This window comes from Gordonia sp. NPDC003425, assembly GCF_053588635.1.
Genome location: NZ_JBSFQI010000009.1, coordinates 1 through 57,413 on the forward strand (window position 1 = coordinate 1; position 57,413 = coordinate 57,413).

Consider the following 57,413-nt stretch of genomic DNA (forward strand, 5'->3'; position numbering starts at 1 on the left):
ATCACGCAGGCCAAGAGCCGGGGCCGCAGAATTCGCCATAGCCAATTCTCTCAAACCACGAACCATAAACTAATTAACGACACGCGACACTAGCGTATCGGGTGGTGTAAATCGTGCCGCGATCACCACACGAGGGCGGCCGTCGTCTCCTGTCGGCCGTGACGGAAGCGCCGCTCGGTGAGATCGCCGTGCGCGTCACGTCCGATCCGTAGCACTGTCGATGCCCGGGTGCCGTAGTCGTCGGCGGCGATGTCGATGAACATCGGAGACAGCCGCTCTTCGCGCTCGGTGCCGATTCCGGTGTCGGGCAGCCGGTCCAGAGCAGCAGGTCGCCGGTCGTCGAGCAGACTCAGGTAATCGTCGACGTCGCTGTCGGGACGTTCGAGCAGCGCGGCGAATCGGCGGGAGCCGTCGGTCACCTTGGGCCAGGGACTGTCGAGGATTCCGTTGGAGAGCCCGTGCACGCCGGGCGTCACCTCGCGAGCGATCGGTTCGGGACGGTTCGTCGCCCACCAGACGTCGGTGCCGTCGGCCACCAGCAGGTTCACCGGCGCATAGTCGCCGGCGCGCTCCACGAATCGTTCCACCGCCACGCGGGGTGTGTCCGCGCCGACCAGGAAGTCGACGGGCAGTGTTCCCCGGGACACGGCGCCGGGCATCGGAGTGGGCTCGCCCACGCGCACGTTGGTGACCGCGGCGACCCGCTGCGGCGAGATGACCGACACCCCCATCCAGGTGCCGCCGGCCGCGAGGTCGCGCCCGCCGATGATCGGCAGGTCGGGCCACCGGTGAATCCCCTCGGTGGCGCGTGCATAGAATTCGTCGCGATTGGCGGCGATCACCAGTGGCCACCGCGGGTCCACGTCGACGGCGAACAGGATCAGGCACACGGGCTCTTTCCCGCCGCTACCGGTCGCCCTGGGCGCTGCCCACGGGCATGTAGTGCGCCAGATTGGACATCCGGCGTTGGGTCCCGGCAACCTCACGCACCGCTTGGGCCACGAGGCTACGATCCAGCGGGGACAGCCGCTTCATCACCAGCACGTCGGACACGTCCTCACCTCGATCGAACTGTGCCACTTGATAACTCAGACGGACACGCTGGAGCACGTCGTACACCTCCACCAGACTCTCGGCTTGCTCGGCGGAGATCATCTCGCTCCCCGCCGCCGCCCGCAGCCTGCCGCGCGTATCCAGATCGGGTGCCCCCACCGCCAGCGCCCCCCAGCGCGCGATGTTCACCAGCGGCGTCAGCGCCTGTGCCTTGATGTCGAAGGTGTCGCCGCGCCGGGTGAACACGTCGCGCATCGAACGCATCCGAGCCTTGGTCGACAATGCCTCCGCGAGAAGCAGATTGAGCGTTCCTCGGTGGTCGCGCAAATCGGCGAACACCTCGGCCACCGCGGAGAGGCCACGATCGCCCCAGATGGGGCGTGCATCGAGCAGCAGCGACGCGAGGATCATGCCCTTGTTCTCCAGGGGCGCACGCAGCCATCGTTCGGCCGCCTCGTGCCACTGGTCGTGGGTGCGGGCGAACAGCGGCATCGAGGCGATCGCGCCGTTGGCGTCCACGCGCATACCCGCGCCCCGTAGCACGTCGTCAACCTCCGCGAAGGCGGTGCGGTAGGCGACGATCTGCGCGTCGGTGACGTCGTTGGCAAACGAGACCGCCGAATCGATGTCGGAACTCAGCACCGGTTCGCGACGCGCGTTGCTGCCCAACGACAGCCAGGTCAGGGCCGCGGGGTCGAGGTCGGTGTGGCGGGCCAGGACGAGTTCGAGCGCGCGGCGTACCACCGCGTCGTTGATCAGCGACGTCATCGTGGTCACCGTGTGCGCCGGCTGTTCGCGGCGCACCACGTCGGCCACCAGGTACGGCACCCGGCGCGCGAGTTCCTGCAGATCGGCGACGGTGCCCGCGTGCGAGATCTGTCGACGCAACGACACGCTCGGCCCGGCCGGTGCGGCGACGAAGTCCAGCGGGGAGACAATCCCGCGGAGCTTCCCGGTGGGATCGACCACGGGCAGAGCGCTCAGATCGTGCTCGAGGATCAGTGTCAACGCATCGCCCGCCGGGCTCTGGGCCGCGATGACCGGGGTGGACGTGTCCACCACGTCGGTGACGCGAATGTCGGTCGAACGCCCCGCCGCCACCACCCGATCACGGATCAAGGTGTCGGTGAGAACGCCGAATGCGCCGTCGCGCAACGGGATCACCAGGTGATCACGATCCTCGTCGGTCATCATGCGGGCGGCCTCGCGTACCGACATGTCGGCACGACCGAGCACCGGCGCGCTGCGGATCAGCCCCGACACCGTACCGTCGGCGGATACGGATGTCTCGCGACGATGCGGCACGGTGAGTTTGTCGGCGAGAAACACGGCACCGGCACGGCCGGCGAAGAGGACCTCGGCGTCCTCGCCCGGGATCAGACACACCACCACGGGACCGATCGCGATCGCACGCGGACCGACCTCGGTGCCGGTCAGGAACGACGAGTATCCGAACAGACCGCCCGGTCCCACAACATCGTCGGCCTCATCCACATCCTCGGGCGAGTTGTACAGCGCCACCTCGCCCGCGATCACCGCGTACACATAGTCTGTCGTGGTGGCGAAGCCGTCGAAAACGACGTCGCCGGAAGCGAACTCGGCCACGCTCGCCCGGCTCAGGAGCGCGGCGAGCCGGGGCTGGTCGATCGCATCGAACGGGGCATGCGCGGACAACACGGTGCGGGCGGTGTCATCGACTCCGTCCGAACGCCCCGCTGCCGTCATCATGCCCTCCCGTCAATCGTCCCCGGCGTCCTCGTGGTCGCGCCGTCATCCAGCAATCATATTGGGCCGCACGACAAGCGGTTGGCACAACGCCAACCGGCCCGCCACGCACTCAGTGCGCGACGGGCCGGTGGGTGAGGTGATGATCAGGCGTCGGCGCCGGCCTTGTCGTCGGCCGGTGCGGCCGCATCGTCGTCGACCGGAACGAGGCTGATCTTGCCGCGCTCGTCGATGTCGGCGATCTCCACGCGCAACTTGGAGCCGACGTTCACCACGTCCTCGACCTTGTTGATGCGCTTGCCCTTACCGAGCTTGGAGATGTGCACCAGCCCGTCGCGGCCGGGCAGCAACGAGACGAATGCGCCGAACGCGGTGGTCTTGACCACGGTGCCGAGGAAACGCTCCCCCACCTTGGGCAACTGCGGGTTGGCGATGGCGTTGACGCGGTCGATGGCGGCCTGAGCCGATTCACCGTCGGAGGCGCCGATGAACACGGTGCCGTCGTCCTCGATGGAGATGTTGGCGCCGGTCTCCTCGGTGATGGTGTTGATCGTCTTGCCCTTCGGGCCGATCAGCTCACCGATCTTGTCCATCGGGATCTTGATGGTGGTGATCCGCGGTGCGTACGGGCTCATCTCGTCGGGCTCGTCGATCGCCTCGGCCATCACGTCGAGAATGGTCAACCGGGCGTCCTTGGCCTGGCTCAACGCACCGGCCAGCACCTGGCTGGGAATGCCGTCGAGCTTGGTGTCGAGCTGCAGCGCGGTGACGAAGTCCTTGGTGCCGGCGACCTTGAAGTCCATGTCGCCGAAGGCGTCCTCGGCGCCGAGGATATCGGTGAGCGCCACGTAACGGGTCTCACCGTCGACGGTGTCGGACACCAGTCCCATGGCGATACCGGCGACCGGGGCGCGCAGCGGCACACCGGCGTTGAGCAGCGACATGGTGGACGCGCACACCGAGCCCATCGAGGTGGAACCGTTGGAGCCCAACGCCTCCGACACCTGGCGGATCGCGTACGGGAAGTCCTCGACGCTCGGGATCACCGGCACCAGGGCACGCTCGGCGAGCGCACCGTGGCCGATCTCGCGGCGCTTGGGCGACCCCACTCGACCGGTCTCACCGGTCGAGTACGGCGGGAAGTTGTAGTGGTGCATGTAACGCTTGGAGGTCTCGGGTCCCAGCGAGTCGATCTGCTGGGCCATCTTGACCATGTCGAGGGTGGTGACACCCAGGATCTGGGTCTCGCCGCGCTCGAACAGCGCCGAACCGTGGGCACGGGGGATGACCCCGACCTCGGCCGAGAGCGCACGGATGTCGGTGATGCCGCGCCCGTCGATGCGGAAGTGATCCGACAGGATGCGCTGGCGCACCAGCTTCTTGGTGACCGAGCGGTAGGCCGCGCCGATCTCCTTCTCGCGTCCCTCGAACTGCTCGCCGAGCTTGCCGAGGATCTCGTTCTTGAGTTCGTCGGTCTTCTCGTCGCGCTCCTGCTTGCCCGGGATGGTGAGGATCTGCGCGAGACGCTCGGTGGCCTCGGCGGCGACCGCGTCGTAGGCGTCGGACTCGTAGGGCGGGAACAACGGGAAGGCGGCGGTCTCCTTGGCGGCGGCCGCGGCCAGCGACTTCTGTGCCTCACAGAGGCGGGCGATGAACGGCTTGGCGGCCTCGAGGCCCTCGGCGACGATGGCCTCGGTGGGGGCCTGCGCGCCGCCGGCGATGATGTCGATGACATTGTCGGTGGCCTCGGCCTCGACCATCATGATCGCCACGTCGGCGGTATCACCGCTGCCGGCGACGATCCGGCCGGCCACGACCATGTCGAACACCGCGCCTTCGAGCTGCTCGTTGGTCGGGAACGCCACCCACTGACCGGACTTGTTCTCCTCGGTGGGGATGAGCGCGACACGCACGCCGCCGACGGGGCCGGAGAACGGCAGCCCGGCGAGCTGGGTGGATGCCGACGCCGCGTTGATCGCCACGACGTCGTAGAGATCCTTGGGGTCGAGCGAGAGCACGGTGACGACCACCTGGATCTCGTTGCGCAGACCGTCGACGAAGGACGGGCGCAGCGGGCGGTCGATGAGGCGGCAGGTGAGGATGGCGTCGGTGGAGGGGCGGCCCTCGCGGCGGAAGAACGAGCCGGGAATGCGGCCGGCGGCGTACATCCGCTCCTCGACGTCGACGGTCAGCGGGAAGAAGTCGAAGTGCTCCTTCGGATGCTTGGAGGCAGCCGTGGCCGACAGCAGCATCGTCTCGTCGTCGAGGTAGGCGGTGACCGATCCGGCGGCCTGCAGCGCCAGGCGCCCGGTCTCGAATCGGATGGTGCGGGTGCCGAAGCTGCCGTTGTCGATCACGGCGGTGGCTTCGGTGATGGCGTCGTCGAACTCCTCGGTGTCGAATCCCTGTGCGTCGAGATCGTTCGAGACGTCCGTGGTGGTCACATCTGTCATGTGAGGTGATGGTCCCTTCGTGGCGATCGCCGTCGGTGGCGATCGGTGTTTCATTCGGCTGTGGCCGACCCGCGTCACGGGCACGGAGCCGTGCGGTGATGCGCGCTGATGACCCGCGCGCAGCGGGCGCTGACCGGCAATGGGTCAGGACACGGCGTCGGCCGGAGCGATACCTGGGAGAAGACGTCGAACGTGCCGGGCGCACTCGGCGCGCCGCGGAGGCTCAGACGGCCTTCGATCGAAGCGGCCGGAACCTTGTGTTCCGGCGGCCACTACCGAGGACCGATCTGACGTGTCATCACGAACAACGGATCTACCTGTGGCAACGATCCGGACTGAGTTTATCAAACGCCACCGGCCACCTCCGCGAGGCGGAGGTGGCCGGTGGCAGATGTCTGACGAGAGGTCCGCTCAGCGACGCAGGCCGAGGCGCTCGATCAGCGAGCGGTAGCGCTCGATGTCGACCTTGGCGACGTACTTGAGCAGCCGGCGGCGACGGCCGACGAGCAGCAGCAGACCACGACGGCTGTGGTGATCGTGCTTGTGCTCCTTGAGGTGCTCGGTCAAGTCGCTGATGCGCTTGGTGAGCAGCGCCACCTGGGCCTCGGGAGAGCCGGTGTCGGTCTCGTGCAGGCCGTACTCGGCGAGGATTTCCTTCTTCTCGGTAGCTGTCAAAGCCATGGAGATACTCCTGTTGTGTTTCAGTGCCGCGTCCTTCGTGACCGGCGGCGATCCACCCGGATCTGCCGTGCCGGTTCGGTGCGCCGCCGCGGACTGCAGCAGCACCGACGCTCCAGGGTATCAACCGTGCTGGTCGAGGCCCAAATCGCGGGTGAGCAGTTCGCGCGTCCTCTCCACGTCCCCGGCCATCGCGGTCAGCAGGTCGTCGATCCCGGCGAACTTCTCCATACCCCGGATACGTGCCACGAAGTCGACGGCGACGTGCTGGCCGTACAGGTCGGCGCTGGTGTCGAGGACGAAGGCCTCCACGGTGCGGGTTCGTCCGGAGAACGTCGGGTTGGTCCCCACCGACACCGCTGCCTGATAGCTCTCCCCCGGCTCCACCTGCCCCACCACCGGGCCCGCGCCGAGCACCGTGAACCACGCCGCGTACACACCGTCGGCGGGAATCGCCGCATACATCGGGGGCGCCACGTTGGCGGTGGGATAGCCGAGTTCGCGGCCGCGGCCGTCACCGCGCACCACCACTCCCTCGACCCGGTGCGGGCGTCCGAGTGCTTCGGCGGCTCGTTCGACGTCGCCGGCGGCCACACAGGAACGGATGTAGGTCGACGAGTAGGTGACGGCGTGTTCGCCGAACAGTGAGACGGCCGCAACCTCGAATCCGAACCGCTGTCCCAGTTCGGTGAGCTTCGCGACATCCCCGGCGGCCTTCTTGCCGAACGTGAAGTTCGCGCCGACCACCACGTCGGCGGCATGCAGGCTTTCCACGAGCACGTTGTGCGCGAAGTCCTTCGGCGACCGCGACGCCAGCTCGGGGGTGAAGGGCATCACGCAGAAGACGTCGATGCCGAGTTCTTCGGCCAGTTCGGCGCGGCGGGTGAGAGTGGTGAGCTGCGGCGGATGCGTTCCCGGGCGCACCACCTCGGCGGGATGCGGATCGAACGTCATGAGTACCGACGGGATACCGCGTTTCGCCGCGGCCGTGGTGGCGGCGTGGATCAACTGCGCATGTCCGCGGTGCACACCGTCGAACACTCCGATGGTGACCACGCATCTGCCCCAGTCCGCGGGCACGTCCTCCAGACCTCGCCAACGCAACACGCGCACCAGCCTACGGTGGTCGTCACCGCCAAACCAGACTGCCCATGGGGCCGGCGTGCGTGCGTGAACCTCATCCGGCGAGACCGTGAACGCGGGATACCCGTCGAACCAACCGACGGTGGGTGATGCGCAGCCCACCCGACGACAGCCATCGGCCGGGTCGCCGTTGTGGCGGGCCGCACCGATTGCGGGGCTAAGCTCAAACCATGCCCCAGTCACGTGCGGCCGCGTCGTCGACGAGGTCGGGTTCCGGCGAATCAGCGGCGTCCACCGATACGCGTGTCACCGAACTGTCGACCGTCACGCAGGACTACCTGAAGGTCATCTGGACCAGCCAGGAATGGGCAGAGGTCAAGGTCACCACCACGATGCTCGCCGACAAGATGGGCGTGTCCCCGTCGACGGCCTCGGAGGCGATCCGCAAACTCGCCGACCAGGGCCTCGTGTCGCACGAACGCTACGGGGCGGTCACCCTCACCCCGGCCGGGCGCCGCGCCGCCATTCTGATGGTGCGCCGCCACCGGCTGCTCGAGACGTTCCTCGTGCGTGAACTCGGATACGGCTGGGACGAGGTGCACGACGAGGCCGAGGTGCTCGAGCACGCCGTCTCCGACCGCCTGATGGCGCGTCTGGATGCGAAACTCGGCCATCCCGACCGGGATCCGCACGGCGACCCGATTCCCGCGCTCGACGGGTCGGTTCCCACCCCGGACGCCTTCTCGCTCGCCGACCTCGACACCGACGCCAGCGGGACCGTCGCGCGGATCTCCGACACCGACCCGGAGATGCTGCGCTACTTCGACCGGCTGGGGGTGTCGCTGGACTGCGTGGTGCGGGTGGTGGAGAAGCGCCCGTTCGCGGGCACCATCTCGATCTCGGTGAACGAGGGCGCGCCGATCGATCTGGGCGACATCGCCGCCCGCGCGATCTTCCTCGTACACGACCGCTGAGCGGCATCTACGACAGGCGTGCGGTGTCGTAGACGGCGGCCGGCGTACCGGATGCCGTGCGGCGTAACGGATCTATCGCAACGTCGCCGGACGCACCACCATCACCGAACTCGCCCGTCGGCCCTGTTCCCGGACCAGCGCGATGGCCTTTCCGGCCGGGTCGACCACCACGTAGACGCCCGTCATCCCGATCGGTGTCAACCACCGTCCCTGACTGATGGATTCGGCGTCGGCGTCGTCGATATCGCGGTGCGGGAACGAGATCAGTGCCGCCTCGTCGATGGTCAGGCTGCGTTCGGGATTGTCGGCGAGTTCGGCAAGTGTGCGGGCGTGAGCGAGGGTGAACGGCCCCACCGCGGTGCGCCGCAACGCCGTCAGATGCCCGCCGACGTGCAATGCGGCGCCGAGATCACGCGCCAGCGACCGGATGTAGGTGCCGGCCGAACAGTCCACCTCCACGTCGAGATCGAGGTAGCCATCGACCTGTCGCCGCTCGCCGATGTCGAAGCGCGACACCGTGACCGGACGGGCGGCCAAATCGAAGTCGGCACCGGTGCGGGCCAACGCATGAGCGCGGCGGCCGTCGACCTTGATCGCGCTGACCCGCGCGGGTACCTGCTCGATGTCCCCGGTGAGCACGGCCACCGCGTCGGTGATCTGCTCGGGTGTCACGTCCGAGACGTCGGCGCGCGAGATCACCTCGCCCATCCGGTCGTCGGTGTCGGTGGCGGCGCCGAGCCGGATCGTGGCGGTGTACGACTTGGTGGTCAGCGACAGCAGGCCGAGCAGCTTGGTGGCCCGTTCGATCCCGATCACGAGCACCCCGGTCGCCATCGGGTCCAGGGTCCCCGCGTGGCCGACCCGACGGGTGTTGAACAGTTTTCGGCAGCGCGACACCACATCGTGACTGGTGATGCCCTCGTCCTTGTCGACGATGACCAGCCCGGCGTTCTCGATCGATGCGTCGGCCATGTCAGCTCACCGCGATCGTGGTGGTGATGAGATTCCGGTCGATCAGCCAGCGGCCGGTGAACTCACGCAGAGGCGCCCCACCGTCGATGACCGACCCGTCGATGAGGATCGTCGAGGTGAACGTGCCCGTGGTGTTCCCGGTCTGTTCGAACGTGATGTGCGCGTCCTCGAATCCCAGCCAGCGCTGCGTCAACGGAAACCACGCCTTGTAGGTGGCTTCCTTGGCGCAGAACAACAATCGGTCCCAGTGCAGAGTGTTCGGGCGGGTGGCCAGCACGTCACGTTCGGCCGCGATGCTGGTGTGCGCGAGCACTCCGTCGGGCAGTGCGTCGTGCGGTTCGGCGTCGATGCCCAGCGACCGGACCTGCATGGCGTAGGCCGCGACGGCACCGCGGTAGCCGTCGCAGTGAGTGAGGCTGCCCACGATCTGGTTGGGCCACAACGGCATTCCCCGCTCACCCCGCAGGATGGGCGCGGGTTGGACACCGAGCTGCGAGAGGGCTTGGCGTGCACAGTGTCTGGTGGTGGTGAATTCGCGGCGCCGTTTGTCCACCGCACGCGCGATCAGCGACTCCTCGGCGGGCATCGGGATGAGTCCGGCCGGGTCGTCGAACAACTCGGCCGCGGCCACACCGGCGGGTAACAGTTTCTCGATCACTGCGGCGACCCCCCGTCGGTGCCGCGTGCGGCGCGTTCGGCACGTCGTTGCGCGACGCGCCGCGCGAACTCCTTGGCCCGTTCCTCGTAATCGGGTGGCAGATGGAATCGCGCCCCGTGCGCGGGCAGGTCGTGCTCGGCGATGCCCGGGTCGGGTGCGATCTGGCGCAGCAGCGGCTCGGGCAGCCCGCGGCGTTTCCATTCGCGAGGGTAACCGACCGACACCTCCTCGAATCGCACGCCGTCGTACCAGGTGGTCCGCGGGATGTGCAGGTGACCGTAGACGCAGCACGCCGCGTGGAAGCGGGTGTGCCAGTCGGCGGTCAGTTCGCTGCCGCACCACAGCGCGAACTCCGGGTAGAGCAGGGCGTCGGTCGGTTCGCGACGCAGCGGCCAGTGGTTGATCAGGATCGTGGGTTCGGCGGGGTCGATGGCCGCCAGCCGGGCGCGGGTGGCCTCGATGCGGGCACGCCCCCACGCGTCACGCGTGGGATACGGCTCGGGCGAGAGCAGGAACTCGTCGGTGGCCACCACGTTGCGTTCCCGCGCCAGCGCCAGCGCCGCGAGTGCCGTGGACGTGCCCGCGGGCCGGAACGTGTAGTCGTAGAGCAGGAACATCGGCACGATCCGCACCGGCGGTGTGCCGTCGCCCGGATCGAAGAGCGGATAGATGTCCTCCGGTGTCACCACCCCGAGGTCACGGGCGGCCTGCACCAGATAGTCGTAGCGGGCGACGCCGAAGATCTGCAGCGGGTCCTTGGCCGTGGTGTACAGCTCGTGATTGCCCGGCACCCAGATCACGGTGTCGAAGCGGGCACGCAGGCGGCGCAGCGTGTCGACGATGTCGTCGGTGCGTTCGGAGACGTCACCGGCCACGATGAGCCAGTCGCCGGGATCGGTGGGACGGATCTGGTCGATGATGTGCTCGTTGCCACGATGCGCGACGTGCAGATCGCTGATCGCCCACAGAGTTGCCACGAGGATCCATCGTGCCAGAACCGGTTGGACGAACGACGTCCGCCGGTTGGCGATGGTGGTCGGCGCCGACGGCCGTGAGACGATCACGCGGTGATGCCGCAATCCCCCGCCCATGTCGTGCCCGCCCGACGTCCACTCGGCGACCGCGGTCCCTGGTGGGCGCATGTCCTCGTCGGCACCGCGGTCGTTGTCGTGTTCGTCGTCGCCGAAACCGTGATCTCGTACGCCTTGGTGCGCACCTGGAACCCTGGTGTGACCAAATGGATCTCCCTGGCGATCTACACACTCGTCGACTTCACCTACGTGCTGGTGTTGGCGGTGTGGGCGCGTTCGGGCCGGCAGCGTGTGGCCGCCGTCCTGTTGACTGTCGCCGCGATGATTCTGCAACGGGCATTGGTGGCGTCGTGGTACGCGGGCTGGTTGACAGGGGCCTCGGGCGACTTGCCGACGGTCGTGAAGTGGCTGTTGCCGGTGGTGTACTACTCGGCGATCGTCCTCGGGTGGACCATCGCTCGACGACGCACGTGGTTCACTCTTCTGGGCGTGGTGCCTGGCGCGGCGGTGATCGCCGTCGCCGCGTGGATCTCCGGCTACCACTATCCCCACTTCGAAGGCCTTGTGGGCGGCCTGCAGAGTGCGCTGCTGGATGCAGGCCTCGCTGTGGCGGGCATCGTCGTGTTCTGGGCGTGCGACGGTCTGGGATTGCTGGTGCGGCGCAACCGACCCGGAGGTGCCGACCCCGCGGCGATTCAACCGCCCTACTATGGGCGGCCGTTTCCCCCGGCTCAGCCCTTCCACCAGCGTGACGGGTTCTACGGTCGGCAGTCGTAGACGTCGCGTGGGCCGGCACGCCGCCGGCTGTGGCCGGGCCGCGATCAGGGCGACGACGAGTCGATGCCCACCCGTCGCCACCGCCCGGAGCGGATTCGCCACGCGACGGTGACCATCCGGACCAGCATGAACACCACCAGGCCCGTCCAGATGCCGGCCAGACCCCACCCGAACGCCAGCGACAGCCAGATCAACGGTAGGAATCCGCACACCGCGGCGATCAGGGTGGCGGTGCGCAGGAAGGCGGCGTCGCCGCTGCCGAGCAGCACCCCGTCGAGCGCGAACACCACACCGGCCACCGGCAGCATCGCGACGAAGAACCACCACGGGGTGGCGATCGCGTCGAGCACGTCGGGATCGGTGGTGAACACTCTCGGCAACACCCCGGCGCCGGCCGCGAACAGCAGCGCCATCGCCGACGCCGCGATCACCGACACCACGGTGACGCGGCGGGCCACCGACTGCGCCGACCCGATCGCGCCCGCACCCAGAGCGGCGCCCACCAGGGCCTGCGCGGCGATGGCCACCGAGTCGAGGAACAGTGACATGAACTCCCACAGCTGCAACACGAGCTGGTGGGCGGCCACCGCGGCGACGCCGAACCGTGCGGCCACCGCGGCCGCCGACAGGAAGCAGACCTGGAAGGACAAGCTGCGTACCACCAGATCGCGGGCCATCAGCAACTGTGCGCGGATGATCGCCGGACGCGGCGCCAAGGCGCGACGCCATCCTGGGTTCGACCGCAGGGTTTCACGGAGCAGCCGACCGCCGAACAGCAGCCCGGTGATCGACTGCCCCACCACGTTCGCGACAGCACTGCCGGGCAGGCCCATCCGCGGGAAGAACCACAGCCCGTGCACCAGCCCCACCAGCAACACAGCACCGATCGACAGCCCGGTGACGACGTAGATGACGGGCCGGCGCGTCTCCTGCACCCCACGCATCCACCCGTTCCCGGCCATCGACACCAGGATCAGTGGTACCCCGAACACCGCGATCCGCATCCACTCGGTGGCGTCGACGGCCACCGCCGCCGCTTGCGGGGTCGCCGACCCCACCATGAGCCTCATCACCCACGGCGCGAGCGGGTAGGCGACCGCGACGATCGCGGTACCCACCCCGAGTGCGATCCACGTGGCCTGCACACCCTCGGCCACCGCGCCCGCGCGGTCGCCGGCGCCGAACCGTCGGGCAGATCGGGCTGTGGTGCCGTAGGAGAGGAACGTCAGCTGGGTGCTGATCACCGACAGCACCAGTGCGGCGACGCCGAGGGCGGCGAGTTCGGTGCCGCCGAGTCGCCCGACCACGGCCAGGTCCAACAGCAGGTAGAGCGGCGGCGCGACGAGGACGGCGAGCGCCGAGACGGTGAGCAACGCAATCCGGCGTACGCCGGCATCCACCGACGGGGTGGACGTCGAGGCGCTCAGAGCGACTCCACCAGGCGGGCCACCACCTCGTCGGCGGTGCCGGTGTCGCTGTAACCGGAGGCGTGGCGATGTCCGCCGCCACCGTGGGAGCGGGCGATCGGAACCAGATCGACGATCGATTTCGATCGCAACGACACGGTCCACCGCTTGTCGTCGACCTCTTTGAACACCGCGGCCACCTCGGCGTCGGCGGCGGTGCGTACCAGGTCGATGACGCTCTCGGATTCCTCCCAGCTCATGCCGGCCAGCGCGGTGCGGTCCACCACGGCGTACACGAGGCCTTCCCCGTCGCACGCGTGGGGCAACAACTGCGCGTTGGCCAGTGCGTCGGCAACCATCCCGAACCACCGGAACGGGTGGGTGTCGAACAGTGCGCGGCTCCACCTGCGGACGTCGACTCCGGTGTCCAGCAGACGCGCCGCCACCCGGAAGGAGTCGGGGCGGGCCCATTTGAACGAGCCGGTGTCCGTGGACAGCCCTGCATACAGGCAGGTCGCAATGTCGGCATCCAGCGGGACGCCGAGGATGTCGAGGACCCGCAGGATGAGCACGGCCGTACAGTCGGCGCCCGGATCGACGTAGTCGAGGTCGGCGAAACCGGTGTTCGACGCGTGATGGTCGACGACGATCGAGGTCTGCGCCGCGTCGAGATGTGGCTGCAGGTCGGCGAGACGTTCCGGGCTCGCCGCATCGACCGCGACCACCGTCGGGTACCCGTTCACCTCCGCGGTGTCGACCAGCAGTTTCGCGCCGGGCAGCGCGTGGAGCGCCGCGGGCAGCTCTTCGGGGCCGGGAAAGGCCACCTCGACGGTGATGCCGAGCCGGTCGAGGGCGATACCCAGGCCCAGTCCGCTGCCGATGGTGTCGGCGTCGGGCCGCACATGGCAGAGGATGGTGACCGCGGACGCCTCCTCGAGTGCCGCGGCCACCTCCCTACTGGAGACGGCGGTCACTCGTCGCTACCGTCCTCGTCGCCCCCGGGCTGGTTCTCCCCGGGCTCCTCGTCCCCGTGCTCATCATCCCCGTCCGACTTGGTGCGGTACGGGTCGGCGTCGCCGGCGGGCCGTGCATCGCGCGCCTGCCGGGCCACCAACTCGTCGCTGGCCCGGGCTCGCGCCACGAGTTCCTCCATGTGCCGCGCCGCGTCGGGCACGGTGTCGAGGACGAAGGTCAGGGTGGGGGTGAACCGGACGCCGGTGCCTGCACCCACCTTCGACCGAAGCACTCCGGTCGCCTTGGCCAGACCCGCGGCGGCGTCATCGAACTTGGGTTCGTCGTCGATGGACTCGCCCATCACCGTGTAGTACACGGTGGCGTCGTGCAGGTCATTGGTGACCCGGGCATCGGTGATCGTGATGTGTGCCAGTCGTGGATCCTTGATGTCGTGGGCGATGGCCGACGCGACGATCGACGAAATCCGCTTCGCCAGTCGCTGCGCGCGTGCGGGATCTGCCATGTCTGTCCTTCCTCGACTACCCGACCACACCGGGCCGGTGGAGAAACGTACTCCCCTTCCGCGCCGTTTGCGGCGACGCGGAAGGGGAGCCGTCTCACTTCCTTCGGTGCGCGTCAGTCGCGCGGCTTCTCCTGCAGCTCGTACGTCTCGATGACGTCATCGACCTTGATGTCGCTATAGGTGAGGGTCAAACCGCATTCGTAGCCTTCGCGAACCTCGGTGACGTCGTCCTTCTCCCGCCGCAGCGAGGAGATGGTGAGGTTCTCTGCGACCACGACGTTGTCGCGCAGCAGACGGGCCTTGGCGTTACGCCGCACGATGCCCGACTGGACGAGGCAACCGGCGATGTTGCCGACCTTCGACGACTTGAAGATGGCCCGGATCTCGGCGCGGCCGAGTTCCACCTCTTCGTAGATCGGCTTGAGCATGCCCTTGAGCGCGCTCTCGATCTCGTCGATGGCCTGGTAGATCACCGAGTAGTACCGGATGTCGACGCCTTCGCGGTTGGCCAGCTCGGTGGCCTTGCCCTCGGCGCGGACGTTGAATCCGATGATGATCGCGTCCGATGCCGCCGCCAGGTTGACGTTGGTCTCGGTGACGCCGCCGACACCGCGGTCGATGACGCGCAACGAGACCTCGTCGCCCATGTCGATGCCGAGCAGCGCCTCTTCGAGGGCCTCGACGGTACCGGCGTTGTCGCCCTTGAGGATCAGGTTCAGCTGGCTGGTTTCCTTCAGCGCCGAATCCAGATCCTCCAGGCTGATCCGCTTGCGGCTGCGAGCGGCCAGCGCGTTGCGCTTGCGCGCATTGCGGCGGTCGGCGATCTGCCGGGCGGTGCGGTCCTCCTCGACGACGAGCAGGTTGTCACCCGCACCGGGCACCGACGTGAAGCCGATGACCTGCACCGGACGCGACGGCAGCGCCTCGGCCACGTCGTCACCGTGCTCGTCGACCATGCGACGCACACGTCCGTACGCGTCGCCGGCCACCACCGAGTCGCCGACCCGCAGGGTGCCGCGCTGCACGAGCACGGTGGCCACCGGGCCACGGCCACGGTCGAGGTGCGCCTCGATGGCGACACCCTGGGCGTCCATGTCCGGGTTGGCCCGCAGATCCAGCGACGCATCGGCGGTGAGCAGCACCGCTTCGAGCAGCTGATCGATGTTGGTGCCCTGTTTGGCCGAGATGTCGACGAACATGGCGTCGCCGCCGTACTCCTCGGGGATCAGTCCGTACTCGGTGAGCTGACCACGGATCTTCGCCGGGTCGGCACCCTCCTTGTCGATCTTGTTGACGGCCACCACGATCGGCACGTCGGCGGCCTGCGCGTGGTTGATCGCCTCCACCGTCTGCGGCATCACGCCGTCGTCGGCGGCAACCACCAGGATCGCGATGTCGGTCGACTTGGCACCGCGGGCACGCATGGCGGTGAACGCCTCGTGACCGGGGGTGTCGATGAAGGTGATGAGCCGATCCTCGCCGTTGAGGTGGGTGTTCACCTGATAGGCACCGATGTGCTGGGTGATGCCGCCGGCCTCGGCCTCGCGGACATTGGCCTTACGGATGGTGTCCAGCAGTCGGGTCTTGCCGTGGTCGACGTGACCCATGACGGTCACCACCGGCGGCCGCTGCTCGAGATCGTCCTCGTCGCCCTCGTCCTCACCGTAGGAGAGGTCGAAGCTCTCGAGGAGCTCACGGTCCTCGTCCTCCGGGCTGACCACCTGGACGGTGTAGTTCATCTCCGAACCGAGCAGTTCGAGCGTCTCGTCGTTGACCGATTCGGTCGCGGTCACCATCTCACCGAGGTTGAACAGCGCCTGGACCAGCGATGCCGGGTTGGCGTCGATCTTGTCGGCGAAGTCCGACAGCGAGGCTCCCCGGGCGAGACGGATGATCTCGCCGTTGCCGCGCGGCAGACGGACACCGCCGACCGCCGGTGCCTGCATGTTCTCGTACTCGGCGCGTTTTGCGCGCTTGGACTTGCGGCCCTTGCGGGGCGCGCCACCGGGGCGGCCGAACGCGCCCGCGGCACCGCCGCGCCCACGTCCACCGCCGCCGCCACCACGGCCACGGAAACCGCCGCCGGCGGGAGGTCCGCCGGGAGCACCGGTCCCGGTGCCGCCACCGCGGTAGCCGCCACCGCCGGCACCACGACCGGCGCCGCCGCCGCGGCCGGGACGTCCCGCATCGGGACGCGCCGCGCGGCTGGGCATGGCACCCGGATTGGGCCGGGGCGGCATGTTGCCCGGTGTGGGGCGCGGACCACCCTGACCGCCGCCGGGACGGGGTCCACCCTGACCGGGACGACCCGGCGCACCGGGCCGACCGCCGCCGGGACGAGGACCACCCTGGCCCGGACCGGGACGCGGACCCATCGGTCGCGGAGCCGGCGCGGGAGCCGACGAGTAGGGATTGTTACCCACACGCGGTGCGCGCGGGCCGGGCTTGGGTCCCGGTGCCGCCGGACGCGGTCCGGCGGGGGCCGGTGCCGGGCTCTGCGCTGCGGCGGGCTTGGGCGCCGCGGGCTTCGCGGGAGCCGGTGCCGCAGGAGCGGGAGTAGGTGCCGACGGTGCGGGTGCCGACGCCGCGGCGGCCGGGGTCGGCGCCGGGGCCGGTGTGGACTGTGGTTTGGGTGCCGGACGCGCCGCCGGCCGGGCATCGCCGGGCTTGGGTGCGGCGCCGTTGCCGCGACCGGATGCGCCGGGCTTCGGCGCGGAAGGCCGGGCGGCCTGGTTAGTGGTTGATCCCCCGTCTTTGCCGGGGAAGGATTCGCGCAGTCGACGGGCCACGGGGGCCTCTACGGTCGACGACGCCGATTTGACGAACTCGCCTTGTTCCTTGAGGCGCTCGAGCACTTGTTTGCTCGTCACGCCGAGTTCTTTGGCCAGTTCATGCACGCGGGCCTTGCCTGCCACTGCTCTCCTCACTTGGAGGCCGAGCGGCTTGCCCGCCACGGCCTCGAATTACGTCCGATACGTGCTCATCGTGGGGACTTCACGGTGTGCTCATGTCTTCTGCTACCTGTTCTGGCCCTTGCGGGCCGTTCTCGTCAGTGCCGGCACCGGCATCGGCGTCGAGCACTTCGGTGAGGTCGGACTGATCGACGATCAGGCCGGGTGTCCTCAGTGCCGTCGCGAAGGCCTTGCGCCGCACCGCCGCCGACACACAGTCGGCTCGCGGGTGCAGCCAGGCACCTCGTCCCGGCATGGTCCTCGAGTGATCGACCAGGATTGGTGGCCGGTCACCCTCGCGGGCGACCAACCGGACCAGCTCGTCGATGCCGCCGCGTTTCCGACAGCCGACACACATACGCACCGGACCCTGGCGGAACCGGTCCGTTTCCGGCCGGTCCCCCCGATCACGCCGACCGACACCGTGCGGCGCAGTCGACGAGTCTCGTTGAACCATCGATCAGTCTAGCGCGCCCGAGCGGCGTGCAGGCAATCGGTGCTCATCGCCGCTCGTCTCGTCGCCCGGCGCCGCCGGTCTCCGACGACCCGCCGTCGGGGTCCACGTCGGACCGGATGTCGATGCGCCATCCGGTCAGTCGGGCGGCGAGGCGGGCATTCTGGCCTTCCTTGCCGATGGCCAGCGACAGCTGGTAGTCGGGTACCACCACCCGCGCGGCCTTGCTCGCGAGATCGATCACCGAGACCGAGACCACCTTCGCCGGCGACAACGCGTTGCCGACGAACGCCGCGGGGTCGGAGTCGTAGTCGATGATGTCGATCTTCTCCCCCGACAGTTCGCTCATCACGTTGCGCACCCGCTGCCCCATCGGTCCGATGCAGGCACCCTTCGCGTTGAGTCCGCTCACCCCGGTGTGTACCGCGATCTTCGACCGGTGACCGGCCTCGCGCGCCACCGCCACGATCTCCACCGACCCGTCCTCGATCTCGGGAACCTCCAGCGCGAACAGCTTGCGCACCAGGTTGGGGTGGGTGCGCGACAGGGTGATCTGGGGTCCGCGCGTGCCCCGGGTGACGCCCACCACGTAGCACTTGATGCGGTCGCCGTGGCGGTAGCTTTCGCCGGGCACCTGCTCGGCGGGCGGGATGATGCCCTCGGTGCTGTTGGCGTCGCTGCCGATCTGCACGACGACCATCCCGCGCGCGTTGGCGCGGGCGTCCTGCTGCACCACACCGCCGACGATCTCCCCCTCATGGGTGACGAGATCGCCGAAACTCTTCTCGTTCTCGGCGTCGCGCAGACGCTGCAGGATCACCTGACGCGCGGTGGTGGCCGCGATGCGGCCGAAACCCTCGGGGGTGTCGTCGTACTCGTGGACCACGTCGCCGTTCTCGTCGAGTTCCTGCGCCATCACCCGGACGGCACCGGTCTTGCGGTTGACGTCGATGCGCGCGTGCGGGGCGAACCCGTCGGTGTGGCGGTAGGCGGTGAGCAGGGCCGTCTCGATCGCGACGATGACGGTGTCGATCGAGATGCCCTTGTCGGCCTCGATCATGCGTAGGGCGTTGATGTCGATGTTCATGGTGTGGAACTCCTATTCACTTGTCGGCTATTCACTTGTCTGCTGATCCATGTGCCGTCACTGTCGGTCGATGCGCTCGGTTCCTCGGTTCGCGGCCGTCGACGTCGGGTCAGGGCGCCGGCTCGGACGCCGCGGCTCGGCGTCGCGCGATCTCGGTGTCGTCGAGGCCGCATCGGCGCAGTTCGGCCTCACCGGGCCGGGAGAAGTCCACGTCGACCACCGCCCGCTCGATCCGGCTCAGGTCGACGGTGGTGACGCCGAGCCGTCCCCGATCGTTGGTGACGATCTCGACCGAGTCGTCGTCGAGTCGTCCCACCCGCCCGGCAAGACGGCGTGGGTGTTCGCCGTCGACGAGCAGAAGCTTCACCTTGCGTCCGGCCACCCGCCGCCAGTGGCGGGGTGCGGTCAGCGGACGGTCGATGCCCGGTGATGTCACTTCGAGCGTGTAGTCCTCGGGGTCGACGGCGGTGTCCGCGTCGAGCACACCGGACAGGTCGCGGCTGAGGTCGGCGAGGACGTCGAGCGCCGCGCCGCCATCGCGATCGACCATCACGACGATGTCGGTGCCGTCCGGCCCGGAAGCCACCGTGAGATCTTCGAGATCGAATCCATGGTCGGCGACGAACCGTCCGACGAGGTCGCGGACGGTCTTCTCGTCGACGCTCACAGCACACTCCTCGTCTTCAGTTGTCGGTTCGTCTGCACACGGTGACCAGGTACCAACGTCATGGTAGTCGATTCGATTCCGACCTCGACGCGACACACGCGCACCGTGCCCCGACGGGTCACCCGCCACCGACTGGCATCATGTGTCGGGTGACCGTCGCCGACCGAGACCGTTCCCTGACCGTCGATCGTCGCACCGTGTTGCGTGGGGGCGTGGCGCTGGGAGCGGGTGCGGTGCTGGTGGGTGCGACGGCAGCGTGCGATAGCGGTCCCACGCCGGCGCAGGTCACCGCGGGAGCACTGCTGCCACTCGCCCAGTCGGCGCTGGCGGATGCGGAGGCGGCGCGCGCACTGGCGCCACGGGTCGCCGACTACGCTGCGGCTCTGCGCGTGGTGGCCGACCAGCGCGCCGACCACGCGACCGCGCTGCGCGCCGAGATCACCCGCCTCGACCAGGACACCGCGGCCCGCATCTCACCGGCCGCGAGCAGCACCACCTCTGCTCCGGCGACCTCGCCCGCACTCGCGCCGACGACCGGCACGCTCGACGAGTTGCGGTCCGCACTGACCGCGGCCGCGCGGACCGCCCACGACACCGCGATCTCCCTCAAGGGGTACTCGGCGGGGTTGTCGGGTTCGGTCAGCGCCTCGGTGACCACGCTGGTGCAGGTGCAACTGGGATGAGCGCCACCACCGACGCCCTCGTCGATGCCGCCGACGCGGAGAACGCGGCGATCTTCACCTACGGCGTGATGACCGCGTTCATCTCCGCGGCTCGACGCGTGACCGTCGCCGACTACACGGCCGAACACCGGGCGGCCCGGGATGCGGTCGATGCGGCGATCACCGCGGCGGGCGGTACGCCGCCCGAGGCGGCCGCCGGTTACACGCTCGCGGCGCCAATCACCGACTCGGTGTCGGCGGTCAGGGCCGGACTGTCGGCGGAGAACGACTGCGCTGTCGCCTATCGGGTGGTACTCGAGCAGGCCGATTCGGAGGCTGCGCGAAGGCTCGGGGTGGACGGCCTCACGGCGTCGGCGTTGCGGGGGGCGCGCTGGCGTGTCGTACTCCGGGAATCACCGGCGACGGTGGCGTTTCCCGGAAAACCGTAGCAACCGTCGGGCACCGGACCGACACTCGTGGTGACGGCTCACGCTCTCCACCCGAGGAATGGTCATGGACGGTACATCCGACTCGCACGAAGGCGCGCACCAATCCGAACAGCCCGCCACGACAGGGATCACCATCGAGTTGCTCACCACGGTCGATCTCGGCGCGGAGATCGAGGGCATGGCCGGGCATGAGCTGCGGATGCGGAAAGTGACCATCGAGCCGGGCGGGGTCTTCGGTCCGGTCCACGATCACATCGGCCGCCCCGGAACCGTCTTCGTCCTGCAGGGAACGATCACCGACCACCGCGACGGCCGATCGGTCGAGTACGGTCCCGGCCCCGGCTGGCCCGAAGACCATGCGACGGTGCACTGGCTCGAGAACACCGGAACGATCCCCGCGGTGGAGATCTCGGTCGACATCGTGCGTCGGTCCTGACCGGGCCGCCGCCTACGCGCGCGTCGCGGCGGTGATGGCCTGCACGGCGTCGGCGACGGGAACCTCGGTGCTCTCACCGGTGAAGCGATCACGCAGTTCGATCACCCCATTGGCGTATCCGCGCCCCACCACCACCACAACCGGCATGCCGAGCAGTTCGGCGTCCTTGAACTTCACGCCCGGCGACGACTTGCGGTCGTCGAGCAGCACCTCGAGGCCCGCGGCGTCGAGATCCTCGGCGAGTTCGTTGGCGCCGGTGATCGCGGCGTCGTCTTTGTTCGCGATCACCAGGTGCACGTCGAACGGCGCCACCTCGCGCGGCCATCTCAGCCCCTTGTCGTCGTGGCACTGTTCGGCGATCACCGCCACCAGCCGCGACACACCCACACCGTAGGAACCCATCGTGAGACGCACCGGTTTGCCGTTCTCCCCGAGCACGTCCACCTCGAAGGCGTCGGTGTATTTCTGGCCGAGTTGGAAGATGTGCCCGATCTCGATGCCCTTGGCGGAAACCAGCGGCCCCTTGCCGTCCGGCGACGGGTCGCCGTCGAGGATCTGCGCTGCCTCGACGGTGCCGTCGGCGATGAAGTCACGGCCGGCGACGAGTCCCACGACATGCCGGTTGGGTTCGTCGGCGCCGGTGATCCAGGCGGTCCCGTCCACCACACGCGGATCGACGAGGTACCGGACACCGTTGGCCTGCAACGCTTTCGGGCCGATGTACCCCTTTACCAGGAACGGATTGGCGGCGAAATCGGCGTCGGTGAGCAGTTCCACCTCGGCAGGTTCGAGCGACGCCTCGAGCCTCTTGAAATCCACCTCACGGTTGCCCGGCACGCCCACACCGAGCAGTTCCCAGTCGCCGCCCGGTGCACGGACCTTGACCATGACGTTCTTGAGGGTGTCCCCGCCGTCGTAGGTGCCGTCGAGGGTCTCGTTGGCCCACGCCACCAGCGTCTCGATCGTGGTGGTGTCGGGGGTCTCGTGGACCCGGGCGGCGGGCAGTCCGTCGAACGGGATCGGTTCGGGTGCCGGCGTGATCACGGCCTCGACGTTGGCCGCATAACCCGACTCGACGCACCGCACGAAGGTGTCCTCGCCGACCTCGCTCTCGGCGAGGAACTCCTCCGAGGCGCTGCCGCCCATAGCGCCCGACGTCGCGGCGACGATCACATAGCTGACCTGAAGCCGCGCGAAGATCTTCTGATAGGCCTCGCGGTGGGCGTTGTAGGAGGCCTTGAGGCCGTCGTCGTCGAGGTCGAAGGAGTAGGAATCCTTCATGACGAATTCGCGGCCGCGCAGGATGCCCGCGCGGGGGCGCTCCTCATCCCGGTATTTGGTCTGGATCTGGTAGAGCACCACCGGGAGGTCCTTGTACGAGGAGTACTCGCTCTTGACCAGCTGCGCGAAGATCTCCTCGTGCGTCGGCCCGAGCAGCATGTCGGTGCCCTTGCGGTCCTTGATGCGAAAGAGGTTGTCGCCGTATTCGGTCCACCGTGCGGTGGTCTCGTACGGGTCGCGCGGCAGCAGTGCGGGCAGCAGGATCTCCTGGGCCCCGATCGCGTTCATCTCTTCGCGGACGACGTTCTCCACGGCCCGGAACACCCGCAGGCCCAGCGGTAGCCAGCTGTAGACGCCCGGGGCCACCCGGCGCACGTAGCCCGCGCGCACGAGCAGCTTGTGGCTGGGGACCTCGGCATCGGCCGGGTCGTCGCGCAGGGTGCGCAGGAACAGCGTGGACATCCGTGTGATCACGGTTGTCCAGCTTAGTTAAGGTATGCCGGTGCTCGTCATCCTGCCTCCCTCCGAGACCAAGTCCGACGGAGGATCGGGCGCGCCGCTCGACCTCGACGCGTTGTCCTTCACCGAACTCAACCCGGTACGCGAGCGGGTCGCCGACGGGCTCGTCGAACTCGCCGCCGACCTCGACGCCAGCCGCACGGCGCTCGGTCTCGGGCGCACCCAGCTCGCCGAGGTCGACCGCAACGCGGATCTGTGGCTCTCCCCCACGCGGCCGGCGATCGAACGCTACACGGGCGTGCTGTACGACGCGCTCGACCTCGGCTCGCTCACCAGGGCGTCGAAGGCGAAGGTCGCCGACCGCATCGCGATCGGGTCGGCGCTGTTCGGTGTGGTGCGGGCACATGACCCGATTCCCGCCTACCGGTTGTCGGGGGGATCGAAGCTACCCGGAATGCCGACGCTGACGTCGCTGTGGAAGCCGGCGCTGTCGGCAGCGTTGGACGCCGTGGACGACTTCGTGGTGGACCTACGGTCGGGGATCTACCAGCAGCTCGGCCCGGTGTCGGGGGCGGTCACCGCGACGGTGGTGACCGAGGCGCCCGACGGCAGCCGGAAAGTGGTGAGCCACTTCAACAAGCACTACAAGGGCCTCGTCGCACGAGAGCTGGTCCGCACCCGACGCAACGTGCGCGACGTCACTGCGTTGGCGTCAGTGCTCGCCGACGCGGGCCAACGTGTGGAGGTGACGTCCGCAACAGAGGTGACCGTCCTCACCGGTTGAGCGTGCCCACTTCCGCGTCGAGCGTGCCCACTTCCGCGTCGAGCGTGCCCACGTTTCCGTTGAGCGTGCCCCACTCGGCACGCTCGACAAGATTGTGGGCACGCTCGACAAGATTGTGGGCACGCTCGACAAGATTGTGGGCACGCTCGACAAGATTGTGGGCACGCTCGACGAGATTGTGGGCACGCTCGACAAGATTCTGGGCACGCTCGACGAGATTGTGGGCACGCTCGACGGTCAGGGGCTCTGCGCGGCGTCGGGGTCGAGGGTGGCGTTGGCTGCCTCTTGCGCGGCCTGACCCTCGGCCACCTCTTCGGGGGTGAATCGCATGAACATCACCACGGCGGCCGCGATCACGGCGATGCCCGCGCAGCAGGCGAAGGCGAGCCCGTAACCGCTGGCCTGGGCCGCGAGTTGGGTGGCGTTCATGGTCTCCACCGGAGCCGTGGTCCCACCCAGGGACAGCGCCCGCGACGTGACCATCGCGCCGACGCCGACCAACCCGATCGCGCCGCCGAGGTTCTGTGCGACCTGCGCGAGCGCGGTCAACGGCCCGATCTCGGTGGGTGCCACCCCGGCCACCACCGACAATGTGAGCGGAATGACCGCGAACCCGACGCCGAGGCCGATCACCACGACGGTGAGCCCGATCGACGGAAGGTAGGCGGGATCGCGCGTGGCGATGTGGGATGCGTACAGGCAGCCGACGAGGATGACGGCGCCACCGATCAGCACGAGCCAACGCGGCTGAATCCGCAGCGCGAGTTTCGACGCGATCGCCGCGGCGATGCCGAGCCCGAAGGCGAACGGCACCACGGCGAGTCCGCTCTGGATGGGCGAGTATCCGAGGATGCCCTGCAGGTAGAGCGAGATGAACACGGCCATGCAGGTCATGATCATGCTGGCGAGGAAGATCGCCACCAGCGCTGCCACCCGGCTGGTGTTGTCGAACAGCACGAACGGCAGGATCGGGTTCTTGGCGTGCCGTTCCACGATCACGAACGCGATCAGCGCCAGACCGCCGAGAATGAAGGAGCCGACGACGTGCGGGCGCGCCCAGCCGTTGGGGCCGTCGCTGACCGCGAGGACCAGCAAGGTGCAGCCGAGGGTCGCGAGTACCGCTCCCGGCACGTCGAGCGCCATGCGTTCACCCTGCGATTCGCGCAACGCGAAGATCGCGCCGACCGCGACCAGGATGCCGATCGGCACGTTGATCAGGAACACCAGCCGCCACGAGATCTGGGTGAGCACCCCACCCAGGATCAGGCCGGCCACCGAGCCCACGCCGGTCATCGCGGCGTAGATGGCGAACGCCTGACTGCGCGGCTTACCGGGCGCGAACGTGGTGGCGACCAGCGCCATGGCGGTGGGAGCCGCGACGGCCGCCGACGCGCCCTGCAACGCCCGACCGATCAGCAGGCTGGGTTCATTCCAGGCCAGACCGCACAGCAGCGATGTGGCAGTGAAGGCGAGCACGCCGAACATGAACATCCGTTTGCGCCCGAAGGTGTCACCGAGTCGTCCGCCCAGCAGCATCAGACCGCCGAAGGCGAGGATGTAGCTGGTGATCACCCAGTTGGCACCGGACTCCGAGAGCGACAGCGACGACCGGATGCTCGGCAGCGCCAGCGCCGCCACGGTGCCGTCGAGCACCATGAGCAGCTGCATGCCGGAGAGCACCAGGATTGCGGGCCCGAACACCGGTCGATACTGATCACCCTCGGGAGCCGCCGCGGTTGACATCACCGCCGCGTGCTTGGCTCGACCCTGTACCGACATACCGATCGACGCTACCGCCCGAAAAGGCAACTATGCCAATCCTCGTTGGCAAAATTCGTGATCATCAGGCATCGGCGACGTCGTCTGCGTCGGTGAACCCGGCCACCGCACCGATCACCACGATCGCCGGTGGCCGGAGATTCTCGCGGCGTGCGGTCTCGCCCGCGTGCGCCAGGTCGGTGCGGATCAACCGCTGCGTGGGCAGCGACCCGTTCTCGATCATCGCGACGGGCGTGTCGCCGGGTTTGCCCCCGTCCAGCAGCGCGTCGGCGAACACGTCCACCCGCTCGACGGCCATCATCAGCACGAGCGTGCCCCGCAGTCGGGCCATCACCGACCAGTCGACGAGCGACTCGGGATGTCCGGGCGGCACGTGGCCCGACGCGATCACCACCTCATGGGTCACGCCGCGATGGGTCACCGGGATGCCCGCGGATGCGGGCACTGAGATCGGACTGGTGATGCCGGGGACCACGGTGACCGGAATCCCGGCGGCGACGCAGGCCTGGAGTTCCTCGAATCCCCGCCCGTACACGTAGGGGTCGCCGCCCTTGAGCCGGACGACGAACTTGCCCTCGGCGGCCTTGGACACCAGCACATCGTTGATGGCTTCCTGTTTCATCGCACGCCCGTAGGGCACCTTGGCCGCGTCGATGATCTCGACCTGCGGTCCCAGCGAGGCCAGCAATTCGGCAGGGGCAAGACGGTCGGCCACCACCACGTCGGCGTCGGCGAGCAGGCGCAGACCGCGCACCGTGATGAGGTCCGGATCGCCGGGTCCACCGCCGACCAGCGCGACCCCCGGAGGGTGGGGGGCGTGCTCGACGACGAGGCTGCCGTCCGAGAGCGCCCGCGAGATCGCGGCCCGCAACGCCGCCGACAGGCGGTGGTCGCCGCCGGCGAGCACGCCGAACTGCACGTCGTGGTGCCGACCCGAGGCGGGGGTCACCGCGGTGCCCTTGCGGGCGTCGTCGGCGCGCACACAGAACGTGTGGCGCCGTTCGGCCTCGGCGACCACCGCTTCATTCACCGCGGGATCGTCGGTGCAGGCCATCGCGTACCACGCACCGTCGAGATCGCCGTCGACGTAGGCACGCCGATGCACCGTGATTCCGTGCATCGACTCGACTGCGGGCGTGGGGTCGAGCGCCACCACGTGCACGTCGGCGCCCGCCGAGACCAGATTCGGTAATCGGCGTTGCGCCACCGACCCACCGCCGACCAGCATCACGCGCCGACCGCGTAGGTCCAGTCCCGCCAGGTAGTGACCGGAATCGGGCGGCACTCCCACCGGTGGCGCGACGGGGATCGGGTCATCGGGCATGGCAACCGACCCTACCGGTCGCCGCCGCACCCCACCGGTCGGCGGGATCGACGGGACCGGATGGTCGGCGACCGGTCAGAGCGGCAGTTCGCCGGTGCGCCGGATGTAGGACCACACGTCGGCGGTGGGTACCCCCAACCGGTGCGCCGACGACTGCAGCAACGCACCCAAGAGCACCGAACTGCAGTACTCCCCCACCGTGGCGTCCGGGGAGTGGGTCCGAATCTCGTTCCACCAGGTGGGATTGTGGTTGACCGCGGCCTCGGCCATCGCGATCGCCTCGGCGAACCCCGGCAGCGTGCCGTTCTCGGCGGCTTCGGGACGCTCGCGAGACCCGCAGCACTCTTCGCGCGCATCGGACTCGGCGACTCCCGACGACTCGATCATGAGATTCACCCGCGTATCGGTGACGGTCACGCGCCCGCAGCCGCCTTCGCGGCCTCACGCGCGAGGGCTCGTTCGCGTGCCCGTTCGAACTTCTCCACCTTGACGTTGAGGCCTTCGAGGTACTCGGCGAGCTTCTCGCGGTACATCTCGCCGAGCGGACCGAAGTCGTCGCGCTCGAAGATCCGCCACTTGCGCAGCACCGGCATCACCACTTCGGAAAGATGCTGCGGCAGGTCGTAGATGCCGCCCTTGGCGATCAGCACGGCGTTACGGCGGAAGTTGGGCATCGTCGCGCCCGGCATCTGGAAGTTCGACACGATGCTGTAGATGGCGCACATCGCCTCATCGGGCACCAGGTCGAGCGCCCCGGCGACGATGTTGCGATAGAACAGCATGTGCAGGTTCTCGTCGGCGGCCACACGCTGCAGCATGCGGTCGGCGATCGGATCACCGCACGCCTTGCCGGTGTTGCGGTGGCTGACGCGAGTGGCCAGTTCCTGAAAGCTCACGTAGCTCACGGCGAAGAGCATGTCGAAGCTGTGGTCGCGTTGACCGTCGTCATCGGGCAGTGGGTTGAACCCGTGGATCATGTGGATCATGCGGGTCTCTTCGAGCTCCACCGGGTCTACACCGCGCGTCACCACCAGGTAGTCGCGCATCACGGTGGAATGCCGCATTTCCTCGGCGGTCCATCGACCCACCCAGTAGCCCCAGGCGTCGTCGAGGCTGAAGTTCTCGGCGATCACCCGGTGATAGGACGGCAGGTTGTCCTCGGTGAGCAGATTGGTGATCATCGCGGCCTTCGCGACCTCCGAGAGCTCCGACTGCTCTGGATCCCAGTCGATGCCGCCGAGCGCGGCGAAATTGCGACCCTCGTCCCACGGCACGTAGTCGTGCGGATGCCAGTCCTTGGTCATCTTCATGTGCCGCTCGACCTCGGTCTCACAGACCGGCAGCAGTTCTCGCAGTAGATCCGATCCTGTCATCCCGGTGTTGCTGGTTGCCGGTCCGATAAGGCTTGTCACGCGAATTCTCCTCGATGTCGATGTCGGTCGTGCCGTGCGGTGGCGGTGTGGCGACCGTGGCGCCGGATTTCCTCTCCCCCTGAGAACCCGGCAGCTACCACCCTTGCGCGTGACGCATGTGACGTGAGTGAGACCAAAGTCCTGAATCAGGGGGGACCGACGTCGCGAGAACGATTCGTCGCTCCGGTATTTTCATGGGTATGCCCGCGGATCTGCCCTCTGCCCAGCCCTCGTCGGACGACCAAGCGCCACCGGTGCGTGTGTTCCTGGTGGACGATCACGAACTCGTCCGGCGTGGTCTGCGCGACCTGTTGAGCACCGCCGACGACATCGAGGTGGTGGGCGAGGCGGCATCGGTGGGTGAGGGACGCGTGGGAATCCTCGCGGCCAAACCCGATGTGGCCGTGCTCGACGTACGGTTACCCGACGGCAACGGCGTGGAGTTGTGCCGGGATGTGCGGGCCGAGGACCCGGCCATCGGATGCCTGATGCTGACCAGCTATGCCGACGACGACGCCCTGCTGGCCGCCGTGCTGGCGGGAGCCTCCGGCTTCGTGCTCAAGCAGATCCTGGGCCACAACCTGATCGCCGCCGTGCGCACCGTGGGCCGTGGCGGCTCGCTGCTCGACGACCGCAGCACCGCGGCACTGCTCGCGAGACTGCGGGACGGCAAGGATCAGACCGCCGATCCTCTCGCCGAACTCACCCATCAGGAACGTGAGGTGTTCAACCTCATCGGCGAAGGCTTGACCAATAGGCAGATCGCCGAGCGGATGTTCTTGGCGGAGAAGACCATCAAGAACTACGTCTCGCGGATTCTCGCCAAACTCGATATGCAGCGCCGCACCCAGGTGGCGGTGATGGCCACCAAGATCCGCGACGGCAAGGCCTGAGTGCGCGGCCCGCTGCTGCCCGCCGGCGCTGCGAGAGATCCCGCCCGGCCACGGTGTGTCCGGCCAGGTCAGCGGCACTGAAGTGTCAGGGTGGTCCCCGATACCGTATAAATCACAGCTCAAGCCTGGGAGCGGATTCGCTGAAGGAGCACCAAATGGGTAACGCCTCTACCGACGACACCACGTGGGATAGCGCCTATCAGGCAATGTCTCATGACTTCAAGCTTGGTTCTGACGGTCTTGGGGTGTTTGCCATCAACCTCAGATTCGGACTGGACGACATTCAGGCCATAGCCGCTGAGTCGATCACAGGTGGTGGCGACGACAAGAAGTGTGACGTCTTGTATGTGGACCGAGAGCGTCAGATAGCTGTTGTTGCACAGTGTTACGCGTCCGAAAAGAAAAAATCTTCAGCGCCAGCAAATAAGGCTTCAGACCTGAATACCGCACTTTCGTGGATTCTGGGAGCCGATATAGACACTCTGCCTCTGGGACTTCAAGGTAGAGCCGAAGAGTTACGCAGCGCGATCGATGACGGAGACATCAAACAATTTCACATCTGGTATGTGCACAACCTTCCTGAATCGTCGAATGTCGAGAAAGAACTCAAAACTGTTGAGCAAACGGCACAACGCCTCCTCGAACAGCGCGACATCAACATTTTCTCGAGCGAAATAGGAAACTCGACATTAGAAAATCTCTATCAACAAGCAGAACGCACCGTAATAGTTACCGACTCCTTGCAGACCGTGGTTCCCGATGCGGTGGAACTCGAGGGTAAAAACTGGGCATCTGTAGTCACGACAGTAAAAGGCACTTGGCTATTCGATTTGTTTGCCAAGTACGGGCGAGATCTATTCTCCGCTAATGTCCGCGGCTACCTCGGCTCCCGGGAGTCGGATTCAAACATCAACAACGGGATAAAGAAGAGCGCGGAGCTGAGTCCCGGAGACTTCTACGTTTATAACAATGGCGTTACAGCATTGGTTCTCGACTATACGCTCGGGCGGCGTCAACGCGGAAGGCGCAATCTTTCGATAACAGGGATCTCGATCGTCAATGGCGCACAAACCACAGGATCACTAGGAAGTCTACCCTCGAGACCCGACAACTCCCTTGACGTACCAATACGGTTCATTAAGTCCACTGATGAGACTCTAATGGAGAACGTCGTGCGGTTCAATAACTCGCAGAACAAGATTCAGGCCGCTGACTTTCGTAGCACAGACTCAATTCAAGAAGCCCTTCGGCGCCAGTTCCAGGCAATACCGGACGCCGAGTATGAGGGTGGACGCCGTGGAGGCGCGAGCGATGCTATTAAACGAAGCAAGAACGCACTGCCTTCGTACACTGTAGGCCAAGCGCTAGCCGCTTTCCACGGAGATCCAGTAACTGCGTACAACAAGAAGTCGGACATCTGGACGAGCGAGAAGTTATACCGCCAATTTTTCACCGAACGGACCACTGCGCGCCACATCGTATTCTGTTACTCACTTCTTGATACCATCAACCAACGTAAGATCGATCTAACCGGCAAGCAGCGAGAAGAACCCGACTCACTGACTGAGCAGGAGAAGGTGCAGCTCGAGTTTCTCAGCAAAAAGGGCGCACCTTTCTTGATAGTTTACTGCATCTCCCAGACGATTGAAACTATTCTGGGGCGAAGAATCGCAAACCGATTTGACGTCCATTTCAAGGCAAACCTGTCACCAATTGACGCTACGAAGATATGGGATCCAGTTCTTAACGTTATCCTCTCGTTGTCCAAGCAATTAGATGGAGCTTTCGTGCGCAACAGAATTTCAAACGAGGGAATCAGACAAACCGTCCCTATCTTTAGGATTGATTAACTCTCTGGCCGAAGTGCAGCGCCCAACATTCAGCCAGTTTGCGAAATCCGTCGAGGTCGCCGCAGGCTGACTTGCCGTCCGGTTGCAGTGTTCACCAGCCGGCTAGGCCAGCGGAACCGACCAGGTCAGGGTGGTCCCCGACGACTTCGCGCCGCGCACTTTCGGATTGGTCACCACGGTGAAGGTGCCGTCGCAGTCCTCGGCGCGACGGGTGAGGTTCTCCAATCCGCGGTAGGTCACGTCGGTGCCGATGCCCACCCCGTCGTCGGTGATCTCCACCGAGAGGACGTCGTCGGCGCTGACCGACACCGCAATGTGTTCGGCGTGCGCGTGGCGCAGCGCATTGGAGAGTCCCTCGCGCAGCACGGCGTCGATGTGCGGGCCCAGCGTATCGGGCACCACGGTGTCCACCGGCCCCTCGAACTGCACGCTCGGCGCGATCGGGGCATGCACCGACAGTTCGGAGACGATGTCGAGCACGCGGCGCCGAAGGGTCGAGGTGTCGTGGTGGCCCGCCACGGTCTGCAGGTCGAAGATCGATGTGCGGATCTGCGCGATGGTGCGGTCGAGGTCGGTCATCACCTGTTCGAGCCGCTCGGCGACGGCGGCATCGGCGGCTGCCGAACCGGGCCGGGCCTGCGCGGCGAGCATCGTCTGGATGGACATGCCGATCGCGAACAGCCGCTGGATGACGTGATCGTGCAGGTCCCGCGCGATGCGGTGACGGTCTTCGAGCACTTCGAGGTCGCGGGCCACCTCCTGCTGCTCCGCATACACCACCGCCAGCGACACCACCTCGGCCACACCGGCAAGCCCGGAAACCTCCTCGGGTTCCCACGCGGGGCGTCGGTGATGGGTGATGAGCACCCAGCCGAAGGCCCCGGCGGCACGGTGCAGCGGTTGCACGGTGGTCCAGGTGGATCCGCCGCGCGCGAGTTCGGCTGAGATGTCGGCGGTGGGCACGACGGTCATGTCGGTGCCCGAGGGCAGGCGCAGCGCGTTCGGGTCGATGTCGGCACCGGTGTTCCCGCGCAGTTGCCGGTCGCCGGTGACGTCGGTGACGATGAGCACGTCGGCGGGTCCGACGAGTTCGGCGACGTCGGTGCACATGCGATTGAGGGTGTCCTCCAACGCGATTCCGGCCAGCGGCTCGGAACCGCGGCGCACCAGGATCTGCATCCAGCGGTGCCGTGTGCGAGCGCGTTCGAACAGCTGCGCATTGTCGACGGCGATTCCGGCGGCCACCGCGAGGACCGCGATCAGTGTTTCATCGAGCTGGGAGAACTCGGTCGCCGACCGCTTCTCGGTGAGGTAGATCCGCCCGAAGATCGCGCCGCGGATGATCACCGGAGCGCCCAGGAAAGTGGTCATGGGCGGGTGATGTGGAGGGAAACCGACCGATGCCGGATGATCGGCGAGGTCGGGGATGCGGAGGATGTGCGGGTCGTCCATGAGGACGCCGAGCACCCCCCGGCCCACCGGGAGCTCGCCCATGCGGGCGCGTTGTTCGGCCGAGATGCCGGTGTAGACGAAGGCACTGAGCCCGCCGTGGGGGCCACGTACGCCCAGCGCCCCGTAGCGCGCGTCGACCACTCCGACGGCGACCTCCACGATGCGTTGCAGCGCCTGGTCGAGTTCGAGCCCGTGACCCACCACGAGGACGGCCTCGAGTAGTTCGCGCAGAATCTCGGGGTCGTCGACCCCGTACTCCTGGAGGGCGTCGAGCGCCTCGCCGAGTCCTTGCGACGGCATCATGGAGTTCCTCTCCCGGCGCCGGCTGCGGCGACGAATCGCTCGACGGCGCCCGGAACCGCGGCGGGGTGCACGTGCAGGTACGACGCGTGGATCGCGCCGTGAGCCACGCCGTGCACTCCGGCACGCCCCCGATGATCCTGCCACGCCCACGCCGGCGGGGTGGCGCATCCGTATTCGACGTCGCTGCGGTGGAATTCATGACCGGTGACCCGTTCGCCGGACCGGTAGAGCACCGAGTCCGATGCGGCCACGGCATCCCGGTAACCCAGGGTGAGGGTGGGACCGAACCGGCCGACCGCATCGAGTACGCCGGCCATCGGGTGACCGTCGAGTTCTGTTGCCAGATAGAGCAATCCGGCACACTCCGCGTGAATGGGCCGTCCGGCACGGGCATGGTCGGCGATATCGGACCGTAGTGCCACGTTGGCGGCCAGGCGTTCGGCGTGTTCCTCGGGAAAGCCCCCGCCGACGACGAGCGCGGCGGTGCCGTCGGGCAAGCGGTCGACAAGGGGGTCGAAGCCGACGACGTCGGCGCCCGCGGCGCGGAGCAGTTCGGTGTGTTCGGCGTAGCCGAAGGTGAAGGCGGCGCCGCCCGCGACGGCAACCACCGGGCGAGCAGCAGTCGCAGCGCGGCTACCCGGCGCGGCATCGGTGCGCATCGCGGCGATCGCGTCGGCCGCCGACCACGGTGCCACCGGGAGGCCCGTGCGTCGCCGGGCGATGTCGACGATCGCCGGCAGATCGAGTGCCGCACCGACGATGTCGGCCATCGCCTCCACCGCCGCGATCGCATCGGCAGAGCGTTCGGCGGCCGGGATCAGACCCAGATGACGCGACGGCACCTGCAGACGCGCATCACGACGCAGCACACCGAGCACGGGCAGACCGGCACGGGCGCACGCCTGCCGCAGGACCGCCTCGTGACGCGCCGAACCGACCCTGTTGAGGATCACCCCCGCGATCGGCACCGACGGCTCGTAGGCCGCGAATCCGTGCAGCAGCGCCGCCAGCGACTGGCTGTGTCCGGCGGTGTCGACGATCAGCACGATCGGCGCACCGAGGATCGTCGCGACGTGCGCGGTGGACCCGATCCCCACGGGGTCGGTGTCGGCGAGATCGGATAGCGCGCTGTCGGGGCCGTCCCCGGCCGGCGGTGTGATGCCGGTGATCCTGCCGTCGAAGAGCCCCATCACGCCCTCCACCACGGCGATGTCGGCGCCTGCGCACCCGGCGTCGAAGAGCGGTGCGATCAGGCCGGCGCCGGTCAGATTGGGATCGAGATTGCGTCCCAGACGGCCCGCGGCAAGCCCGTGATAGCCGGGGTCGATGTAGTCGGGCCCCACCTTGAACGGCGCCACCCGGTGCCCGGCCCGGCGCAGCGCACCCATCAAACCGGTGCTCACGGTGGTCTTGCCGCTTCCGGAGGCCGGTGCGGCGAGAACCACGGTGGGAACGCGATTCACGGCCACCGGGTCACCATTCGATACCCTGCTGGCCCTTGCGTCCGACGTCCATCGGATGAGCGACCTTGCGCATCTCGGTGACCAGGTCGGCGGCGTCGACCAGACGATCGGGCGCGCGGCGTCCGGTGATCACCACGTGCTGGCGTCCGGGTCGCGAGTTCAGCACATCCACCACCTCGGCGGTGTCCACCCACCCCCAGTCGAGCGGGTAGGTGAACTCGTCGAGCACATAGAAGTCGTGCTGCTCGGACGAAAGGCGTCGGGTGATCTCCGCCCATCCGGCGCGGGCGGCTGCGGCGTGGTCGTCGCCGGCTTCGGCGTTGGATCGCAGCCACGACCAGCCCTGCCCCATCTTGTGCCATTCGACGGGGCCGCCGACTCCGCTGCGTTCGTGCTCCGCGCCGAGCGCCAGCATCGCCGACTCCTCCCCGACCCGCCATTTGGCGCTCTTGACGAACTGGAAGACCACCACACTGAGGCCGGCGTTCCACGCGCGCATCGCCATCCCGAAGGCTGCGGTGGATTTGCCTTTTCCGTCGCCGGTGTACACAGCGAGCACCGGCTGTCGGCGACGCTGCCGGGTGGTCAGCCCGTCGTCCGGCACCGTCGTCGGAACTCCTTGCGGCACAGTACTTCTCCTGATCGACCTCAGGCCGCCGGGTGGCGGTGGCCGGGCCGTGAGGGGGTTGGCGCATCGCCGGTCAGGACTGCGGCCGACAGCTGCGACATGGGCAGGTAGGAGGCGCCGAGCCGAGCGGCGAGACGCGCGGCGAGACCCAGCCGGATCATCCCCTGTTCGCAATCGACCACCACGGCGTCGATGCCACGCTCGCGCACGGCGCTCGCGGCGGCGTCGGCCCGTGCGGCGGCATCCGGTCCCGACGTGGCGCGACCGTCGGTGAGCACGACGAGCAGCGGCCTGCGATGCGGGTCGGCGCGACGCGCACGTTCGATCAGCTCCGTCGCCGCGATCAGGCCTTCCGCGAGCGGCGTCCGACCGCCGGTGCGTTGCGCGGCCAGGCGGCGCACGGCGATGTCCACCGACCGGGTGGGCGGCACGGCGACCTCGGCGCGTGACCCGCGGGCCACCACGACGGCAACCCGGTCACGACGGGTGTAGGAGTCACGCAGCAGGTCCACGCAGACGGCGCTGACGACGCCCAGCCGTCGCCGTGCGGTCATCGACCCGCTCAGGTCGACGAGGAACACCACCAGATTGCTCTCCTGCCCGATGCGTTGGGCACCACGCAGATCGGCGGAGCCGACGCGCACGGGCACGGCCGGTGCGGTGGACCGTCCGGCGGCCTGCAGAACGGTGCCGAACAGGTGCAGCGGCGCCCCGGGAGTGAAGTCGACCGCCGCCACCGTGTGTCCACGACGACTACGCGCCCGCGACCGGCGACCGGGGTCGCCGTCGCCGATGCCCTCGACACGCAGCGGCCGCAGTCGGGTACCGGTTGCCGCCGCGGACGCCCCGAGCATCGGGCCCGACGTGCCCGCCGACCGTTCTCGCGTGTCACCGTCGGCGTCGTCGGGCGCCGGGGCCGTGTCCGCGGATTCATTCGACGCGGCATCGCGCGCGGAGGTACCGGGCGCATCAGGTCCCGGGGTACCGCCGCCCTCCGTTGCGTTTCTCGGGGTTTCTTGTTCCGGCGTCGTCCCACGGCCGGGTCCGCCGTCCGGATCCGGTTGCGGCGGTGTGTGTTCGGCAGCTTGGTCGCCTGCGGCGAGAGCGTCGTCGAGTTCGTCGTCGGTGAGGCCCGACTCGTCGAAGGGGTTGCGGCGGCGGCGATGCGGCAGCGCCAGTTCCACGCCCACCCGCACGTCGTCGGCGCACACCGCGTCACGCCCGCACAGCGCGGCGTGCGCCGCCGCGGCGCGGGCAACCACGATGTCGCCGCGGAGCCCGTCGACTTCCAGATGCGCGCAGATGGCTGCGATTCGGCGCAGCTCGGGTACCGGCAGATCCACCGACGTCACCCGCAGGCGCGCCCGCGCGATGCGTTCGGCCAGCTCCGCCTCGGCCGTGGCGTGACGGGCGGCGAAACCCGCCGGGTCCGCGTCGAAATCCATACGGCGACGGATGATCTCGACTCGCTCGTCCACATCGTGGCCGGCCGTGACATCGACGGCGAGGCCGAACCGGTCGAGCAACTGGGGACGCAGTTCACCCTCCTCGGGATTCATCGTCCCCACCAGCACGAAATCGGCGGACTGAGTGTGCGAGATGCCGTCGCGTTCGATCGTGACGCGTCCGCTGGCAGCGGCGTCGAGCAGCACGTCGACGAGATGATCGGCGAGCAGATTGACCTCGTCGATGTAGAGCACCCCGCCGTCGGCCCGCGCGAGCAGGCCGGGCGTGAACTCGGCGCGGCCGTCCCGCAGCACCGCGGTGAGGTCGAGCGAACCCACCACACGGTCCTCGGTGGCCCCGATCGGTAGCTCGACGACGCGACCGGTGTGCGCATCGTCGTCGCCGACCGCGAGCAGCGGCCCCAGGGCACGCACGATCGTCGATTTCGCGGTGCCCTTCTCCCCGCGGATGAGCACTCCGCCGATCCCGGGCGACACCGCGCACAGGATGAGTGCCAGTTTCAGCTGCTCCTGGCCGACGACGGCGGTGAACGGGAACCGGACGGGGGCGGCGGTCTCGCCGGTGACCTCGACGGTGGTCATGGCAGCTCCGGATGCGCGCGCGGCCCCACACGCAGCATCGAGACGTGCGGGATTCCGTCTTCGAGGTACTCGTCGCTGTCGACGACGAACCCGAACTGTGCGTACATCTCGGTGAGATAGCTCTGCGCCTCGATCCGGCAGGGATGCTCCCCGACCTCGGCCAGCGCGGTCTCGAGCAGTCGTGCGGCCAGTCCCTCGCCCCGGTGGCCGCGCGCGGTGCACACACGCCCGATGCGGAACAGCGGCGTGTCGTCGGCGGAGGGCTCGTCCTCGAGCAGCCGCAGCGTGGCGACGACGGTTCCGTCCTCGTCGCTCACCCACAGATGCCTGGTGGTGAGCTCCAGGTCGCGCCCGTCGAGTTCGGGATACGGGCACGACTGTTCGACCACGAAGACGTCGACGCGCAGCCGCAGAATGCCGTAGAGCGTGGTCGGATCGACGTCGGTGGACCAACGCCGGTGAAGCTGCACACCACCCATCATGATGTCGTCACTATCACACCGAACACGAGTTTTCACGCCCCGGCATCCGGCGACAGCTCGAGATCAACCCGCAGACACCGGCTCGAGGTCGGGCGTCGCGCTCTCGGTCACGTCGCGGCGCAGATTCAGGCTGTTACTCGTCCAGTCCCACACCTGTCGGAACAGGTCACGATCGTCGGACAGCTTCTTGCCGAACGACGGGATCATCTCGACGAGTTTGGGCGTCCACCGCTCGTAATCGCGGGGGAAGCACTGTTCGAGCACCGACAACATCGCGGGCACCGCGGTCGACGCACCCGGCGAGGCGCCGAGCAGACCGGCCATCGTGCCGTCGCCCGCTGCCACCACCGCGGTGCCGAACTCGAGCTTGCCGCCGACACCGGTCTTGCGGATCACCTGGACTCGCTGGCCGGCGGTGATGAGCTCCCAATCGTCGCCGACGGCCCGCGGCACGAACTCCCGCAACGTGTCGACGCGGTCGTCGCGGCTCGCGGCGAGCTCGCTGATCAGGTACTTGAGCAGACCGAACTCCTGCGGCGCCACCGACAGCATCGGCAACATGTTGCTGGGCGTGACCGACTCGATCAGGTCGGTCATCCTGCCGCTCTTGAGGAACTTCGGCGACCATCCCGCGTACGGGCCGAAGAGCAGTCCGGGCTTGTGGTTGATCACCCGGGTGTCGAGGTGGGGCACCGACATCGGCGGCGCACCCACCGCGGCCTGCCCGTAGACCTTGGCCTGATGCTCGGCGATGAGTTCGGGGTTGGTGCAGCGGAAGAACTCTCCCGACACCGGGAACCCGCCGAAGCCCTTCGCCTCGGCGATACCGGACTTCTGCAGCAGATGCAGCGCGCCGCCGCCTGCACCGACGAAGACGAATTTGGCGTGCACCGAGCGCTTCTCGCCGGTGCGCAGGTTGCGGACCTTCACGATCCAGCTGCCGTCGGACTGCTTGGACAGGTTGGTCACGGCGTGACCGAAGTAGATGTCGCCGCCGGTGGACCCCACGTAGTTGAGCAGTTTCTGGGTGAGCGCCCCGAAGTCGACGTCGGTGCCCTCGGTGAACCAGTTGAGGGCGACGGGGTCATCGAAGTCACGCCCGGCCGACATCAGCGGCAGCCGCGCACTGAACTCGGCCGGATCGCTGATGAACTCCATCCCCTCGAACAGGGTCTGCGACGAGAGCGCCTCGTGACGCTTGCGCAGGTAGTCGACGCCCGCCTCACCGTGGGTGAAGCTCACGTGCGGGATCGGGTTGATGAACTCGTCGGGCGAGGAGATGACACCGTTGTCCACCGCGTGGGCCCAGAACTGCCGGGACACCTGGAACTGCTCGTTGATCGCGAGCGCCTTGGTGATGTCGACGCCGCCGTCGGCGGTTTTGGGCGTGTAGTTCAGTTCACACAGCGCCGAGTGCCCCGTGCCGGCGTTGTTCCACGGATCGCTGCTCTCCGAGGCGGCCGCGTCGAGCCGTTCGAACAGGCTGATGGACCAGTCCGGCTGCAACTGCCGCAGCAACGTCCCGAGCGTGGCACTCATGATGCCCGCGCCGACTAACGCCACATCCGTCTCGATCACCGATTCAGACACCTGGTCCCCACTTCAAGACTCCGTTGACAACAGCACCGTTGTGGCTGCCCGGGCGCTCGTCACCCGTTGTTCTTCCATTGTTGCCCATCCTGGCCGGTGGACCGGAATCGCCTCCGTCAACTGTGGTCCGGATGACACTTGACGAGGTCCGCAGTGGTGCTGAGCGTGCTCCGCCGACACCCTCCCCGCATCACCGGGCAGCACGGCGATCACGCGGCACGGTCACTAGACTCGGTGCCGTGACTGTGTCCCGCTCGCCGGATGCCGACGGCTCTTCTCCTGATGCCGACGACTCTCCTGATGCCGACGACTCAAGGGTTTCCCGAACCGGATGGCAACCCGACCATTTCCTCGACCACTACGAACTGCGCACCTTCGACCTTGGCGTCGACCCGGACGGTGAAGGAGAGATCACCTCCACCCTCATCCGCAAGCCGAACGCCACCCGCGGCGTGATCCGGGGCGCGGTGCTCTACGTACACGGGTTCACCGACTACTTCTTCCACGAGCCGCTCGCCGATCATTTCCACCACCGCGGCTACGCGTTCTATGCCATCGACCTGCGCAAATGTGGCCGGTCGCGGCAGCCGCAGCACACCCCGCACTTCACCACCGACCTGGCCCGCTACGACACGGAACTGCGGCTGGCCCTCGACGCGATCGGCGCCGAACTGGGTACCGAAACCCCGGTGCTGGCGGCCGCGCACTCCACCGGCGGGCTCGTCACGGCGCTGTGGCTCGACCGGCTGCGACGCACCGACCCCGACCGTCACGCCCGCATCGACGGACTGATCCTCAACAGTCCGTGGCTGGATCTGCAGGGCTCGCCGTCGCTGCGCACCTATCCGGTGAGCATGTTCATCAAGTCGGTCGCAACCGTGGCGCCCAAGCGGGTGATTCCCCGTGAGTTGTCGGCGGCCTACGGCGAGAGCCTGCATGCCGAGTCGTACGGCGAGTGGAGCTACGACCTCACGGCCAAGCCGCTCGGCGGGTTCCCGGTGACCTTCGGATTCCTCGACGCCGTGCGCAGCGGGCAACGTCGTCTGCACCGCGGCATCGACACCGGTGTGCCGTCGTTGGTGCTGCGCTCGGACAAGACCACATTCGCCCGCACCTACTCGCCGGCGATCGATGTCGCCGATGCCGTCCTCGACGTCACGCAGGTCGCCCGTTGGAGCGGGTGTCTGGGCAACCATGTGACCGTCACGCCGATCCCCGATGCCCGCCACGACGTGTTCCTCTCGGTTCCGGCGGCCCGCGACGCCGCCTACCGCGCGCTCGACACCTGGCTGGACACCGTCATCGACGGCGGCGCGCCCGCGACGACCGTTTCCGCCGCGGCACCGGCGGGCACCGCCCGGTGAGCCCCGCACAGACCGTCGATCTGGCGATCATCGGATCCGGCAGCGGTAACTCCATTCCCGACCACCGCTTCTCCACCAGGTCCATCGCGATCTTCGAGGAGGGCACCTACGGCGGAACCTGCCTCAACGTGGGCTGCATCCCGACAAAGATGTTCGTGTACGCCGCCGATGTCGCCGCAATCGCCTCCGACAGTGACCGATTCGGCGTGCACGCCCACGTCGACAAGGTGGATTGGCCGGCCATTCGCGACCGCGTGTTCCGCCGCATCGACCCGATATCGGCCGGTGGCCTCGCCTATCGCACCGCCAGCGAGCACATCACCGTCTACCCACAGCACGTCGAGTTCGACGGCCGTGATCCCGACGGTTTCTACCGGCTCGTCACCGCGAGCACGGTGGTACGTGCTCGTGAGGTGGTCCTCGCGGCCGGATCCCGACCGATCATCCCGGCATCGATCCGCACCGCCGGGGTGACCTACCACACCAACAACGACGTGATGCGCCTGGACACACTGCCACGCAGCATGGTGATCGTCGGAAGTGGTTACATCGCAGCCGAATTCGCGCATGTGTTCGCGGCCCTGGGAACCCGGGTGACCGTGCTCGCCCGCGGCGACACGTTGCTGCGCAAGCTCGACCGCGACATCTCGGCACGCTTCACCGACGCGGCGCGGGCCCAGTGGGACGTGCGCTTGTGCGCCCACATCGCCGAGGCCACGGATCTGCCGGACGGGGGTGTACGGGTCACCCTCGCCGACGGCACGCACGTCGATGCCGAGGTGCTGCTGGTGGCGGTGGGACGCCAACCCAACGGCGATCGGCTCAACCTCGGATCGGTGGGCATCGATCTCGACGACATGGGACGGGTGATCTGCGACCGCCACGGCCGCACCGCGGCACCCGGCGTGTGGACGTTGGGCGACGTCAGTTCGCCCTACCAGCTCAAACATGTCGCCAACCACGAGGAACGTGTGGTCCAGGCCAACCTGCTCAAGGGTTGGGACGCAACCGATCTGGACTCCTTCGACCATCGCTTCGTGCCGGCCGCGGTGTTCACCCACCCGCAGATCGCCGCCGTGGGACTGACCGAGGCACAGGCCGTCGACGCCGGTCTCGATGTCGCGGTGAAGATCCAGGCCTACGGCGACGTGGCCTACGGGTGGGCGATGGAGGACAGCACCGGGTTGTGCAAGGTGATCGCCGATCGCGCGACCGGACAGCTGGTGGGCGTGCATATCGTGGGGCCGCAGGCACCCACGGTGATCCAGCCCGCGATTCAGGCGATGTCCTTCGGGCTCGGGGTCTCGGAGATGGCACGCGGCCAGTACTGGATTCACCCGGCAATGCCCGAGGTGCTGGAGAACGCGCTGCTCGGGCTCGACCTCTGACCCTCAGAACACCGCCGAACGCAGCGCGATCTCGCTCGCGAGTTCTTTGGGGGCGTGCTGCGGTATCCAGTGGTCGATGTCGGCGAGTTCGCACAGGCGGTACTCGCCGTACACGTAGCGGCCGGTCCCCTCGGCCTGGTCGCGTCCCAACGCGGTGTCGGCGGCGCTCCACAGCAGCGTGGTGGGGATCTCCACGGGCGGGCACGCCAGGGTGGCCGCGATGTCGCCGGTGAAGTTGGCGCGATACCAGTTCAGGGCGGCGGTCATCGCGCCGGGCGATGTGAGCGGCGCGAACTCCTCGGCGGTCACCCCGGCCCGGCGGAGCAGCACACCGTTGCGCGCCAACAGGTTCTTCTCCGCGCCGTCGGCGATGAAGTCCTTGATGTAGGCCGATTTCTCCCGCTGGTCGCCATTCTGCAGTGCGTCGCGCATGGCCGAGGGGTGACCTGTGCTCGCCGCGATCAGCGCGGTGAACCGATCGGGGTGCTTTCCCGCGAGATGCCACGCGACGATGCCTCCCCAGTCGTGGCCCACCAGGATCGCGTACGGGATCTCGAGTGCATCGAGAATTCCGAGGGCGTCGTCGACGAGGGCGGACAACCGATAGGGCTCGACGCCGTCCGGTCGAGCGCCGGCACTGTAGCCGCGCTGATCGAACACGACGGTGCGCAGCCCCGACTCGTGCAGCCGCGGAACCACGTCGCGATAACACATGCTGTTGACCGGGAATCCGTGCAACAACAACACCCACGGTCCCCGGTCCGGTCCCCCGACGTGCACCGTGAAGGTGAGGTCGCCGACGGTGATCTCACGCCGCTCCATGTCCACGCCTGCAAGCGTAGCCGGGCCCGAACGGATCGAGTACGTGAAAGTCTCGCGAAGAGACCACCCCGACATCGGTGAGATCAGTGACCGTCGACCAATCCGTGCGTGATCGTGGGGAGGCACCGATCGGCGCCCGCGGCCAGGATGTCGAGGACGGCGTCCATATCCAGATGGGTGCTGATCAGATCGGCGATCAGATCGAGTTGCGATTCCCGGATCGCGGACACATCGGTGTCGGGGGCCACCCGGAATGCGGCCTTGCCCGCCTCGACGGCCACGTCGCGCAGAAACTCCCGACGGAATCCGTCGTTGGCCAGAAGTCCGTGCCAGTGGGTTCCCCACACGCTCCCCGAGACCGCGCCCTCCGGTCCGTGCTCGTCGTCGACGAGCCACGTGTGTCGGGCCGGTGCCACCACTCGTCCGTGATGGATCTCATACCCGGTGACCGGTTGTGCGGCAACGACTCCCCGTGTCCTGCGCAGGATCTTGCGTTTGTCGAACCGGATGTCGACGTCGAGCAGTCCCAGCCCCGTCGCGCCACCGTGAGGTGACTCCACCGCATCCTCGATATGCCGTGCGAGCATCTGAAACCCGCCGCACACACCGAGGACCGGGGCACCCCGGGCGGCACGATCGGCCAGTGCGACGTCGAGCCCGCGCCGCCGCAACCACGCCAGGTCGGAGACGGTGGCCCGGGTACCGGGCAGCACGACGAGGTCGGCCGCATACACCGACCCGGGGTCGTCGACCCAGGTGACGTCGACACCGGGTTCGCACGCCAGCGCCTCGACATCGGTGGAATTGGAGATGCGGGGCAGTCGGATCGCGGCGACGTCGAGACGCAGACCCGACGGGTCGGTGTGCGGCCGTGACGTCGGCCCCACACGCCGCCCCACCGGGACCGCCAGCGAATCCTCCGCGTCGATCCACAGGTCGTCGGCGTAGGGCAGCACGCCCAGGGTCGGGCGCCCGGTGAGGCTACGCAACGCGTCGAGGCCGGGGTCGAGAATGGCGCGGGCACCGCGGAACTTGTTGATCACGTACCCGGCGACGAGAGCCTGATCGGCCGGGTCGAGGATCGCGGTGGTACCGAAGAGATGCGCCAGCGAGCCTCCGCGGTCGATGTCGGACACCAGCAGCACCGGGATACCCGCCGTCCGGGCGAACCCCATGTTGGCGATGTCGGAATCGCGTAGGTTGATCTCGGCCACCGACCCGGCACCCTCGGCGACGACGACATCGAAATCGGCACGTAGCGACTTGAATTCGGCGATCACCACGTCGCGCAACTCGCGTCGCCGCGAGGCGTAGTCGATGGCACCGACATCGCCGGCGGGAGCACCCCGCACCACCACATGCGAGCGCGAATCGGCACCGGGCTTGAGCAGCACCGGATTGAACCTCGTCGACGGCTCGAGTCCACATGCGGCCGCTTGCAACGCCTGCGCACGGCCGATCTCACCGCCGTCGAGGGTGACCACCGAGTTGTTCGACATGTTCTGCGCCTTGAACGGTGCCACCCGCACACCGCGGCGGGCCAGCACCCGGCACAGACCGGCCACCACCAGACTCTTACCCGCGTCGGAACTGGTACCGCCGATCAGCAGCGCACCGCGTAAGTCGGCCACCCCGCGACCCTACCGGTCGCGATGGCGACGATTGGCGGCCTCGACTTCGGGTACGTGATCCTCGGCCCACGCACGTACCGCCGCGAGCGGTTCCAGCAGCGAGAGTCCCAGCGACGTCAGCGCGTAGTCCACGTGCGGTGGCGACCCGCCGTGATCGATGCGGTCGACGAGACCGTCGTATTCGAGCGCGCGCAACGTCTCGGTGAGCACCTTCGGGGTGATGCCGTCGATATGTGTCTTGAGCGCGGTGAACCTCATCGGCCCGCCGGACAGCGCAGTGACCACGAACACCGTCCAGCGCGCTCCGATGCGGTGCAGCACCATCCGGCTCGGACACGTCGGCGCCATCACGTCGTACGCCTTGGACATCGTGGTTCCTCCGGTTCGGTCATTCCTTCAGGTGGGAGACGGTTTCGTTGAAGATACCGGTATCAAATCCATACCGTTGCCGGTGTTCATCGTACGCATCGTGAAGGGAGCAAGGTCATGAGTGGATCCAAGGTCATGAGTGGATCGCTGTCGGGAAGCACGGTCCTCGTCGTGGGCGGGGCACGCACGCTCGGTCTTGCCATCGCGCACCGCGCCGACGAGGCGGGCGCCTCGGTCATCGTCGCCGCCCGGGAGCTGCCGGCGGCGGAGAAGGCGGCCGCGGAACTGTCGCGTGGGCGCGCCATCGCGCTCGACGTGACCGACGAGGAGTCGATCCGCGTCGCCGCCGCCGAGGTGGGGCCGATCGATCATCTGGTGTCCACCGCCGCCGCGCACCACAATGTGCCGGTCACCGATCTCGAGCACCGCAAGGTGGTGACCGCCTTCGAGGCCAAGGTGATCGGTCCGATGCTGCTGGCCAAGCACTTCGCGCCGCAGCTGTCACCGACCGGATCGATCGTCCTGTTCTCCGGCGTCGCGGCGTGGAAGCCCGAACCCGGCTACGCGGTCATGGGGATCACCAACGGGGCCGTGTCGTTCGCGGCCAGTCATCTCGCGCGTGAACTCGCACCCATCCGGGTGAATGCGATCTCGCCGGGCATCGTCGACTCCGGTCCATGGGACGCCATGCCCCAAGCCGATCGGCAGGCGTTCTTCGACGGCGTCGCCGAAGGTAATCTGGCCGGTCGCGTCGGCTCGGTCCACGACATCGTCGACGCCGCCGAATGGCTGCTCACCGCCGGGTTCGTCTCGGGCGAGACGATCCACGTCGAAGGCGGTGCGCGCAGCGCATAGCCGCGTCCGTCGAGCGTGCCCAAAGATCGGTCGAGCGTGCCCAAACCGAGGTCGAGAGGGCCCAGGTGGGCACGCTCGACGGGAATCTGGGCACGCTCGACGGGAATCTGGGCACGCTCGACGGGAATCTGGGCACGCTCGACGGGGATCCGGGCACGCTCGACGGGTCAGTTGTCGGGGACGGTGAGAATCTCCGCGCCACTGTCGGTCACCAGGATGGTGTGCTCGAACTGGGCGGTCCACTTCTTGTCGGCGGTGACCACCGTCCAGCCGTCGTCCCACATCTCCCAGGGGAGATCACCGAGATTGATCATCGGTTCGATGGTGAACACCATGCCGGGTTCGATCACGGTGTCCACGTTGGGCTGGTCGTAGTGGAGCACCACCAGGCCGTTGTGGAAGGTCTCCCCGATCCCGTGACCGGTGAAATCGCGAACGACGCTGTACCCGAAGCGGTTCGCGTACGCCTCGATGACCCGTCCGATCACATTGAGTTCGCGCCCCGGCTTGACCGCCTTGATCGCGCGTTCGGTGGCGATCCGGGTGCGCTCCACCAGATCCCGCGCCTCCTGCGACACGTCACCGGCGAGGAAGGTGGCGTTGGTGTCACCGTGGGCCCCGTCGATGTAGGCCGTGACGTCGATGTTGACGATGTCACCGTCGGCGATCACGGTGGAGTCGGGGATGCCGTGGCAGATCACCTCGTTCAGCGACGTGCAGCACGACTTCGGGAAGTCCTTGTAACCCAGCGTCGACGGATAGGCACCGTGGTCGATCATGTAGTCGTGCGCGATGCGGTCGAGTTCGTCGGTGGTCACGCCGGGCGCGACGGCCTTACCGGCCTCGGCGAGTGCGTTGGCCGCGATCTTGCTCGCCACCCGCACCTTCTCGATGACCTCGGGCGTCTGCACCCAGGGTTCGTGTCCCTCGTTGACCTTCGGTTTCCACACGTATTCCGGCCGCTCGATCGAGTCGGGCACGTGACGAATCGGGGACATCGTCCCGGGTCGCAGGGCTTCGCGCACACTCATGCCATCCAGCTTAGGGCGCCACGCCACCCGTCTGCGATCCCCGCTCCCCCGGCACCCCGGGGCGATCGGCCCCTGAGTAAGGTGACACTAAGGCACTTCGTGCCGGGTATCCGGTCGCCGTGCTCACGGATGCGGAGGGATACAGGCGGTGACACGGATGCGGGGGATGACAATCTCCGCGACGATCGCGGTACTGGTCGTGGCACTCGGCCTCGCCGGATGCACCACGGCGCCGATCGACCAATCCGGCGGTTCCGTGGCCGCCACCGCCCATCTGCGCAACGGGCCGTCGACGGCCACCCTGCCGACCGCCGACGTCGTGCCGGTGACCACCGACCCCGCGATCACCCTTCCTGCGACCGTCGACTCGGTGGGCCACGGCACGGTCACCGTCACCGACACCAGCCGCATCATCGCGGTCGACCGCAACGGCACCCTCGGCAACATCGTGTTCTCGCTGGGATTGGGACCGAAAGTGGTGGGCCGCGACACCTCCACCGCCTTCCCGGCCGCCGCGAAACTCCCGCTGGTCACCACGAACGGGCACACGCTGAGCGCCGAGGCGGTCCTCGCGCTGAACCCGACGGTGGTGCTCGTCGACGAATCGACCACGCCGCCGGGTGCCGTCGATCAGATCCGCGCCGCGGGCATCCCCGTCGTCGCATTCACCTCGCAGCGGACCATCGCGAACACCCCAACGCTGATCCGCGCGGTGGCGGCGAGCCTGGGAGTGGTACCCGCCGGCGCACAGCTCGTCACCCGCACCGAGCGTGAGATCGCCGCGGCCGAGGCCACCGTGCCCCGTCCGTCGGGTGATCCCCGCATGGCGTTCCTCTACATTCGCGGGCCGCGCCTGGTGCTGTTGTCGGGGCCGGATTCGGGTGCCGACGATCTCATCGCCGCACTCGGCGGACGGGACGCCGGAACGGCCGCCGGGCTGACCGCTGCGTTCACCCAGATCACCACCGAGGCGCTGCTCGCCGCGAATCCCGACGTGATCCTGGTGATGACGCAGGGCGCCGATTCGGTCGGCGGCATCGACGGCGTGCTGTCACTGCCGGGTGTGTCGCAGACCAACGCGGGTAAGGCCCGCCGCGTGGTCGAGATGGACGAGACCGAGATACTCGCCTTCGGCCCGGACACCGGCAACGTGATCGCCGCCCTGAGCCAGGCCATCTACCGGTGATGGGACACGTGTGACCGGGCAGCCACCGGCGACACCACCGCGAACCGAACGGCCCCGGCGTGCGGGACGGGTCCGTGGCGCTCGGGTGTCCGGTCCCGTCGTCATGGCTGTGCTGGTGGTGTCGACGCTGCTGGTGGTGGTCATCTCGGCCGCCGTCGGTCAGGTCCACATATCGCCCGCGGAGGTCCTGGGCAGCCTTGCCCACCACTTCCATCTGCCGTGGGGGCCGCTGCCCTCGAACCCGCTCGGTGAGTACACGCTGTGGAATGTGCGATTCCCGCGCATCGTGATGGGCCTGGTCGTGGGGGCCGCGCTCGGCGCCGGCGGCTGCCTCATGCAGGGCGTGCTGGGCAATCCGCTCGCCGAACCCGGCGTGGTCGGCGTGTCCGCGGGCGCCGCCGTGGGTGCGGCACTGATGATCGTGATCGGCGGTGTGGGCGTCAACGGCTGGGCACTGGCGGGGGCGGCCTTCGTGTTCGCGCTCGGCACGGCCGCCGCGGTGTACGTGCTCTCGCTGCGGGATGGATCGTCCTCGGCGATCATGCTGGTCCTCACCGGGATCGCGGTGAATGCGTTTGCCCTCGGGATCATCGCCTATCTCACGTTCATCGCGTCCACCACCGCCCGCGAACAGATCGTGTTCTGGCAGCTGGGATCGCTCGAAGGCGTCGGGTGGGCGCAGGTGTGGGTGGCGTTGCCTCTCGTGGTGGCGGCGGTCGCGGCATCGTTTCTGCTCGTGCACAAACTGGATCTACTGGGACTCGGCGAGATCTCGGCCGCCTCACTGGGCGTCAACGTCGAGGTGGTGCGACGCCAGGTGATCGTACTGGTGGCCATCCTCACCGCCGCGGCGGTCGCGTTCACCGGGATCGTCATGTTCGTCGGGCTGATCGTGCCGCACCTGATGCGCCTTGTCGTGGGACCGCGTCACGCGGTCCTGTTGCCGGCCAGCGTGATCGGCGGCGCTCTCGTCCTGGCGGCGGCCGACCTCGCCGCCCGTACCGTGATGCCGCCCGCGAGCCTGCCGCTCGGCGTGTTCACCTCGCTGGTCGGCGGACCCGTGTTCTTCGTCCTGCTGCGCCGCGCCCGCAACGCGGGAGCCGGCTGGTGACGGCACACGCGGGCCTGTCCGCTGACGGTGTGTCGGTGACCCTGGACGGTCGCCCGGTGGTGCACGACGTGTCGTTGCACGTCGCCCCCGGCGAACTCGTGGTGCTCGTCGGGCCCAACGGATGCGGCAAGTCCACTCTGCTGACGACGCTGGCGGGGTTGCGGCGGCCCACCGCGGGCCGCATCGTCATCGCCGGGCACGACGTGGGCGCCACCGCGCCTCGGGAGCTGGCCCGGCTGCGGTCGATGGTCACCCAGCAGAACCGGACCGACACCCCGTTCACCGTTGCCGAGGTGGTGCAGATGGGCCGCTACCCGTGGCTGCGCACTCCGCAGGCCGCCGATTCGCCGACGGTGATCGCCGAATCGATGCGGCTGTGCGAGCTCGACGAGATCGCCGATCGGCCCTTCGGACAACTCTCCGGCGGACAGCAGGCGCGCGTCTCACTGGGTCGCGCGCTGGCCCAGAACACCCCGGTGATGCTGCTCGACGAACCGACCGCGGCCCTCGACATTCACCATCAGGAGACGGTGCTCGACATTCTGCGCGGCCACCGGGATCGTGGCGCCGCCATCCTGCTCGTCGTGCACGACCTCTCCCTGGCGGCCGCATATGCCGACCGGGTGGCGCTGATGAAGGACGGCACGCTGCTCGGGGTGGGAACCGTCCGGGAGGTGATGACCGCGGAACGTCTCTCGGCGACGTACGGCCATCCCGTGGAGGTCCTCGACCACCCGCTCACCGGAGCACCGATCATCATCCCGCGCCGAAGCTGATCGGTGGTGCCGATCGCGCGCACCGGCCGCTCAGGGACGCGGCGACGCCGCGTATCCGGGCGGCAGGAAGTTGAAGAAGTCCCGGGTGACGCCGACCGCGTTGTTCGAATCCCCGCCGCGCACGACGAGGGTGGCGAAGGCGAGATCACCGCGGTAGCCGGCGAACCAGGCGTGTGATCCGCCATTGAACTCGGCCTCACCGGTCTTGCCGTAGATCTCGCCCTCGTCGGCGATGGTGGTTCCGGTACCGCTGGTCACCACGGCACGCATCATCGGCCGTAGCTGTGCGATCACACCCGGTTCGAGCGTGGGCGTGGGACCGGTGACCTGTGTCTTCTTACCCAGAATGAGTTGCGGCACAGGAGCTTTGCCATTGTTGGCGACGGTGGCGGCAACCAGCGACAGGCCGAGTGGACTCACCAGCACCTTGCCCTGCCCGAACCCGTCCTCACTGCGGGCCACCAGATCGTTCGCGATGGGCACCGACCCGGACACCGCGTCGAGTCCGGCGATCGCGTACTGCTGGCCCACGCCCATGGCGGCGGCGGTGTTCGCCAGGTCCGACGGACCCATCTGGCTGGCGAGATGGGCGAACGTGGTGTTGCACGAGTCGGCGAAGGCGGTCAGCATCGGCACGGTGCCCAGCGAGAACGAATCGTAGTTGGGGATCAGGCGCGGACCGATCTGGATCTCGCCGGGACACGGCACCATGCTGTCGGGGTGCGCGAGGTCGCGGCGAATCGCGGTGGCCGCGGTGACCATCTTGAAGGTCGAGCCCGGCGGGTAGAGGCCGGTGGTCGCGATCGGTCCCTGGCTGTCGGCGGCGGAATTCTGGGCCACCGCGAGGATGTGCCCGGTGGAGGGCTGCACGACGACCATGGCGATCTGGAATCGGTTGGTGGCGTTGACCGCTCGTTGCGCGGCCTGCTGCACGGTGCGGGACAGACTCAACGAGATCGACGGGGCGGGTGACGCCGCATGGTCGGTGAGGACGTCGGCGTCGAGGCCGTTGGGGTTGACGGTGACGATGCGCCACCCGACCCGGCCGTCGACCTCGTCGTCGACCACCTTGCGAACCTGGGTGAGCAGTGCGGGCGCGAAACCGGGATCGGTCGGCACGAGTTCGGCCTGCTCGTTGTGGACCACCCCGGGAATCGCCAATTGGTCACGCAGACGGTCGAAGTCGGCGTGGCTGAGCCGCGTGATGGGGTACTCGCCGTCGGTGGCGGTGGATTCCTCGGCGATCTTCTGCGCGTCCAGCGACGGTTCGAAGGGCCGTAGCACCGACACCAGTCGGGTGACCGAATCGGCCACCGAACCTCCCGCCGCAGCCTTCTGGGCGTCGAAGTTGATACCGACCACCGACCCGTTGGCCATGACCTCCGACCCGTCGGCCTCGTTCACGGTGGCCCGCGGCGCCTCGACGATCCGCATCGAGAGCCGCTGGTTGGCGCCGAGGTCGGGATGGATGTCGGTCGATGTCCAGCGGACCGTCCAGCCCGCATCCGAGCGGCCCATCTTCACCGTCGCTGGGTAGGTCCACTCCCGCCCGCGCGGCAGTTCCCAGTGGTAGGTGACGTCGATGTCGGCGGTATCCCCGGTGATGTCCGCTTTGCCGGTGGTGTAGGTGAAACCCTTGGCCGACAGACCATTCCACGCCGACGCCAGACCTTTGGTGGCCTGGTCGGGATTGTCGGTGAAACCGGCGGCGGCAGCGACGTCGTTGCGACTGTAGGCGGACATGAACTTCTCGACGGCCTGGCGTGGTCCGTCGTCGGCGGTGGCGCACGCGGTCACGCCGGTCAACAGCACAGCACTGACCGCCACACCCACCACGGGAACCACACGACGCCTCACATGCACCATCGAACGAAATACTAGGGGGCATCGGGCCCCGGGCCGAGGAGGCTCGCAGGCGTTTCAGTCGACGAGCACCGTGGCGAACGTGCCCACCTCGGTGAAACCCACACGTTCGTAGACGGCGCGGGCGGGCAGATTGAAGCTGTTGACGTACAGGCTCGGCGTCCGGCCCTGCGCGGCGACGGCCGCAGCGACCGCGGCGGTGCCCGCGGCACCCACGCCCTGCCCACGCACACACGGGTCCACCCACACGCCCTGAATCTGCCCGACGCGGCGCGAGAGCGAGCCGATCTCGGCCTTGAACACGACCCTGCCGTGATCGAATCGGGCGAACACGCGCTGCGCCGAGATGAGCGATGCCAACCGTCGGCGGTAGGAGCGGCCACCGTCGCCGGCACGCGGATCGACCCCCACCTCCCCGATGAACATCTCGATCGCGGCGGGCAGGTAGGCGTCGAGGTCGTCGAGGGTGACCTGTCTGACCAGCGGGTCCGGCGCCACCTGCGGCGGCCCGGCGAGTGCGAGCAGAGGCTGCACCGGTCGCACCTCCCGGGCCGGACCCCAGCCGGGGCAGAGGCGCTCCCACGCGGCGAGCACCATGTCGGCGTCACCGACCACCGACGAGCAGACCCTGGGTCCCGACATGGCGCGGTCGGCGAAATACTCCATCGCGGAGGCATCGCCGAGCAGTGGGATCAGGTTGGCACCGGAGAAGCACAGCGAGGTCGACGGATGGTCGGCGGTCCACAACTCGCCACCGAGCAGCCGGGGATCGATCCCATGCGTCTCGAATCTGGCCGCGACCATGCACATGGCAACCGGATCGGAGGCGAGCACACGGGCCACCGTCGGCGCATCGCGCGCACCGAGCGGCCTATCGCCCAACAGCTTCAGCACCCGCGCTCCTCCGTCGCACCGAACCGAGTGTCGACCGCGCCGGGCGCCACCGATGCGACGCTAGGAGACGGTCACGACAGGAGATCCGACCTGTCCTTGTCCAGTCTCCCCTGATTGTTCCGCAATTCGCAGCGCTTCGTCTATCAGCGTCTCGACTATTTCGGCCTCGGGAACGGTCTTGATCACCTCGCCCTTGACGAAGATCTGGCCCTTGCCATTACCCGATGCCACCCCGAGGTCGGCCTCACGGGCCTCGCCGGGACCGTTGACGACGCAGCCCATCACCGCCACGCGCAACGGCACCTCCATGCCCTCAAGCCCGGCGGTCACCGCGTCGGCGAGTTTGTAGACGTCCACCTGCGCACGCCCACATGAGGGACACGACACGATTTCGAGCTTGCGGGGGCGCAGGTTGAGCGACTGCAGGATGGCGTCGCCGACCTTGATCTCCTCGGCCGGTGGCGCCGACAGCGACACCCGGATGGTGTCGCCGATGCCCTGGCTGAGCAGCGAACCGAAGGCCACCGACGACTTGATGGTGCCCTGGAAGGCGGGCCCCGCCTCGGTGACACCGAGATGCAGCGGGTAATCGCACTGGGCGGCAAGCTGGCGGTAGGCCTCCACCATGATCACCGGGTCGTTGTGCTTCACCGAGATCTTGATGTCGCCGAAGCCGTGCTCCTCGAACAGACCCGCCTCCCACAGCGCGGACTCCACGAGCGCCTCGGGGGTGGCCTTGCCGTACTTCTGCATGATGCGTTTGTCGAGCGAGCCCGCGTTGACCCCGATCCGAATCGGGATTCCCGCTTCGCCGGCGGCCTTGGCGACCTCCTTCACCCGGCCGTCGAACTCCTTGATGTTGCCGGGGTTGACCCGCACCGCGGCGCATCCGGCGTCGATCGCGGCGAAGATGTACTTGGGTTGGAAGTGGATGTCGGCGATCACCGGGATCTTCGACTTCTTGGCGATGATCGGCAGCGCGTCGGCGTCCTCCTGGCGGGGACACGCGACTCGCACGATGTCGCAGCCGGACGCGGTGAGCTCCGCGATCTGCTGCAGGGTGGCGTTGATGTCGTGTGTCTTGGTGGTGGTCATCGACTGCACCGACACCGGGTAGTGGCTGCCCACGCCGACCGAGCCGACGTGGATCTGGCGGGTCTTGCGACGCGGGGCGAGCACCGGCGGCGGCGCCTCGGGCATCCCCAATCCGATGGCGACGGGGCCGCCGGTGGTGGGTGCGTTCATGTCAGGCTCCTCGGAACTTCGAAAGACTCGGGACCATCAGAAGATCTTGATGGGATTGACGATATCGGCGGTGAGTGTCAACACCATGAATCCGGCCATCACCACCACGACGGCGTAGGTGATGGGCATCAGCTTGTAGTAGTCCACGGGACCGCCAGCAGCGCGTCCACGCCACCGCCTAAGCGTGTCGCGGCCCTTCTGGTAACCGACGATCGCCATGTGCCCGCCATCCAAGGGTAGTAGCGGCACCAGGTTGAACAAGCCGAGGAAGAAGTTGATGCTGATCAGCAGCAGCAGGAACACACTCCACTGCCCGTGCTCGACGGTCTGCCCGCCCATCACCGACGCACCGTAGACGCTCACCGGGGTGTCGGCGGCACGCTCGCCACCGGTGACCGCGGTCCACAGTCCACCGACCTTCGACGGCAGCGAGATCAGTGCCTTGAAGGTCTCCACCAGCAGTTGGCCGGTGAACACGAAGGTGCCCGGAACCGCACTGAGCGCGGTGTAGTGCGTGACCGGCTCCGGGGGCGCGTCGAGTTGCACGCCGATGGCGCCGACCGTGACGGGCTTGAGCGATCCGTCGGGCTGCTTCTGCATCCGTTGCACCTGGGTGACCGGCACGTCGAGCGTCTGGGTGGTGTCACCACGCTTCACCTCGAGCTGCGCGGTGCCCGTCGTCTTCCAGGTGGTGGTGATGAGGTCGGCGTTGTTGACCACCGGGTGGCCGTTGATCGCGACGATCTGGTCGCCGGGCCGTAACCCGGCGGCCGCGGCGGGACTGTCGCCGGTGCACGCCACCGGCTCGCCCTTGGCGTCGGTCGTCGCCGCAATGCAGGTGGCGCGGTCGACGTACACCGCGGCGTGGTCGGCGTCCGGGCCGATCTTGGGCAGCCCCCATCCGACGGCCACGATGAAGACCAGCACCAGTCCCAGCAGGATGTTCTGGGCGGGTCCGGCGGCGAGCACCACCAGCCGTTTCCACGGCTTCTGCAGGTACATCGCGCGGTCGCGTTCGTCGTCGGTGAGTTCCTCGTAGGGCGTCATCCCGGCGATGTCGCAGAATCCGCCGAGCGGCAGCGCCTTGATGCCGTACTCGGTCTCCCCGCGACGGGTGGACCAGAGGGTGGGGCCGAAGCCGACGAAATAGCGGCGGACCTTCATTCCGGTGGCCTGAGCGGCCCACATGTGGCCGCATTCGTGCCACGCGACCGAGATCACCAGCGCCAGCGCAAACAGCACCACGCCGATCGCGAAACTCACCTATCACTCCATTCGACGGCTGTGTCCGGGGCCGACGCTCACCGCGGGTCCCGCTCGACCAGCTCCGCCGCCCTCATGCGGGCCCACCGGTCGGCGGCCAGGACCTCATCCACAGTACCCGGCGCCACGCGCCACTCGTCGGCGTCGGAAAGCACCTCGCCGACGATCTCGACGATCCGCGGGAATCTGATCGCACCGCGGAAGAAGCCGTCGGCGGCCGCCTCGTTGGCGGCGTTGAACACCGCGGTGAGGCTGCCGCCGACGCGCCCGGCCTGCCGGGCGAGGTCGATCGCCGGGAACACCTCGTTGTCGACGGGTTCGAACGTCCACGCCGATGCGGTGGAGAAGTCGCAGGCACCCGACGCCCCGGGCACCCGGTGCGGCCAGTGCAGGGCCAGAGCGATGGGCAGCTTCATCGACGGCGGCGACGCCTTGGCGATGGTGGCACCGTCGACGAAGGTCACCATGGAATGCACGATCGACTGTGGGTGCACGGTGACGTCGATGCGGTCGTAGTCGACGCCGAAGAGCAGGTGCGCCTCGATGACCTCAAGCGCCTTGTTCACCAGGGTGGCCGAGTTCAGCGTGATCAGCGGACCCATCGACCAGGTGGGATGTTTTCCGGCCTGCTCGGGCGTGACGTGCTCGAGATCGGCGCGACTCCACCCCCGGAACGGTCCGCCGGACGCGGTGAGCACCAGCCGGTCCACCTCGGCCTCCGAGCCGGCGCGCAGGCACTGCGCGATCGCGGAATGCTCGGAATCGACGGGCACGATCTGCCCCGGAGCCGCTGCGTCGAGGACCAGCGATCCACCGGCCACCAGCGACTCCTTGTTCGCGAGTGCCAGCCGCGCCCCGGATTCGAGCACTGCGAGACTCGGCCGCAATCCGATCGAGCCGACCACGGCGTTGAGCACCACGTCGGCCTCGACGGTCTCCACCAGCCGGCACATTCCGTCGGGCCCGCCGAGCACACCGTCGCCGATGTCGGCGGCGAGTTTCTCGGCCGCTTCCGGGTCGGCCACGGCCACGCGATCCGATCGCAGCCCGTGGTCGCGGACCTGGGCGCCGAGCGTGTCGAGGGATGCGCCGCCCGCGCCGAGCCCGACGACCTCGAACAGGTCGGGGTTGTCGGCGATGACCTCGAGGGCCTGCACCCCGATCGATCCGGTGGAACCCAGGATCAGTACGCGTGTCCTCACGCCGACCATTGTGACTCAGGCTGGTGGATGCACCGAGCGCCAGTGCTCGGCGATGTCGATACGCCGGGCGATCCAGACACCGTCGTGACCGCCGATGTGGTCGAGGAAGCGTTCGAGACTCGCCAACCGCGCCGGCCTGCCGGCCAGCCGGCAGTGCAGTCCCACCGAGAGCATTTTGGGCGCTCCTTCGGCACCCTCGCGGTAGAGAACGTCGAACGCGTCGCGCAGGTGGGCGAAGAACTGCTCGCCCGACGGGAACCCGCCGGGCGAGGCGAAACGCATGTCGTTGGTGTCCAGGGTGTAGGGCACGACGAGATGATCGACCTGCTCGGTGACCGCGCCGACCGTTCGCGGCACCCGAACCCAGTACGGAAGGTCGTCGGCGTAACTATCGGAGTCGTAGACGAAACCGCCGTACTCGACCACCAGGTCGCGCGTGCGCGGTGAGTCGCGGCCGGTGTACCAGCCCAGCGGACGGCTGCCGGTGATCTCGGTGAGCAACTCGACGGCGGCGCGCATGTGCTCGCGTTCCACGTGTTCGTCGACCATCTGATAGCTCAACCACCGGTAGCCGTGGCACGCGATCTCGTCGCCCCGCTCGACGAACGCCGCGGCCGCCTCCGGGTTGCGGGCCATCGCCTGTGCCACGGCGAAGACGGTCAGCGGCAGACCGCGCCGTTCGAAGGCTCGCAGGATGCGCCACACCCCGGCGCGTGACCCGTACTCGTAGAGCGACTCCATGCTCATGTGGCGGTTGGGAAATGATTGCGCACCGACCATCTCCGAGAGGAAGGTCTCACTGCCCCGGTCGTTTTCGAGGACGTTGTTCTCCGAACCCTCCTCGTAGTTGAGGACGAACTGCACCGCGATCCGGGCGTCGCCGGGCCAGTGCGGGTGGGGGGGATTCGCGCCGTACCCGACCATGTCGCGGGGATAGTCCTCGGCTCGGTAGTCGGCGAGAGAACGCGTGGAAGAGAGCATGGCGGCATTCTGTCAGCATTGGCGTCATACGGCTTGGCGGCATCGGCGTCATACGGCTTGGCGGCATCGGCGCCGTACGGCTTGGCGCGTGCCGTGCGACAGCGGAGTTCGGGTGCCGCTATGCTCGTCCTGAACTACTACCGATCGTCAGACTCTTCTGACGCCCGCGCAGTGAGGAGCCACCGTGGCAAGCACCGAGGTCGAGCACAGCAGCGATACTCACTCGGGGGAGATCGACACCGGGTGGCGGCGCGAACCCGCCGACGCGCCGTCGGCGCGCTTCGGATGGTTCGGCATTCCGCGGACACCGGCGATCATCGCCGGGTGGTTCTGTGTGGCGGCACTGCTGTTCATGCTGATCGGCAACCAGGTGGGCCACGTCGAGGACATCTACCTGATCGCGATCGCCCTGGTTCTCGCGCTAGTGCTGCTCTACAAGATGTTCCAGAAGAAGAAGTGGAGCTGACCGGCTAGACGCCGGTCTCCTCCGCGGCGAGCTGACCGCACGCGGCGGCGATCTCCTGCCCCCGTGTGTCACGCACGGTGCACGACACCCCCTGCGCGCGCACCCGCCGCACGAATTCGCGCTCCACATCCTTGGGACTGGCGTCCCACTGCGAACCCGGGGTCGGGTTGAGCGGGATCAGGTTGACGTGGACCAGCGACCCGAGGGCACGGTGAAGTTTGTCGC

The 57,413-nt window shown here is 68.0% G+C and carries 53 protein-coding genes and 1 pseudogene (1 of these 54 running past the window's edge); 16 read left to right on the forward strand and 38 right to left on the reverse strand.

Annotated features, from left to right (window positions below; all coding sequences use genetic code 11):
• Positions 1-122 precede the first annotated feature (122 nt).
• The 5 genes from ACWDTD_RS12415 to ACWDTD_RS12435 form a co-directional block, all read right to left on the reverse strand.
• Entirely contained in the window at positions 123-890 is a 768-nt protein-coding gene (locus tag ACWDTD_RS12415; RefSeq protein WP_449747416.1) for an NRDE family protein, read from the reverse strand.
• Positions 891-906: 16 nt separating this feature from the next.
• On the reverse strand, positions 907-2,778 hold the full coding sequence (locus ACWDTD_RS12420) for a putative nucleotidyltransferase substrate binding domain-containing protein (protein WP_449747555.1): 1,872 nt from the start codon (positions 2,776-2,778) through the stop codon (positions 907-909).
• Positions 2,779-2,924: 146 nt separating this feature from the next.
• Complete coding sequence (locus ACWDTD_RS12425; RefSeq protein ID WP_449747417.1) at positions 2,925-5,231, reverse strand: polyribonucleotide nucleotidyltransferase; 2,307 nt, start codon at positions 5,229-5,231, stop codon at positions 2,925-2,927.
• A 411-nt stretch (positions 5,232-5,642) separates the two neighbouring features.
• Entirely contained in the window at positions 5,643-5,912 is a 270-nt protein-coding gene (gene rpsO, locus ACWDTD_RS12430; RefSeq protein WP_449747556.1) for a 30S ribosomal protein S15, read from the reverse strand.
• 120 nt (positions 5,913-6,032) lie between these two features.
• A complete protein-coding gene (locus ACWDTD_RS12435; protein WP_449747418.1) occupies positions 6,033-7,016 on the reverse strand; it encodes a bifunctional riboflavin kinase/FAD synthetase in 984 nt (327 codons plus the stop codon).
• 206 nt (positions 7,017-7,222) lie between these two features.
• Here ACWDTD_RS12435 and ACWDTD_RS12440 point away from each other — a divergent pair, with 206 nt between their 5' ends.
• Positions 7,223-7,966 carry a metal-dependent transcriptional regulator gene (locus ACWDTD_RS12440; protein ID WP_449747419.1) on the forward strand — a complete coding sequence of 248 codons (744 nt, stop codon included), beginning with the start codon at positions 7,223-7,225 and terminating at the stop codon, positions 7,964-7,966.
• Between the two features lie 72 nt (positions 7,967-8,038).
• Here the strand turns inward: ACWDTD_RS12440 and truB are convergent, their stop codons facing one another.
• From truB to ACWDTD_RS12455, 3 genes are read right to left on the reverse strand one after another with little or no spacing between them, the layout of a single operon-like run.
• Positions 8,039-8,938 carry a tRNA pseudouridine(55) synthase TruB gene (gene truB / locus ACWDTD_RS12445; protein ID WP_449747420.1) on the reverse strand — a complete coding sequence of 300 codons (900 nt, stop codon included), beginning with the start codon at positions 8,936-8,938 and terminating at the stop codon, positions 8,039-8,041.
• 1 nt (position 8,939) lies between these two features.
• A complete protein-coding gene (locus ACWDTD_RS12450) occupies positions 8,940-9,596 on the reverse strand; it encodes a 4'-phosphopantetheinyl transferase family protein (protein WP_449747421.1) in 657 nt (218 codons plus the stop codon).
• Positions 9,593-10,573 (reverse strand): metallophosphoesterase family protein, encoded by a 981-nt coding sequence (locus tag ACWDTD_RS12455; protein WP_449747422.1) that lies wholly within the window; start codon positions 10,571-10,573, stop codon positions 9,593-9,595. The genes ACWDTD_RS12450 and ACWDTD_RS12455 overlap by 4 nt, the downstream gene beginning before the upstream one ends.
• 90 nt (positions 10,574-10,663) lie before the next feature.
• Between ACWDTD_RS12455 and ACWDTD_RS12460 the strand changes: the two genes are divergently transcribed.
• Positions 10,664-11,404 (forward strand): hypothetical protein, encoded by a 741-nt coding sequence (locus tag ACWDTD_RS12460; RefSeq protein WP_449747423.1) that lies wholly within the window; start codon positions 10,664-10,666, stop codon positions 11,402-11,404.
• A 44-nt stretch (positions 11,405-11,448) separates the two neighbouring features.
• Here ACWDTD_RS12460 and ACWDTD_RS12465 read toward each other — a convergent pair whose 3' ends face one another.
• The 8 genes and pseudogenes from ACWDTD_RS12465 to rimP all read right to left on the reverse strand — a co-directional run bounded on the left by ACWDTD_RS12465 (position 11,449) and on the right by rimP (position 19,446).
• Positions 11,449-12,804: an MATE family efflux transporter gene (locus tag ACWDTD_RS12465; RefSeq protein WP_449747424.1), complete on the reverse strand. Its 1,356-nt coding sequence runs from the start codon at positions 12,802-12,804 to the stop codon at positions 11,449-11,451.
• A 23-nt stretch (positions 12,805-12,827) separates the two neighbouring features.
• Positions 12,828-13,784, reverse strand: a complete 957-nt coding sequence (locus ACWDTD_RS12470) for a DHH family phosphoesterase (RefSeq protein WP_449747425.1) — start codon at positions 13,782-13,784, stop codon at positions 12,828-12,830.
• On the reverse strand, positions 13,781-14,287 hold the full coding sequence (rbfA, locus tag ACWDTD_RS12475; protein ID WP_449747426.1) for a 30S ribosome-binding factor RbfA: 507 nt from the start codon (positions 14,285-14,287) through the stop codon (positions 13,781-13,783). Before rbfA ends, ACWDTD_RS12470 begins: the two co-directional genes overlap by 4 nt.
• 113 nt (positions 14,288-14,400) lie before the next feature.
• A complete protein-coding gene (gene infB / locus ACWDTD_RS12480) occupies positions 14,401-17,202 on the reverse strand; it encodes a translation initiation factor IF-2 (protein WP_449747427.1) in 2,802 nt (933 codons plus the stop codon).
• A 79-nt stretch (positions 17,203-17,281) separates the two neighbouring features.
• A complete protein-coding gene (locus ACWDTD_RS12485) occupies positions 17,282-17,452 on the reverse strand; it encodes a hypothetical protein (RefSeq protein ID WP_449747576.1) in 171 nt (56 codons plus the stop codon).
• A gap of 9 nt (positions 17,453-17,461) precedes the next feature.
• Positions 17,462-17,695, reverse strand: a pseudogene (locus ACWDTD_RS12490) (YlxR family protein); the annotation flags it as partial.
• A gap of 43 nt (positions 17,696-17,738) precedes the next feature.
• Positions 17,739-18,779 carry a transcription termination factor NusA gene (nusA, locus tag ACWDTD_RS12495; protein WP_449747428.1) on the reverse strand — a complete coding sequence of 347 codons (1,041 nt, stop codon included), beginning with the start codon at positions 18,777-18,779 and terminating at the stop codon, positions 17,739-17,741.
• Positions 18,780-18,888: 109 nt separating this feature from the next.
• The gene (gene rimP / locus ACWDTD_RS12500; protein ID WP_449747429.1) at positions 18,889-19,446 is read right to left on the reverse strand and encodes a ribosome maturation factor RimP; all 558 of its coding nucleotides are present in this window, start codon (positions 19,444-19,446) and stop codon (positions 18,889-18,891) included.
• Positions 19,447-19,586: 140 nt separating this feature from the next.
• Here rimP and ACWDTD_RS12505 point away from each other — a divergent pair, with 140 nt between their 5' ends.
• The 3 genes from ACWDTD_RS12505 (at position 19,587) to ACWDTD_RS12515 (ending at position 20,993) form a co-directional block, all read left to right on the forward strand.
• Positions 19,587-20,129, forward strand: a complete 543-nt coding sequence (locus tag ACWDTD_RS12505) for a hypothetical protein (RefSeq protein WP_449747430.1) — start codon at positions 19,587-19,589, stop codon at positions 20,127-20,129.
• The gene (locus tag ACWDTD_RS12510; RefSeq protein ID WP_449747431.1) at positions 20,126-20,557 is read left to right on the forward strand and encodes a ferritin-like domain-containing protein; all 432 of its coding nucleotides are present in this window, start codon (positions 20,126-20,128) and stop codon (positions 20,555-20,557) included. The genes ACWDTD_RS12505 and ACWDTD_RS12510 overlap by 4 nt, the downstream gene beginning before the upstream one ends.
• 64 nt (positions 20,558-20,621) lie before the next feature.
• A complete protein-coding gene (locus tag ACWDTD_RS12515; RefSeq protein WP_449747432.1) occupies positions 20,622-20,993 on the forward strand; it encodes a cupin domain-containing protein in 372 nt (123 codons plus the stop codon).
• Between the two features lie 12 nt (positions 20,994-21,005).
• Here ACWDTD_RS12515 and ACWDTD_RS12520 read toward each other — a convergent pair whose 3' ends face one another.
• On the reverse strand, positions 21,006-22,736 hold the full coding sequence (locus ACWDTD_RS12520; RefSeq protein WP_449747557.1) for a proline--tRNA ligase: 1,731 nt from the start codon (positions 22,734-22,736) through the stop codon (positions 21,006-21,008).
• A gap of 40 nt (positions 22,737-22,776) precedes the next feature.
• Between ACWDTD_RS12520 and yaaA the strand changes: the two genes are divergently transcribed.
• A complete protein-coding gene (yaaA, locus tag ACWDTD_RS12525) occupies positions 22,777-23,517 on the forward strand; it encodes a peroxide stress protein YaaA (protein ID WP_449747433.1) in 741 nt (246 codons plus the stop codon).
• A gap of 94 nt (positions 23,518-23,611) precedes the next feature.
• Complete coding sequence (locus ACWDTD_RS12530; RefSeq protein ID WP_449747434.1) at positions 23,612-23,815, forward strand: hypothetical protein; 204 nt, start codon at positions 23,612-23,614, stop codon at positions 23,813-23,815.
• Here the strand turns inward: ACWDTD_RS12530 and ACWDTD_RS12535 are convergent.
• The 4 genes from ACWDTD_RS12535 to ACWDTD_RS12550 form a co-directional block, all read right to left on the reverse strand.
• Positions 23,755-25,296, reverse strand: a complete 1,542-nt coding sequence (locus tag ACWDTD_RS12535; RefSeq protein ID WP_449747435.1) for a DHA2 family efflux MFS transporter permease subunit — start codon at positions 25,294-25,296, stop codon at positions 23,755-23,757. The genes ACWDTD_RS12530 and ACWDTD_RS12535 overlap by 61 nt on opposite strands.
• Before the next feature lie 64 nt (positions 25,297-25,360).
• Entirely contained in the window at positions 25,361-26,620 is a 1,260-nt protein-coding gene (gene cobA / locus ACWDTD_RS12540; RefSeq protein WP_449747436.1) for a uroporphyrinogen-III C-methyltransferase, read from the reverse strand.
• Between the two features lie 75 nt (positions 26,621-26,695).
• A complete protein-coding gene (locus ACWDTD_RS12545; protein WP_449747437.1) occupies positions 26,696-27,037 on the reverse strand; it encodes a hypothetical protein in 342 nt (113 codons plus the stop codon).
• Positions 27,034-28,032, reverse strand: coding sequence for an acyl-ACP desaturase (locus ACWDTD_RS12550; RefSeq protein WP_449747438.1), 999 nt, complete (start codon positions 28,030-28,032; stop codon positions 27,034-27,036). The genes ACWDTD_RS12545 and ACWDTD_RS12550 overlap by 4 nt, the downstream gene beginning before the upstream one ends.
• Before the next feature lie 200 nt (positions 28,033-28,232).
• Here ACWDTD_RS12550 and ACWDTD_RS12555 point away from each other — a divergent pair, with 200 nt between their 5' ends.
• Both ACWDTD_RS12555 and ACWDTD_RS12560 read left to right on the forward strand, forming a co-directional pair.
• Positions 28,233-28,925: a response regulator transcription factor gene (locus ACWDTD_RS12555; protein ID WP_449747439.1), complete on the forward strand. Its 693-nt coding sequence runs from the start codon at positions 28,233-28,235 to the stop codon at positions 28,923-28,925.
• Positions 28,926-29,080: 155 nt separating this feature from the next.
• Positions 29,081-30,775, forward strand: coding sequence for an AIPR family protein (locus ACWDTD_RS12560; protein ID WP_449747440.1), 1,695 nt, complete (start codon positions 29,081-29,083; stop codon positions 30,773-30,775).
• 102 nt (positions 30,776-30,877) lie between these two features.
• On the opposite strand, the gene ACWDTD_RS12565 is transcribed toward ACWDTD_RS12560, so the two are convergent.
• From ACWDTD_RS12565 to mqo, 6 genes are all read right to left on the reverse strand, one after another.
• A complete protein-coding gene (locus tag ACWDTD_RS12565) occupies positions 30,878-32,527 on the reverse strand; it encodes a GAF domain-containing protein (protein ID WP_449747558.1) in 1,650 nt (549 codons plus the stop codon).
• Entirely contained in the window at positions 32,527-33,993 is a 1,467-nt protein-coding gene (locus ACWDTD_RS12570; protein WP_449747559.1) for a cobyrinate a,c-diamide synthase, read from the reverse strand. Before ACWDTD_RS12570 ends, ACWDTD_RS12565 begins: the two co-directional genes overlap by 1 nt.
• A gap of 10 nt (positions 33,994-34,003) precedes the next feature.
• Complete coding sequence (gene cobO, locus ACWDTD_RS12575; RefSeq protein ID WP_449747441.1) at positions 34,004-34,621, reverse strand: cob(I)yrinic acid a,c-diamide adenosyltransferase; 618 nt, start codon at positions 34,619-34,621, stop codon at positions 34,004-34,006.
• Between the two features lie 20 nt (positions 34,622-34,641).
• On the reverse strand, positions 34,642-36,669 hold the full coding sequence (locus tag ACWDTD_RS12580) for a VWA domain-containing protein (RefSeq protein WP_449747442.1): 2,028 nt from the start codon (positions 36,667-36,669) through the stop codon (positions 34,642-34,644).
• Positions 36,666-37,148, reverse strand: coding sequence for a GNAT family N-acetyltransferase (locus tag ACWDTD_RS12585; RefSeq protein ID WP_449747443.1), 483 nt, complete (start codon positions 37,146-37,148; stop codon positions 36,666-36,668). The genes ACWDTD_RS12580 and ACWDTD_RS12585 overlap by 4 nt, the downstream gene beginning before the upstream one ends.
• A 66-nt stretch (positions 37,149-37,214) precedes the next feature.
• The gene (gene mqo / locus ACWDTD_RS12590) at positions 37,215-38,741 is read right to left on the reverse strand and encodes a malate dehydrogenase (quinone) (protein WP_449747444.1); all 1,527 of its coding nucleotides are present in this window, start codon (positions 38,739-38,741) and stop codon (positions 37,215-37,217) included.
• Positions 38,742-39,106: 365 nt separating this feature from the next.
• Here mqo and ACWDTD_RS12595 point away from each other — a divergent pair, with 365 nt between their 5' ends.
• Both ACWDTD_RS12595 and ACWDTD_RS12600 read left to right on the forward strand, forming a co-directional pair.
• A complete protein-coding gene (locus tag ACWDTD_RS12595) occupies positions 39,107-40,105 on the forward strand; it encodes an alpha/beta hydrolase (protein WP_449747560.1) in 999 nt (332 codons plus the stop codon).
• Complete coding sequence (locus ACWDTD_RS12600) at positions 40,102-41,493, forward strand: mycothione reductase (protein WP_449747445.1); 1,392 nt, start codon at positions 40,102-40,104, stop codon at positions 41,491-41,493. The genes ACWDTD_RS12595 and ACWDTD_RS12600 overlap by 4 nt, the downstream gene beginning before the upstream one ends.
• A 3-nt stretch (positions 41,494-41,496) precedes the next feature.
• On the opposite strand, the gene ACWDTD_RS12605 is transcribed toward ACWDTD_RS12600, so the two are convergent.
• The 3 genes from ACWDTD_RS12605 to ACWDTD_RS12615 form a co-directional block, all read right to left on the reverse strand.
• Entirely contained in the window at positions 41,497-42,315 is an 819-nt protein-coding gene (locus ACWDTD_RS12605; RefSeq protein WP_449747561.1) for an alpha/beta fold hydrolase, read from the reverse strand.
• A gap of 83 nt (positions 42,316-42,398) precedes the next feature.
• Entirely contained in the window at positions 42,399-43,946 is a 1,548-nt protein-coding gene (locus ACWDTD_RS12610) for a cobyric acid synthase (RefSeq protein ID WP_449747446.1), read from the reverse strand.
• A gap of 9 nt (positions 43,947-43,955) precedes the next feature.
• Positions 43,956-44,315 (reverse strand): winged helix-turn-helix transcriptional regulator, encoded by a 360-nt coding sequence (locus ACWDTD_RS12615; protein ID WP_449747447.1) that lies wholly within the window; start codon positions 44,313-44,315, stop codon positions 43,956-43,958.
• A gap of 135 nt (positions 44,316-44,450) precedes the next feature.
• On the opposite strand from ACWDTD_RS12615, the gene ACWDTD_RS12620 reads away from it, so the two are divergent.
• A complete protein-coding gene (locus ACWDTD_RS12620; protein WP_449747562.1) occupies positions 44,451-45,170 on the forward strand; it encodes an SDR family oxidoreductase in 720 nt (239 codons plus the stop codon).
• A 167-nt stretch (positions 45,171-45,337) separates the two neighbouring features.
• On the opposite strand, the gene map is transcribed toward ACWDTD_RS12620, so the two are convergent.
• On the reverse strand, positions 45,338-46,201 hold the full coding sequence (gene map, locus ACWDTD_RS12625; protein ID WP_449747448.1) for a type I methionyl aminopeptidase: 864 nt from the start codon (positions 46,199-46,201) through the stop codon (positions 45,338-45,340).
• A gap of 166 nt (positions 46,202-46,367) precedes the next feature.
• On the opposite strand from map, the gene ACWDTD_RS12630 reads away from it, so the two are divergent.
• The 3 genes from ACWDTD_RS12630 (at position 46,368) to ACWDTD_RS12640 (ending at position 49,274) form a co-directional block, all read left to right on the forward strand.
• Complete coding sequence (locus tag ACWDTD_RS12630) at positions 46,368-47,387, forward strand: heme/hemin ABC transporter substrate-binding protein (RefSeq protein ID WP_449747449.1); 1,020 nt, start codon at positions 46,368-46,370, stop codon at positions 47,385-47,387.
• Positions 47,388-47,490: 103 nt separating this feature from the next.
• On the forward strand, positions 47,491-48,498 hold the full coding sequence (locus ACWDTD_RS12635) for a FecCD family ABC transporter permease (protein WP_449747563.1): 1,008 nt from the start codon (positions 47,491-47,493) through the stop codon (positions 48,496-48,498).
• Positions 48,495-49,274, forward strand: coding sequence for a heme ABC transporter ATP-binding protein (locus ACWDTD_RS12640; RefSeq protein ID WP_449747450.1), 780 nt, complete (start codon positions 48,495-48,497; stop codon positions 49,272-49,274). Before ACWDTD_RS12635 ends, ACWDTD_RS12640 begins: the two co-directional genes overlap by 4 nt.
• Positions 49,275-49,304: 30 nt before the next feature.
• On the opposite strand, the gene ACWDTD_RS12645 is transcribed toward ACWDTD_RS12640, so the two are convergent.
• Genes ACWDTD_RS12645 through puuE form a run of 6 tightly spaced genes read right to left on the reverse strand, consistent with a single transcriptional unit; the run spans position 49,305 to position 56,722 of the window.
• Complete coding sequence (locus ACWDTD_RS12645) at positions 49,305-51,140, reverse strand: penicillin-binding transpeptidase domain-containing protein (RefSeq protein ID WP_449747451.1); 1,836 nt, start codon at positions 51,138-51,140, stop codon at positions 49,305-49,307.
• Positions 51,141-51,194: 54 nt separating this feature from the next.
• Positions 51,195-52,031 (reverse strand): GNAT family N-acetyltransferase, encoded by an 837-nt coding sequence (locus tag ACWDTD_RS12650; RefSeq protein ID WP_449747452.1) that lies wholly within the window; start codon positions 52,029-52,031, stop codon positions 51,195-51,197.
• Between the two features lie 60 nt (positions 52,032-52,091).
• Entirely contained in the window at positions 52,092-53,276 is a 1,185-nt protein-coding gene (gene ispG / locus ACWDTD_RS12655; protein ID WP_449747453.1) for a flavodoxin-dependent (E)-4-hydroxy-3-methylbut-2-enyl-diphosphate synthase, read from the reverse strand.
• Positions 53,277-53,312: 36 nt separating this feature from the next.
• Positions 53,313-54,539 (reverse strand): M50 family metallopeptidase, encoded by a 1,227-nt coding sequence (locus ACWDTD_RS12660; protein WP_449747454.1) that lies wholly within the window; start codon positions 54,537-54,539, stop codon positions 53,313-53,315.
• 38 nt (positions 54,540-54,577) lie between these two features.
• Entirely contained in the window at positions 54,578-55,750 is a 1,173-nt protein-coding gene (dxr, locus tag ACWDTD_RS12665) for a 1-deoxy-D-xylulose-5-phosphate reductoisomerase (RefSeq protein WP_449747455.1), read from the reverse strand.
• A gap of 6 nt (positions 55,751-55,756) precedes the next feature.
• Positions 55,757-56,722 (reverse strand): allantoinase PuuE, encoded by a 966-nt coding sequence (puuE, locus tag ACWDTD_RS12670; protein WP_449747456.1) that lies wholly within the window; start codon positions 56,720-56,722, stop codon positions 55,757-55,759.
• A 184-nt stretch (positions 56,723-56,906) separates the two neighbouring features.
• Between puuE and ACWDTD_RS12675 the strand changes: the two genes are divergently transcribed.
• Positions 56,907-57,188, forward strand: a complete 282-nt coding sequence (locus ACWDTD_RS12675) for a DUF2631 domain-containing protein (protein WP_449747457.1) — start codon at positions 56,907-56,909, stop codon at positions 57,186-57,188.
• A 4-nt stretch (positions 57,189-57,192) separates the two neighbouring features.
• Here ACWDTD_RS12675 and rlmN read toward each other — a convergent pair whose 3' ends face one another.
• Positions 57,193-57,413, reverse strand: the 3' end of a protein-coding gene (gene rlmN / locus ACWDTD_RS12680) for a 23S rRNA (adenine(2503)-C(2))-methyltransferase RlmN (RefSeq protein ID WP_449747458.1). 892 nt of this gene lie beyond the right edge of the window; 221 of the gene's 1,113 nt are visible here — the last part of the coding sequence; the start codon falls outside the window, past its right edge; the stop codon is at positions 57,193-57,195.

Bases quoted from the DNA above. Each gene is read 5' to 3' on its own strand.
- ACWDTD_RS12420 (WP_449747555.1), bottom strand. From the start codon at position 2,778: ATGACGGCAGCGGGGCGTTCGGACGGAGTCGATGACACCGCCCGCACC.
- ACWDTD_RS12425 (WP_449747417.1), bottom strand. From the start codon at position 5,231: ATGACAGATGTGACCACCACGGACGTCTCGAACGATCTCGACGCACAG.
- rpsO (WP_449747556.1), bottom strand. From the start codon at position 5,912: ATGGCTTTGACAGCTACCGAGAAGAAGGAAATCCTCGCCGAGTACGGC.
- ACWDTD_RS12440 (WP_449747419.1), top strand. From the start codon at position 7,223: ATGCCCCAGTCACGTGCGGCCGCGTCGTCGACGAGGTCGGGTTCCGGC.
- truB (WP_449747420.1), bottom strand. From the start codon at position 8,938: ATGGCCGACGCATCGATCGAGAACGCCGGGCTGGTCATCGTCGACAAG.
- rbfA (WP_449747426.1), bottom strand. From the start codon at position 14,287: ATGGCAGATCCCGCACGCGCGCAGCGACTGGCGAAGCGGATTTCGTCG.
- nusA (WP_449747428.1), bottom strand. From the start codon at position 18,779: ATGAACATCGACATCAACGCCCTACGCATGATCGAGGCCGACAAGGGC.
- ACWDTD_RS12505 (WP_449747430.1), top strand. From the start codon at position 19,587: ATGTGTCGGGTGACCGTCGCCGACCGAGACCGTTCCCTGACCGTCGAT.
- ACWDTD_RS12510 (WP_449747431.1), top strand. From the start codon at position 20,126: ATGAGCGCCACCACCGACGCCCTCGTCGATGCCGCCGACGCGGAGAAC.
- ACWDTD_RS12515 (WP_449747432.1), top strand. From the start codon at position 20,622: ATGGACGGTACATCCGACTCGCACGAAGGCGCGCACCAATCCGAACAG.
- ACWDTD_RS12520 (WP_449747557.1), bottom strand. From the start codon at position 22,736: ATGTCCACGCTGTTCCTGCGCACCCTGCGCGACGACCCGGCCGATGCC.
- ACWDTD_RS12535 (WP_449747435.1), bottom strand. From the start codon at position 25,296: ATGTCGGTACAGGGTCGAGCCAAGCACGCGGCGGTGATGTCAACCGCG.
- cobA (WP_449747436.1), bottom strand. From the start codon at position 26,620: ATGCCCGATGACCCGATCCCCGTCGCGCCACCGGTGGGAGTGCCGCCC.
- ACWDTD_RS12555 (WP_449747439.1), top strand. From the start codon at position 28,233: ATGCCCGCGGATCTGCCCTCTGCCCAGCCCTCGTCGGACGACCAAGCG.
- ACWDTD_RS12560 (WP_449747440.1), top strand. From the start codon at position 29,081: ATGGGTAACGCCTCTACCGACGACACCACGTGGGATAGCGCCTATCAG.
- ACWDTD_RS12565 (WP_449747558.1), bottom strand. From the start codon at position 32,527: ATGCCGTCGCAAGGACTCGGCGAGGCGCTCGACGCCCTCCAGGAGTAC.
- ACWDTD_RS12580 (WP_449747442.1), bottom strand. From the start codon at position 36,669: ATGACCACCGTCGAGGTCACCGGCGAGACCGCCGCCCCCGTCCGGTTC.
- ACWDTD_RS12585 (WP_449747443.1), bottom strand. From the start codon at position 37,148: ATGGGTGGTGTGCAGCTTCACCGGCGTTGGTCCACCGACGTCGATCCG.
- ACWDTD_RS12605 (WP_449747561.1), bottom strand. From the start codon at position 42,315: ATGGAGCGGCGTGAGATCACCGTCGGCGACCTCACCTTCACGGTGCAC.
- ACWDTD_RS12615 (WP_449747447.1), bottom strand. From the start codon at position 44,315: ATGTCCAAGGCGTACGACGTGATGGCGCCGACGTGTCCGAGCCGGATG.
- ACWDTD_RS12620 (WP_449747562.1), top strand. From the start codon at position 44,451: ATGAGTGGATCGCTGTCGGGAAGCACGGTCCTCGTCGTGGGCGGGGCA.
- map (WP_449747448.1), bottom strand. From the start codon at position 46,201: ATGAGTGTGCGCGAAGCCCTGCGACCCGGGACGATGTCCCCGATTCGT.
- ACWDTD_RS12630 (WP_449747449.1), top strand. From the start codon at position 46,368: ATGACAATCTCCGCGACGATCGCGGTACTGGTCGTGGCACTCGGCCTC.
- ACWDTD_RS12635 (WP_449747563.1), top strand. From the start codon at position 47,491: ATGGCTGTGCTGGTGGTGTCGACGCTGCTGGTGGTGGTCATCTCGGCC.
- ACWDTD_RS12645 (WP_449747451.1), bottom strand. From the start codon at position 51,140: ATGGTGCATGTGAGGCGTCGTGTGGTTCCCGTGGTGGGTGTGGCGGTC.
- ispG (WP_449747453.1), bottom strand. From the start codon at position 53,276: ATGAACGCACCCACCACCGGCGGCCCCGTCGCCATCGGATTGGGGATG.
- dxr (WP_449747455.1), bottom strand. From the start codon at position 55,750: ATGGTCGGCGTGAGGACACGCGTACTGATCCTGGGTTCCACCGGATCG.
- puuE (WP_449747456.1), bottom strand. From the start codon at position 56,722: ATGCTCTCTTCCACGCGTTCTCTCGCCGACTACCGAGCCGAGGACTAT.